This window comes from Sulfitobacter sp. SH24 (assembly GCF_965641895.1).
GTDB lineage: Bacteria > Pseudomonadota > Alphaproteobacteria > Rhodobacterales > Rhodobacteraceae > Sulfitobacter > Sulfitobacter dubius.
The window spans coordinates 3235391-3292075 of sequence record NZ_OZ282575.1; the positions used below are offsets into that span (position 1 = coordinate 3235391).

The 56685-nt window shown below is 59.8% G+C and carries 52 protein-coding genes and 1 pseudogene (2 of these 53 only partly in view); 23 read left to right on the forward strand and 30 right to left on the reverse strand.

Features of this window, described 5'->3' with window-relative positions; all coding sequences use genetic code 11:
* The 9 genes from paaZ to ACSQ16_RS18575 form a co-directional block, all read left to right on the forward strand.
* On the forward strand, window positions 1–1587 hold the 3' portion of the coding sequence (gene paaZ / locus ACSQ16_RS18535) for a phenylacetic acid degradation bifunctional protein PaaZ (protein ID WP_317405567.1). 438 nt of this gene lie to the left of the window's left edge; 1587 of the gene's 2025 nt are visible here — the last part of the coding sequence; the start codon falls outside the window, past its left edge; its stop codon occupies window positions 1585–1587.
* Entirely contained in the window at window positions 1577–2365 is a 789-nt protein-coding gene (locus ACSQ16_RS18540; protein WP_243261946.1) for a PaaX family transcriptional regulator C-terminal domain-containing protein, read from the forward strand. Before paaZ ends, ACSQ16_RS18540 begins: the two co-directional genes overlap by 11 nt.
* A 54-nt stretch (window positions 2366–2419) precedes the next feature.
* Window positions 2420–3034, forward strand: a complete 615-nt coding sequence (locus ACSQ16_RS18545; RefSeq protein ID WP_243261945.1) for a ribonuclease D — start codon at window positions 2420–2422, stop codon at window positions 3032–3034.
* Window positions 3031–3999: a KpsF/GutQ family sugar-phosphate isomerase gene (locus ACSQ16_RS18550; RefSeq protein WP_243261944.1), complete on the forward strand. Its 969-nt coding sequence runs from the start codon at window positions 3031–3033 to the stop codon at window positions 3997–3999. Before ACSQ16_RS18545 ends, ACSQ16_RS18550 begins: the two co-directional genes overlap by 4 nt.
* Before the next feature lie 6 nt (window positions 4000–4005).
* Window positions 4006–4614, forward strand: a complete 609-nt coding sequence (gene lptC / locus ACSQ16_RS18555) for an LPS export ABC transporter periplasmic protein LptC (protein ID WP_243261943.1) — start codon at window positions 4006–4008, stop codon at window positions 4612–4614.
* Window positions 4615–4640: 26 nt separating this feature from the next.
* Entirely contained in the window at window positions 4641–5114 is a 474-nt protein-coding gene (lptA, locus tag ACSQ16_RS18560) for a lipopolysaccharide transport periplasmic protein LptA (RefSeq protein ID WP_243263241.1), read from the forward strand.
* Window positions 5111–5869: an LPS export ABC transporter ATP-binding protein gene (gene lptB / locus ACSQ16_RS18565; protein ID WP_243267747.1), complete on the forward strand. Its 759-nt coding sequence runs from the start codon at window positions 5111–5113 to the stop codon at window positions 5867–5869. Before lptA ends, lptB begins: the two co-directional genes overlap by 4 nt.
* Before the next feature lie 309 nt (window positions 5870–6178).
* Window positions 6179–6745 carry a ribosome hibernation-promoting factor, HPF/YfiA family gene (gene hpf / locus ACSQ16_RS18570; RefSeq protein WP_093927686.1) on the forward strand — a complete coding sequence of 189 codons (567 nt, stop codon included), beginning with the start codon at window positions 6179–6181 and terminating at the stop codon, window positions 6743–6745.
* A 40-nt stretch (window positions 6746–6785) separates the two neighbouring features.
* The gene (locus ACSQ16_RS18575; RefSeq protein WP_093927685.1) at window positions 6786–7250 is read left to right on the forward strand and encodes a PTS sugar transporter subunit IIA; all 465 of its coding nucleotides are present in this window, start codon (window positions 6786–6788) and stop codon (window positions 7248–7250) included.
* Window positions 7251–7256: 6 nt separating this feature from the next.
* Here ACSQ16_RS18575 and ACSQ16_RS18580 read toward each other — a convergent pair whose 3' ends face one another.
* The 7 genes from ACSQ16_RS18580 to ACSQ16_RS18610 form a co-directional block, all read right to left on the reverse strand.
* Window positions 7257–10388: an efflux RND transporter permease subunit gene (locus tag ACSQ16_RS18580; RefSeq protein WP_243261942.1), complete on the reverse strand. Its 3132-nt coding sequence runs from the start codon at window positions 10386–10388 to the stop codon at window positions 7257–7259.
* Window positions 10385–11626: an efflux RND transporter periplasmic adaptor subunit gene (locus ACSQ16_RS18585; RefSeq protein WP_243261941.1), complete on the reverse strand. Its 1242-nt coding sequence runs from the start codon at window positions 11624–11626 to the stop codon at window positions 10385–10387. Before ACSQ16_RS18585 ends, ACSQ16_RS18580 begins: the two co-directional genes overlap by 4 nt.
* A 44-nt stretch (window positions 11627–11670) precedes the next feature.
* Window positions 11671–12141, reverse strand: coding sequence for a GbsR/MarR family transcriptional regulator (locus ACSQ16_RS18590; RefSeq protein ID WP_243261940.1), 471 nt, complete (start codon window positions 12139–12141; stop codon window positions 11671–11673).
* Window positions 12142–12268: 127 nt separating this feature from the next.
* Window positions 12269–12835, reverse strand: a complete 567-nt coding sequence (locus ACSQ16_RS18595) for a PqiC family protein (RefSeq protein ID WP_243261939.1) — start codon at window positions 12833–12835, stop codon at window positions 12269–12271.
* Between the two features lie 3 nt (window positions 12836–12838).
* A complete protein-coding gene (locus tag ACSQ16_RS18600; RefSeq protein ID WP_243261938.1) occupies window positions 12839–14923 on the reverse strand; it encodes an intermembrane transport protein PqiB in 2085 nt (694 codons plus the stop codon).
* Window positions 14916–15581: a paraquat-inducible protein A gene (locus ACSQ16_RS18605; RefSeq protein WP_338116687.1), complete on the reverse strand. Its 666-nt coding sequence runs from the start codon at window positions 15579–15581 to the stop codon at window positions 14916–14918. The genes ACSQ16_RS18600 and ACSQ16_RS18605 overlap by 8 nt, the downstream gene beginning before the upstream one ends.
* Entirely contained in the window at window positions 15533–16180 is a 648-nt protein-coding gene (locus ACSQ16_RS18610) for a paraquat-inducible protein A (RefSeq protein WP_093927679.1), read from the reverse strand. The genes ACSQ16_RS18605 and ACSQ16_RS18610 overlap by 49 nt, the downstream gene beginning before the upstream one ends.
* Before the next feature lie 157 nt (window positions 16181–16337).
* Here ACSQ16_RS18610 and ACSQ16_RS18615 point away from each other — a divergent pair, with 157 nt between their 5' ends.
* Entirely contained in the window at window positions 16338–16898 is a 561-nt protein-coding gene (locus ACSQ16_RS18615) for a type 1 glutamine amidotransferase domain-containing protein (RefSeq protein WP_243261937.1), read from the forward strand.
* A gap of 51 nt (window positions 16899–16949) precedes the next feature.
* Here ACSQ16_RS18615 and ACSQ16_RS18620 read toward each other — a convergent pair whose 3' ends face one another.
* The 11 genes from ACSQ16_RS18620 to ACSQ16_RS18670 form a co-directional block, all read right to left on the reverse strand.
* A complete protein-coding gene (locus ACSQ16_RS18620; RefSeq protein WP_243261936.1) occupies window positions 16950–18053 on the reverse strand; it encodes a CaiB/BaiF CoA transferase family protein in 1104 nt (367 codons plus the stop codon).
* Complete coding sequence (locus ACSQ16_RS18625; protein WP_243261934.1) at window positions 18050–19021, reverse strand: C45 family autoproteolytic acyltransferase/hydolase; 972 nt, start codon at window positions 19019–19021, stop codon at window positions 18050–18052. The genes ACSQ16_RS18620 and ACSQ16_RS18625 overlap by 4 nt, the downstream gene beginning before the upstream one ends.
* A gap of 17 nt (window positions 19022–19038) precedes the next feature.
* Window positions 19039–20496, reverse strand: a complete 1458-nt coding sequence (locus ACSQ16_RS18630; protein ID WP_243261933.1) for a biotin carboxylase — start codon at window positions 20494–20496, stop codon at window positions 19039–19041.
* Between the two features lie 17 nt (window positions 20497–20513).
* On the reverse strand, window positions 20514–23249 hold the full coding sequence (locus ACSQ16_RS18635; protein WP_243261932.1) for an aminotransferase class I/II-fold pyridoxal phosphate-dependent enzyme: 2736 nt from the start codon (window positions 23247–23249) through the stop codon (window positions 20514–20516).
* Between the two features lie 66 nt (window positions 23250–23315).
* On the reverse strand, window positions 23316–24398 hold the full coding sequence (locus tag ACSQ16_RS18640) for a carbon-nitrogen hydrolase family protein (RefSeq protein WP_243261930.1): 1083 nt from the start codon (window positions 24396–24398) through the stop codon (window positions 23316–23318).
* A 67-nt stretch (window positions 24399–24465) separates the two neighbouring features.
* Window positions 24466–24897, reverse strand: a complete 432-nt coding sequence (locus ACSQ16_RS18645) for a universal stress protein (RefSeq protein ID WP_243261928.1) — start codon at window positions 24895–24897, stop codon at window positions 24466–24468.
* 12 nt (window positions 24898–24909) lie between these two features.
* Complete coding sequence (locus tag ACSQ16_RS18650) at window positions 24910–27663, reverse strand: TRAP transporter permease (protein WP_243261927.1); 2754 nt, start codon at window positions 27661–27663, stop codon at window positions 24910–24912.
* A gap of 102 nt (window positions 27664–27765) precedes the next feature.
* Window positions 27766–28725 carry a TAXI family TRAP transporter solute-binding subunit gene (locus ACSQ16_RS18655; RefSeq protein WP_243261926.1) on the reverse strand — a complete coding sequence of 320 codons (960 nt, stop codon included), beginning with the start codon at window positions 28723–28725 and terminating at the stop codon, window positions 27766–27768.
* A gap of 233 nt (window positions 28726–28958) precedes the next feature.
* Complete coding sequence (locus tag ACSQ16_RS18660) at window positions 28959–30560, reverse strand: ABC transporter ATP-binding protein (RefSeq protein WP_243261925.1); 1602 nt, start codon at window positions 30558–30560, stop codon at window positions 28959–28961.
* A complete protein-coding gene (locus ACSQ16_RS18665) occupies window positions 30557–31372 on the reverse strand; it encodes an ABC transporter permease (protein ID WP_243261924.1) in 816 nt (271 codons plus the stop codon). The genes ACSQ16_RS18660 and ACSQ16_RS18665 overlap by 4 nt, the downstream gene beginning before the upstream one ends.
* The gene (locus tag ACSQ16_RS18670; protein WP_093927667.1) at window positions 31369–32316 is read right to left on the reverse strand and encodes an ABC transporter permease; all 948 of its coding nucleotides are present in this window, start codon (window positions 32314–32316) and stop codon (window positions 31369–31371) included. Before ACSQ16_RS18670 ends, ACSQ16_RS18665 begins: the two co-directional genes overlap by 4 nt.
* 252 nt (window positions 32317–32568) lie before the next feature.
* Between ACSQ16_RS18670 and ACSQ16_RS18675 the strand changes: the two genes are divergently transcribed.
* Window positions 32569–33006 (forward strand): HdeA/HdeB family chaperone, encoded by a 438-nt coding sequence (locus ACSQ16_RS18675; RefSeq protein WP_093927666.1) that lies wholly within the window; start codon window positions 32569–32571, stop codon window positions 33004–33006.
* A gap of 74 nt (window positions 33007–33080) precedes the next feature.
* Here ACSQ16_RS18675 and ACSQ16_RS18680 read toward each other — a convergent pair whose 3' ends face one another.
* Window positions 33081–34565, reverse strand: a complete 1485-nt coding sequence (locus ACSQ16_RS18680; RefSeq protein WP_243261923.1) for an ABC transporter substrate-binding protein — start codon at window positions 34563–34565, stop codon at window positions 33081–33083.
* 158 nt (window positions 34566–34723) lie between these two features.
* Here ACSQ16_RS18680 and ACSQ16_RS18685 point away from each other — a divergent pair, with 158 nt between their 5' ends.
* The 3 genes from ACSQ16_RS18685 (at window position 34724) to ACSQ16_RS18695 (ending at window position 37994) form a co-directional block, all read left to right on the forward strand.
* Entirely contained in the window at window positions 34724–35986 is a 1263-nt protein-coding gene (locus tag ACSQ16_RS18685; protein ID WP_243261922.1) for an Hsp70 family protein, read from the forward strand.
* A 190-nt stretch (window positions 35987–36176) separates the two neighbouring features.
* Complete coding sequence (locus ACSQ16_RS18690; protein ID WP_243261921.1) at window positions 36177–37016, forward strand: formate/nitrite transporter family protein; 840 nt, start codon at window positions 36177–36179, stop codon at window positions 37014–37016.
* Between the two features lie 42 nt (window positions 37017–37058).
* The gene (locus ACSQ16_RS18695) at window positions 37059–37994 is read left to right on the forward strand and encodes a YihY/virulence factor BrkB family protein (protein ID WP_167360235.1); all 936 of its coding nucleotides are present in this window, start codon (window positions 37059–37061) and stop codon (window positions 37992–37994) included.
* A 6-nt stretch (window positions 37995–38000) separates the two neighbouring features.
* On the opposite strand, the pseudogene ACSQ16_RS18700 reads toward ACSQ16_RS18695, so the two are convergent.
* A pseudogene (locus ACSQ16_RS18700) lies at window positions 38001–38729 on the reverse strand (Crp/Fnr family transcriptional regulator).
* A gap of 88 nt (window positions 38730–38817) precedes the next feature.
* Here ACSQ16_RS18700 and ACSQ16_RS18705 point away from each other — a divergent pair.
* On the forward strand, window positions 38818–39189 hold the full coding sequence (locus ACSQ16_RS18705) for a hypothetical protein (protein ID WP_243261918.1): 372 nt from the start codon (window positions 38818–38820) through the stop codon (window positions 39187–39189).
* Here ACSQ16_RS18705 and ACSQ16_RS18710 read toward each other — a convergent pair.
* From ACSQ16_RS18710 to ACSQ16_RS18720, 3 genes are all read right to left on the reverse strand, one after another.
* Window positions 39140–39430 (reverse strand): hypothetical protein, encoded by a 291-nt coding sequence (locus tag ACSQ16_RS18710; RefSeq protein WP_243261917.1) that lies wholly within the window; start codon window positions 39428–39430, stop codon window positions 39140–39142. The two genes, ACSQ16_RS18705 and ACSQ16_RS18710, sit on opposite strands and share 50 nt — an antisense overlap.
* 60 nt (window positions 39431–39490) lie before the next feature.
* Window positions 39491–39796 (reverse strand): DUF883 family protein, encoded by a 306-nt coding sequence (locus tag ACSQ16_RS18715; protein ID WP_243261916.1) that lies wholly within the window; start codon window positions 39794–39796, stop codon window positions 39491–39493.
* Between the two features lie 121 nt (window positions 39797–39917).
* Window positions 39918–40727, reverse strand: coding sequence for a response regulator (locus ACSQ16_RS18720; protein WP_093927659.1), 810 nt, complete (start codon window positions 40725–40727; stop codon window positions 39918–39920).
* A gap of 94 nt (window positions 40728–40821) precedes the next feature.
* On the opposite strand from ACSQ16_RS18720, the gene ACSQ16_RS18725 reads away from it, so the two are divergent.
* Genes ACSQ16_RS18725 through ACSQ16_RS18735 form a run of 3 tightly spaced genes read left to right on the forward strand, consistent with a single transcriptional unit; the run spans window position 40822 to window position 43276 of the window.
* The gene (locus ACSQ16_RS18725; protein WP_201722086.1) at window positions 40822–40992 is read left to right on the forward strand and encodes a NepR family anti-sigma factor; all 171 of its coding nucleotides are present in this window, start codon (window positions 40822–40824) and stop codon (window positions 40990–40992) included.
* The gene (locus ACSQ16_RS18730; RefSeq protein WP_243261914.1) at window positions 40992–41549 is read left to right on the forward strand and encodes an RNA polymerase sigma factor; all 558 of its coding nucleotides are present in this window, start codon (window positions 40992–40994) and stop codon (window positions 41547–41549) included. The genes ACSQ16_RS18725 and ACSQ16_RS18730 overlap by 1 nt, the downstream gene beginning before the upstream one ends.
* 2 nt (window positions 41550–41551) lie before the next feature.
* Window positions 41552–43276 (forward strand): sensor histidine kinase, encoded by a 1725-nt coding sequence (locus ACSQ16_RS18735; RefSeq protein ID WP_243261913.1) that lies wholly within the window; start codon window positions 41552–41554, stop codon window positions 43274–43276.
* A 372-nt stretch (window positions 43277–43648) separates the two neighbouring features.
* On the opposite strand, the gene ACSQ16_RS18740 is transcribed toward ACSQ16_RS18735, so the two are convergent.
* A complete protein-coding gene (locus tag ACSQ16_RS18740) occupies window positions 43649–44215 on the reverse strand; it encodes a cupin domain-containing protein (RefSeq protein ID WP_243261912.1) in 567 nt (188 codons plus the stop codon).
* Window positions 44216–44382: 167 nt separating this feature from the next.
* On the opposite strand from ACSQ16_RS18740, the gene gabT reads away from it, so the two are divergent.
* The 4 genes from gabT to ACSQ16_RS18760 all read left to right on the forward strand — a co-directional run bounded on the left by gabT (window position 44383) and on the right by ACSQ16_RS18760 (window position 49185).
* Window positions 44383–45783, forward strand: a complete 1401-nt coding sequence (gene gabT, locus ACSQ16_RS18745) for a 4-aminobutyrate--2-oxoglutarate transaminase (RefSeq protein ID WP_243261911.1) — start codon at window positions 44383–44385, stop codon at window positions 45781–45783.
* A 246-nt stretch (window positions 45784–46029) separates the two neighbouring features.
* Window positions 46030–47019, forward strand: coding sequence for a P1 family peptidase (locus tag ACSQ16_RS18750; protein WP_243263238.1), 990 nt, complete (start codon window positions 46030–46032; stop codon window positions 47017–47019).
* Window positions 47012–47821, forward strand: coding sequence for an alpha/beta fold hydrolase (locus tag ACSQ16_RS18755; RefSeq protein ID WP_243261910.1), 810 nt, complete (start codon window positions 47012–47014; stop codon window positions 47819–47821). Before ACSQ16_RS18750 ends, ACSQ16_RS18755 begins: the two co-directional genes overlap by 8 nt.
* Window positions 47818–49185 (forward strand): tetratricopeptide repeat protein, encoded by a 1368-nt coding sequence (locus ACSQ16_RS18760; RefSeq protein WP_317405549.1) that lies wholly within the window; start codon window positions 47818–47820, stop codon window positions 49183–49185. Before ACSQ16_RS18755 ends, ACSQ16_RS18760 begins: the two co-directional genes overlap by 4 nt.
* A 3-nt stretch (window positions 49186–49188) precedes the next feature.
* Here the strand turns inward: ACSQ16_RS18760 and maiA are convergent, their stop codons facing one another.
* From maiA to hemC, 6 genes are all read right to left on the reverse strand, one after another.
* Window positions 49189–49836 carry a maleylacetoacetate isomerase gene (gene maiA, locus ACSQ16_RS18765; protein WP_243261908.1) on the reverse strand — a complete coding sequence of 216 codons (648 nt, stop codon included), beginning with the start codon at window positions 49834–49836 and terminating at the stop codon, window positions 49189–49191.
* A complete protein-coding gene (locus ACSQ16_RS18770) occupies window positions 49833–50522 on the reverse strand; it encodes a fumarylacetoacetate hydrolase family protein (RefSeq protein ID WP_243261907.1) in 690 nt (229 codons plus the stop codon). The genes maiA and ACSQ16_RS18770 overlap by 4 nt, the downstream gene beginning before the upstream one ends.
* Before the next feature lie 98 nt (window positions 50523–50620).
* Window positions 50621–52330, reverse strand: coding sequence for a hydantoinase B/oxoprolinase family protein (locus tag ACSQ16_RS18775; protein WP_243261905.1), 1710 nt, complete (start codon window positions 52328–52330; stop codon window positions 50621–50623).
* 4 nt (window positions 52331–52334) lie between these two features.
* On the reverse strand, window positions 52335–54410 hold the full coding sequence (locus ACSQ16_RS18780; RefSeq protein WP_243261904.1) for a hydantoinase/oxoprolinase family protein: 2076 nt from the start codon (window positions 54408–54410) through the stop codon (window positions 52335–52337).
* Between the two features lie 62 nt (window positions 54411–54472).
* Window positions 54473–55405 (reverse strand): LysR family transcriptional regulator, encoded by a 933-nt coding sequence (locus ACSQ16_RS18785; protein WP_243261903.1) that lies wholly within the window; start codon window positions 55403–55405, stop codon window positions 54473–54475.
* The gene (gene hemC, locus ACSQ16_RS18790) at window positions 55402–56349 is read right to left on the reverse strand and encodes a hydroxymethylbilane synthase (protein ID WP_243261902.1); all 948 of its coding nucleotides are present in this window, start codon (window positions 56347–56349) and stop codon (window positions 55402–55404) included. The genes ACSQ16_RS18785 and hemC overlap by 4 nt, the downstream gene beginning before the upstream one ends.
* Window positions 56350–56433: 84 nt before the next feature.
* On the opposite strand from hemC, the gene hemE reads away from it, so the two are divergent.
* Window positions 56434–56685: the 5' end (the start) of a uroporphyrinogen decarboxylase gene (gene hemE, locus ACSQ16_RS18795; protein WP_243261901.1), read on the forward strand. 789 nt of this gene lie beyond the right edge of the window; only the first 252 of its 1041 coding nucleotides appear in the window; it begins with the start codon at window positions 56434–56436; the stop codon falls past the right edge of the window.

Sequence of the window (56685 nt, forward strand, 5' to 3'; positions counted from 1 at the left end):
CTGCAGGGCGTGGCGGTGCATATCAACGCCTTCAACTTCCCGGTCTGGGGCATGTTGGAAAAGCTCGCCCCGACCCTGCTCGCAGGTGTCCCGGCGATCGTGAAACCGGCTACTGCGACTTGCTATGTTACCGAACATTGTGTGCGCTTGATGCTGGACAGCGGGCTGCTGCCCAAAGGCGCACTGCAACTGGTCAGCGGCGGTCTGGGCGATATGCTGGACCACCTTGATTGTCAGGATTCCGTGGCCTTCACTGGCTCTGCTGACACCGCGCTGAAACTGCGGAGCAATCCGAAGCTGCTGCAAAACTCGGTGCGCTTTACCTCTGAGCAGGACAGCCTTAACGCCTCTGTCCTCGGCCCCGATGCCACGCCCGGCACGCCGGAGTTTGACCTCTTCGTCAAAGAAGTGCAGCGTGAGATGACTGCCAAAGCAGGTCAGAAATGTACCGCGATCCGCCGCGTCATGGTGCCAGAGGCACAGGTCGACGCGGTGATCTCAGCGCTCTCAGAACGGTTGGCGAAAACCATCATCGGCGACCCGCGAGATGAAAATACCCGCATGGGGGCGCTGGTCTCCAACAGTCAGAAACGTGACGTATTGGAGAAAGTCGCGCTGCTGAGTGCCGAGGCGGAGCGGATTTTCGGCGACCCTGAAGACTTTACCGTGAAAGGCGCGGACCGCGACAAGGGCGCCTTCTTGCCGCCGATGCTGTTCCATTGCGCCGATCCGGATAAGGCCGAGCGCGTGCATGACACCGAAGCTTTCGGCCCTGTCTCCACTCTCATGCCCTACCGCGATCTGGCCCATGCCACACAGCTGCTGAACCGCGGCCAAGGCTCTCTAGTGGCCTCCATCATCACCAACGATGGTGAAGTCGCGCGCGAACTGACCAAGGGCTCGGCAGCCTTCCACGGGCGGCTTTATTTCAACAACCGCAAATCCATGGGTGAGGCGACGGGCCACGGCTCCCCGCTGCCGCATATGGTGCATGGCGGGCCGGGCCGCGCAGGCGGCGGCGAAGAGCTGGGCGGCATTCGCGGCGTGATGCATTACATGCAGCGCACCGCTATTCAGGGCAGCCCCGACATCCTGACGGCCATCGGCAAACAGTGGGTTCCGGGTGCGGAAGAGATCACCGACCGCGACCACCCTTTCACCCGCCGCTTCACTGAGTTGGACTTGGGCGAGACCTTTTATTCCAAGTCCCGCGAAATCTCGCTCGAAGATATTGAGACCTTCGCCAATTTCACCGGCGACACGTTCTATGCCCATATGGACGACGAGGCCGCCGCCGCGAACCCGTTCTTCCCCGGCCGCGTGGCACATGGCTACCTGTTGCTCAGCTTTGCTGCGGGTCTGTTCGTGCAGCCTGATCCGGGTCCGGTGCTGGCCAATACGGGTCTCGACAATCTTCGCTTCCTTGAACCTGTCTCTGCCGGGGACAGCATGAAGGTGCGGCTAAGTGTCAAACACAAAACCCCCCGCAACGAGGAATATGGCGAGGTGCGCTGGCATGTGACCCTGACAAACCAGCGCGAGGAGGCGGTCGCGGAATATGACCTGCTGACGATGAATGCCCTCTGATTCTACCCTTCCCGCCGTCGCGGCCTTCTCTAGCCTAGGTGGCCAGCGGGTCTGGTCGCTGATGGTCAGCCTTTTCGGCGATCTGGCGCAGGGAGAGGGTGATGCGATCGACGGACCGGTCCTATCGACGATCATGGGGGCACTCGACGTGCGGCCAGAGGCAAGTCGCGTGGCGCTGCACAGGCTGCGGAATGACGGCTGGTTGCAGTCCCATAAAGTGGGCCGGATCAGCCAGCATAGTCTGACCGCGCAGGGTCGCGCGGAAAGTGCCGCCGCCAGCCCCCGCATCTATGCCGCGCCACCTGATTTGTTAGAGCCTTGGCAGATGGTGATGACCGAAGAGAACGGGCGCGAGACGGATGCCGCCCTGCGCGCCGCCGGGTTCATCCCTGCCCTGCCACGCGCCTATGTAGGGCCCGTCGGCAAAGCACCTGAAGGCTGCCTTGCCCTGCGCGGAGAAACCCCGCCCGATTGGCTGCGCCGCGCTGTAGAGCCTGCGGAACTTGAATCAGAATATGACGCATTGCTTGTCGCGCTGACGACGACCGAAAATGAACTGGCCCGCGTCCGCCATATGGACGCAGTTGATGTTGCCGTGCTGCGCTGCCTTATCGTGCACAACTGGCGGCGCTTGGCTCTGAAACACCCTGCCCTGCCCGGTGGGGTGATCCGACCCAATTGGTCCGGCTACCAGTGCCACCTGCTGGTCGATCAAATGCTGCGCCGCTATCCCCAGCCCGCCTTGCAAGATTTAGCCGCCACCTCAGCAGCGGGATGAGCCTGTGCAAAGCGCTGCTTTCCCATGGCGGGCAAGCGCGGTATAGACGACGGCATGACAAATTTCCTCTATCAGAATGACCTGCCGGATGACCTCGACCTTGGGCCGATGGTCGCCATTGATTGCGAGACGATGGGCCTCCACCCGCACCGCGACCGACTTTGCGTTGTGCAGCTGTCGGGCGGCGATGGTCACGCACATCTGGTGCAGGTCGCCAAGGGCCAGACCGAGGCGCCGAACCTCTGCGCACTGCTGGAAAATCCCCATGTGCTGAAGCTGTTTCACTACGGTCGCTTCGACATCGCCGCGATGCTCAACACCTTTGGTGCCACCGCCGCACCAGTCTATTGCACCAAGATCGCCAGCCGTTTGGTGCGCACTTACACAGACCGGCACGGACTTGCCAAACTTTGCCAAGAACTGCTGAGTGTCGACATCTCGAAACAGCAGCAATCCAGCGATTGGGGGGCCGAAAAACTGACCCAAGCGCAGATCGACTATGCCGCGTCGGATGTGCTGTATCTGCACCGTCTGCGCGATGAACTTAACAAACGCCTGATACGCGAAGGTCGGATGGACATGGCGCAGGCCTGTTTCGATTTCCTGCCGGTGCGCGCCAAGCTGGATCTGGAGGGATGGCCGGACACGGACATCTTCGCACACACATGAACACACCTTTCCTCGACACCGCCCGCCGCGTGATCCGCTGCGAATCCGATGCGCTGATCCAGCTTGCCGAGAGCCTTGATGATCGTTTTCGAGCCGCCGTTGATCTGATGCGCGCCTGCAAGGGCCGCATCATCGTTACTGGCATCGGTAAATCGGGCCATATCGGCAACAAAATCGCAGCGACCTTGGCCTCTACCGGCACGCCCGCACAATTCGTGCACCCGGCAGAGGCAAGCCACGGCGATCTGGGCATGATCACCGCCGCCGACGTGGTGCTGGCGATTTCAAACTCGGGCGAGGCACCGGAACTGGCGAACCTTATCGCCTATTCGCGCCGCTATGCGATCCCGCTCATCGGCATCACCAGCCGCCCCGACAGCAGCCTTGGACGTCACAGTGACGTGGTGCTGGAACTGCCCCGCGCGGCAGAGGCCTGCGGCACCGGCGTGGTGCCCACCACTTCGACGACGCTGACGCTGGCGATGGGCGATGCGGTGGCCGTGGCCCTGATGGAGAACCGCGCCTTCACCGCCGAACATTTCCGCGACTTCCACCCCGGCGGCAAGTTGGGCGCGCGGCTGAGCCGCGTGGCCGATCTGATGCATGTAGGCGATGCGCTGCCCGTGGTCTCTGCCGATGCCCCAATGGCCGACGCATTGAGCGAGATCAGCCGCAAGGGCTTTGGTGTGGTCTGCGTAACAGATAAGGCAGGTGCCCTGTCGGGGATCATCACCATGGGCGACCTTGCGCGCCACCTTGACGGTTTGATGACCATGACCGCGGAAGAAGTCATGACCTCCGCGCCAATCACCATCGGCCCGGAAGAATTGGCAGAAAAAGCCGTTGGCGTAATGAACAACCGCAAGATCACCTGCCTGATCGTTACGGACCCCTCGCAAAACGATGGCAAGACGCCGCTAGGCCTGCTGCATATCCATGACTGCCTGCGCGTCGGGCTGGGCTAAAGCGCGATGAAGGCCGATCGCCACTCACGCGTTGTTTCTTGGCTGAAAGTGCTCTTTCCGCTGATCGCGTTGGCGCTGTTGTCGACCCTGTTCCTGCTGTCGCGCGCGATTGAACCGCAGGCGGTGATCCCATTTGCGGATAAAGAAGTGCAAGAACGTCTGCGCGATCAGCAAATTACCGGCCCTTTCTATTCCGGCACCACGGCGGATGGCGATCTGATTTCATTTTCTGCCGAAAAGCTGACAACCCCCGGCGGCGTAAGCGGCACGAATGAAGCCGTAGACCTTGAGGCCACACTAGACTTGCAGGGGGGCGCCAAGATCACCCTTCAATCCAGCCGCGGCAGATTTGATACCGGCGCAGAGGAGGCGGAACTGGCAGGCGATGTGAAGATCAACACTTCGACCGGCTACCAGATCCTCTCTGAGCGGATGACATCGAACCTCACTACACTAGATCTTCTATCGCCTGGCCCGGTCGAAGCGACCAGCCCGGCGGGCGAGATCACCGCCGGAAGCATGGCAATCACCAATCGGCAGAACAGCGCCGGCTCGCAATTGCTTTTCACTAAGGGTGTGAAACTGATATACACGCCGCAAGCAACGAAAGAGTAAATGCCTTGAGACAATCGTTTATTTTGATGCTGCCGCTGCTTTTCGCGCTGCAGGCCGCCCCTGTCTCTGCTCAATCGGCAAGCGTGGCCTTTGGCGCGTTAGAGCAAGATACCAGCCTGCCTGTCGAAGTGACCGCAGACAATCTATCGGTTGATAACGCATCAGGCACCGCAGTTTTCACTGGTAACGTCCTGATTTCCCAAGGTGAAATGACCCTTTCTGCCGGTAAGGTGCAGGTGATTTATCGTGCGGCGGACCAAGGTATTGCCAAGCTTGAGGCGACCGGCGGCGTGGTCTTGGTTGCGGGCGAAGACGCCGCTGAATCGCAGCGCGCCGACTATGACATCGACGCGGGCACCTTGGTAATGAGCGGCGACGTATTGATGACCCAAGGCGCAAGTGCGCTGAGTGCGCAGGAAATGACGGTGAATCTCACCAGCGGTACGGCGCAGATGTCGGGACGTGTGAAAACCATTCTGCAGCCCGGCAGCGCCAACTGATGCCCCCCGAGCTCAAGGTTGCCGAGGGCGAATCCGGCCTGCGGATCAGCCATCTGCGTAAATCATACCGCAAAAAAGCGGTGATCCGCGATTTCTCGATGGAGCTTGACCGCGGTGAGGTCGTGGCGCTTTTGGGTCCAAACGGCTCGGGCAAGACAACCACTTTCTATGCCGTGGCCGGGCTGGTCACGCCCGAAGGTGGCCGCGTGACAGTGGACGGCAAGGATGTGACCACCCTGCCCATGTATCGCCGCGCGCAGCTTGGGATCGGTTATCTACCGCAGGAAATGAGCATCTTTCGCGGGCTGTCGGTGCAGGACAACATTAGCGCAATCCTTGATATTCGGGTGAAGCACCGTCACCAACGCCGTGAACGGCTCGAAGAATTGCTGACCGAGTTTTCTATCGAACACCTGCGCCGCGCACCCGCGTTGGCGCTGTCGGGGGGGGAGCGTCGCCGCGTCGAAATCGCCCGCTGTCTGGCCGCCAATCCCAGTTACTTGTTGCTTGATGAACCTTTCGCCGGGGTCGATCCGATTTCAGTCGGAGACATCCGGCAATTGGTCGCCGATCTTAAAAAACGCGGCATTGGCGTGCTGATTACTGACCACAATGTCCGCGAAACCCTAGAGATCGTAGACCGTGCCTATATCCTGCACGAAGGCAAGGTATTAATGTCGGGAACGCCCGAAGAAGTTGTGCAAAACGAGAATGTGCGCCGCGTCTACTTGGGCGATAACTTCCGCATTTCCTAAGACTTAGCGCTTTCTTGCCAATTGGCGAGCGCCCGGCGAAGCATTGCCTGCGCTTTGCAAGAAACCGCTCTGATTGTAATCATTAAACGCCATCGGCGTCATCGGCGCCATTGACTTTCAAACGGAAAAGCGGCCTCATTGATCTATGGTGAAATCGCGTTCCTGTTTGATCCTGCATCGCCCTTCCCGCGAAGGAACGGTCAAAATCATCCTGGTCGCAGCACCATTCCTCCATATCTGATAATTGCCCCCGTTCCACACTCGTGGACCGTTTGGCAATGTTCGGAACAAGAAAGACAAGGAGACGATATGCGGTATCAGATCAGTGGCAAACAGATCGACATTGGCGATGCGCTCCGGACACATGTCCGGACGGAACTGGACGAGGCGGTTGGCAAGTATGCCGAACGCCCGACCGATGCCATGGTGGTGTTTTCCAAAACGGGCCACGAATTTGCCTGTGAGGCAACTGTGCATCTTTCCACCGGTCTCAACGCGTCGGCCAAGGCCAAGGCGACAGAGATCTATGCCGCCTTCGATAGCTGCTGCGAAAAGATGGAGAAACAGCTGCGCCGCTATAAGCGCCGCCTGAAGGACCATCACAAAGATCGCGCCGAACCGGTTGAACTTCTGGGGGCATCCTCCTATATCCTCGCGTCAGACAGCGATTCAGATGCGCAGGAACCTGATACCCTCCAACCCATGATCATTGCAGAGATGCAGACGAAGGTACCAACTTTGTCTGTCGGCGAAGCAGTGATGCAGATGGAATTGTCGGGCGATCCAGTGCTATTGTTTCGCAAGGAAGGCCAGGAAGGGATGAATGTCGTGTACCGCCGCGAAGACGGCAACATCGGCTGGATCGACCCTTCGTAACCCACGGCGGTAAACTCCGCCAAAGAGCAGGGCGAGCGGAATGGATTTCGGCAAACTCCTCAAGCCAGAGGCCGTGAAGGTTTTGACTTCGGCTTCGAGCAAGAAGCGTCTGATGCAGGATATCGGCGAACTCGTCCAGCAGGCCTATGGGCTGCCGGCCGGTCAGGTGGTGGATGCGCTGATGACGCGCGAGACCCTCGGGCCGACCGGCGTTGGTCATGGTGTCGCCCTGCCTCATGCGCGAATGAATGGCATCGACAAGGTCGTCGGTGCCTTCGTCTTGCTGGACAAGCCGATTGATTTCTCTTCGGTCGACCGTCAGCCGGTCGATGTGGCCTTTGCCCTCTTCGCCCCCGAAGATGCGGGGGTGGAGCACCTCAAGGCGCTGGCACTGGTTGCCCGCACATTGCGTGACAGCAGCATCTGTACCAAGCTGCGGTCGAACCCAGACCCGGCAACGCTTTATACGATCCTGACCGAAGACAAGGCCGACAAGGCCGCCTAAGACCTATCAGACCGCTGCGGGCTCTGCCTCTTTCGGGGTGGGCGCGCCGCGGCTCGCTTTCTTCTCTCCCAACATCAACATCGCCGGTGTCACCACGAGCGTCAGCACCGTGGCAACCACCAGACCGCCCGCAATGGCCGAACTTAGTTCGGTCCACCACTGCGTTGATGGCGCGCCATAGACGATCTCGCGGGTGAAGAAGTTGATGTTGAGGCCGATCACCATGGGCATCAGGCCAAGCGCCGTGGTGACCGAGGTCAGCACCACGGGCCGCAAACGCTGCGCCCCGGTGCGCAAGGCGGCCTCTAGCGGCGACAGCCCCAGTTTCTTGAGATCGTTATAGGTGTCGATCAGAACGATATTGTTGTTCACCACGATCCCCGCCAGCGCGATCACCCCGATGCCGCCCATGACCACCCCGAAGGGCCGTCCGGTAATCAGCAGGCCAAAGAGCACCCCGGCGATCGAAAAGACGATGGCCGACATGACGACGAAGGCTTGGTAAAAGCTGTTGAATTGGATCACGAGGATCACGAACATCAGGAAAATCGCGGTAATAAACGCCCCCGCGAGGAAAATCATCGATTCCTGCTGGTCCTCCGCCTCCCCGGCGAAGGAGGCCTCGACACCCGGCGGCAGGTCCATCGCGTCAATCGCGCTGCGCAGGGCGACGGTTTGGTCGTTCACCAGAACGCCCGGCGCAACATTGGCCTCGATCGTGACCACCCGCTCTTGATCCACCCGCGTGATCGTGCCGGTCCGCGGACTCGGCTCAAAAGTCACGAAGTTCGAGATCGGCACCAGCCCTGCGGAGGTCGGCACGCGCAGCGATTGCAACTCTTCCAGCGTGCGCTCATCGGAGGGGAAGCGCACGTTGATGTCGATGGAGCCTTCGGCATCGTCGGGCCGGTAATCCGCGACCGTGATGCCCCGTGTCAGTAGTTGCACCGCCTGCCCGAGGGTCGAGATATCGGCCCCGAACCGCGCGGCCTCGGACCTGTTCACGGCGATGCGCCATTCCACCCCCGGCAGGGGGCGCGAGTCGGTCACATCGGTGAAACCGCCGATATCGGCCATCTTCTCGCGAATCTGATCCACCACCTGCTGCTGCACCTGCGGGTCATGGGCCTTGATCCGCAGATTGACGGGTTTGCCCGCCGAGGGGCCGTTCGATGCGGTCTGCACCTGCACGTCGATCCCCGGAATGGCCGCCATCTCGGTCCGGATTTCCTCGCCTATGATAGCGGCGGGGCGGCGTTCGTCCCACTCGGTGAACTCAACCTGAATGGTGCCGATCAGATCAGCACTGTCGCGGTTGCTGCTGCCGGTGCGGGCATAGACGCTGGCGATCTCGTCATAGGCAAAGAGGCGCTGTTCGACCTGCCGCACCAGCGCGTCTTGTTCGTAGATCGAGAAATTGTCCCGCGCACGCACCTGCACCTGCGCAAAATCAGGCTCTACATCGGGGAAAAAGGTGATGCCGTTGCCGAATTGCGCATAGGCCGTAAAGCCGCCCATCAGCATGGAGATGGCAAGGATCAGGGTCATCCACGGGCGCAGGATGGCGAATTGCAGCAGTTTGACATAGCCGCCGGTAAAGCCCTTCAGGTCACGCGGGTCGCCCTGTTCGGCGGCATGGAGCGTCGCCTTATCCTTGGCCGATTGCGGGGGGCGCTTGCCGATAATCCCGCCGACGACGGGGATAAAGACCAGCGCCATGAAAAGCGATGCGGTCAGGGTCAGGATCACCGTGATGGGCAGGAATTTCATGAACTCCCCCACCGTGCCGGTCCAGAACAGCAGCGGGAAAAACACGCTGAGTGTTGTCGCCGTCGAGGCGATGATAGGCCATGCCATGCGCTTGGCGGCATGGGCATAGGCGGCGCGGGGCGAATGCCCCTCTTGCAGGCGGCGGTCGGCCAGTTCGGTGGTCACGATAGCCCCGTCCACCAGCATCCCCACCACAAGGATCAGTGAAAACAGCACCACGAGGTTCATCGTGTAGCCCATAACCCAAAGCGCCGTGACCCCGGCCAAGAAGGCCCCCGGAATGGCCAAGCCCACCAGCAGGGCCGAGCGGACGCCCAAGGCCCAGACGATCACGATCATCACAAGGATCACCGCCGCGATAACATTGGCCTCAAGATCGCTGAGCATGTCTTGGACCTGCTCGGATTCGTCTTGGGTGTATTTGACGGTGATGCTGTCGGGCCATTCCGCGCGCATCTCGTCAATCAATTCGCGCACCGCCGCGACTGTCTCGATAATATTCGCGCCCGAGCGTTTCTTGATCTCAAGCGCCAGCGCGGGCTGGCCATCAATGCGGGCAAAGCCAGTCGGGTCTTTGAAGGTTCGGCGGATCGTGGCGACATCGGCAAAGGTCACCACCGTATCGCCGCGCACCTTGATCGGCAGCGACATGACGTCTTCGACATTCTCGATCAGCCCCGGCACCTTGAGCACCAGCCGCCCCGCGCCGCTTTCAATCGCCCCCGCCGCGATCAGGCGGTTGTTGCGGTTGATCTGGCTGATCAACTCTTCAAAGGAGATGTTGTAGGTCTCGAACACCGTGGGGTCGATCAGCACCTCCAGCAGTTCCGTACGCTCACCGCCGACATCGACCTCAAGCACACCTGACAGCCCCTCAATCGCGTCCTTCAACTCCTCCGAAATGGTGTTGAGCGTCCGTTCCGGCACCGGGCCGGACAGGATCGCGGTCAGGATCGGAAAAAGCGCGGTGTTGATCTCGGTCACGACCGGATCGGTGGCGTCTTCGGGCAGGTCCGACTTGGCCCGGTCCACGCCTTCGCGCACCTTGTCGAGCGCCTCGTCGGAATCAAAACCGGGCTCGAACTCCAACTGCACCGAGGCATGACCTTCAGCCCCGTTGGAAGTGATCTGTTTCAACCCGGTAATGGCACTGAGTTCGGTCTCAAGCGGTTCGACCAACAGCCGTTCGCTATCTTCCGGAGAGATGCCTTCGAGCGAGGTCGAGACATAGAGTGTTGGGATCGGAATCTCGGGCGAGCTTTCCTTGGGGATGCCGATATAGGCATAGGCACCGACGGCCAAGATCATCACCAAGCTCAGGATCACCACGCGTGCGCGGCTGAAAGCGGCGTCGATCAGTGTGTTCATTCCACCTGCTCCGGCTGGGCAGCTTCGGCGCTGCCCGTGATCTGGCTGTTGCCCGCCGGGGTTTCCTCAAGTTCATCCAGTTCCGGCACGCCCGCTGAGGGCAGTTCTTCGGCGGGGTCTTCGTTACTTGTCTCTGGCTGCGGGTCGACCACCTCGCCATCATTCACGAAGCCCTGCCCGATGGTGATGATCTGGCTCTCATCCGGCAGGCCCGCGATCCAGATACCGTCGGTCTGAGCCCGAACGATCGCGATTTTGTTAAAGACAACCTTATTGTCGCCATTCACCGTTTTAACACCCAAAGTGCCATTTGTATCCAGCGACAGGATTGCAGGAGAGACGAAATGCGCGCGGGTCTCGCCCGTGGGAATGCGCACACGGGCAGAGATACCCGCTGGGATCGCGCCATCAGCGTTTTCGACCCTAATCTCGGCGGTAAAAGTGCGGGTCTCGGCGCTGGCGCTGCTTGAGACGAACTGCACCTTGCCCTGCGCTTCTGCGCCGGTGATGAACATCACCTCGGCATTTTGCCCTTCTTTGATGTCTTTCAGCGCCTGTTGTGGCACCTGCACCTGAATCGTCAGCGGGGTGTTATCCACCAACCGCGCGATTTCCTCGCCGGTTGAGACGAACTCGCCCGCAGAGATATCCAACATCTCAAGCCGCCCGGGAAAGGGCGCGCGAATTTCGGTGTTGTTCAGTGCTTCTTCGGCCGTGGTGACAGCCGCTTGCGCTGCGGCCAAGGTTGCCCGCGCTTGGCTGACCCGATCAACGGTAGAGACGCCTCGGTTCAACAAGGCTTCGGCATTGTCATACTCGCGCTGCGCGCGGTTCAATTCCTCTCGGGCGCGTGCCAGATCGGAATCGCGCGCAGCAGTGCTAAGCCGGGCGATCAGATCACCCGCTGCGACCTCGGCACCTTTGGCAACCAGAACCTCGGCGATTTCGCCCCCTGATTCCGCGCGTACCATAGTATCACGATCCGGCAGCGCTTGGCCTTCGGCCACGAAGACCTGTGTCACACTGTCAGCCTGAGAGCCGCGTACGGCAACTGTGACCGCTTTGGCCGCGATTGGCGCGGGCGCGGCTTCCTGCTCCTCTTCAGATGGAAGGATATAGCCGCTGCCCATCCACAGGCCGATCAGCAGCGCGATCCCTCCAGCGATGAATTTCGACCGTTTAGAGCCGGCATCGCTATCAAAAGAGAGCGTCTGACGCTCTTGGGATGTGTCACTCATTAATAGAACTCCATCGCTGCGACCTTGTCTTTGCAGGTCACGCGTCAAATCTTGGGCTTGCTTACCCGAGTTGCGACATCATCAAGCGCGGTGCTGATCGTCTCGTAAAACTCCGCAAAGGAGTCGAGCCGCGCACGCACACCATCCGCTTCGGTGGGGAGCTTGTTGATTGTGTCGTTGATCTCGGCCTTGGCGTGGCGGGTGCCTGCAAGCGCATATTTCGTCATCGCGGCATAGGCATCATCGGCAAGTTGAAAGTAGTCTTGCCGGTCTCCGGTCTTGTTCATGCGCCGGATCAAGCCGCGTTCTTCCAATAAGCGGATCGACGTGCTGATCGTGGCCCGGCTGACCGATAAACGACGCGACAGCGCACCAAATGCGATCGGCTCGCCCTCAAAGACAAGCATGGCAAAGACCTGACCCGACATGCGGGGCAAGCCCTCGCCCATCGCGATTACGCCCATCCGCGTGATGAAATCATCGCGAACTTGGTCGATTTGGTCTGTGGTATCCATCTGTTCCCCGTCTACGGCAAGTTGCGTTGACGGTAGATAGCCAAGGGCCAGCACAAATCAAGTGTATTCGGAAAATTCCGAACAGACTGAACGTTGATTGTCGCAAAGTAACTTCAGACAGACAGCCTTATTTCAAACCGTTCTGTGCAATGTAGCGGGCCAGATCGAGCACAAGTTGACCACGCGCCGTTGCAATGGCGTTCACTCCGCCTTCTCTGTTGAATGGCACACTTAGGTCAAACAGGCCCGAACGCTCCCGCCGGTCGTCTGGAACGGCCACGAAATACTGTCCGGATGCGCGGAATTCACCGGCTTCGGTGGCCACAAACTCGGCAAAGCGTAGCTCGAGACGGGCATCGGGGAAGGCCTCAAAGGGCCAAGGCTCTGACGCGATGCGCCGCCCCGTCATCCGAGCAAGATTCTGGCTAAGCTCAAGCGCAACGGCGCGCTCTGGCGCGTCGGCCCAAAGCACATCGGTGGAACTGACAAGGCTGCCATCCGCCATCTGCAAAGAAATCTCTTCGGCGGCGGCATAAGTCGGCAAAGACACATCGCGCACTTCAACCGAACTAAAGGCAATAGAGGTCTTCTCCGTAACCACCGGGGTACGCACGGTAAACCGCTCAGCAGTGCCGCCGCAGGCCGCCAGAGCCGCCAGCAGTCCGAAAGTGATCAGGGGTCTTGCAATGTTCATGCTTTACCGTCCCAGCAATAGAGAATTGGGGTTACGTTCAATGGTCCGCGCCAAAGATGCAAGGGCATCGGCGGCTTTCTGGATGTCGCGCAGGGTTTGCTCAGCGCTGCGGCTGATCTGCTCACCCTTGTTATAGCCTTCGATGGTGCGGCTGGCCTGTGCGAAAAGCGCGGTCAAACGCTCAACCACCTGCGGCAGATCACGGGCCGATAGGGCGATGTTATCTGCCGCATTGCGGGCCGAGGCCAAGGTTAGGTTTACATTCTCAACCGCGCCGCCTTCACGCAATTCTTCGAGAGTGGCGTTCACCTCATCCAATGCCCGTTTCAGCGCGCCCGGCAAGGCGACCGCATCGTCGGTGCTGATCACCGCATCGGCGGATTCCGTAAGATCCGTCAGGGCGACGATTAACTCTTCCACCTCAAGGGTTTCGGCCTTGGCGGCGACCGCCTGAATGCTCTCCACCAGTTCTGGCACGCCCTCGACCGACGACGAGACCGCATTCGCCGCTTCAGAGGCCACATCCAACGCGCTGGAAAGCTGTTCGACGATGCGCTCTTCCTCAAGCTTGGCAACCAGTTGTTCAACCCGAACGAGCGTTCCGTTCAGGGCGACAGGCACGTTCTTAACCTCATCAGAGGACACCAGCCCGGTCAATTCGTTCAGCAATGTCCGCACGTCTTGCGGCGTTTCGCGCAGGTCTTCGTCAGAGACGAAAGATTCCGCCGAATTGAGGAAGGAAATCGCGCTGTTGAGCAACTCCTCGATCGGCAGGCTGTTGATGCGGGTAAAGACCCCTTCGACCGTGGCCGCAGCATCGGAGACGTCGCTTTCCGTGGTCGGCATCAAGGCGAGGCCATTCTCCGTCTCGTTCAACGAGGCCTCGGGCGCGTCTTCGACGGCCACGAACTCAACCTTCAAACCGCCGGTCAACAGACTGGCCGAAGCAAGCCGCGCGCGCAGACCGTTTTCCACACGTTCTTTCAAAAACGCCAGCGCGGCATCGGCGGTCACGTCATCCTGAAGCCCAAGATGCGCCGGTTGGATCGACAGGATCGCATTCAACCGCACGCGGCTGTCGCCAAAGCGTTCGAAATCCACGAGACCAGAAAGGGTCTCAACCTCGCCAATCTCAAGCCCGCTCATCTCAACCGGGGCGCCGACAATCAGGCCCGAAATATTATCGTCAAAAACGACGCTCATCTTGAGCGGATCGACTTCGGACGCGTTAAAGACAGAGTTCCGCGCGGTTTCCTTGTCGGGGTAGATCTCAAACACTGTCCCGTCAGACACCTGCGCCCCGCCTGAGACGAAAGTGTCAAAGGTGATCCCGCCGCCTACAAGGGTGGCGAGCGAGGAAAAGTCAATCTCGGCCCCCGCGGGGCCAATGTTGACGCTAAAGCCGGAGGCGTCCCAGAAACGGGTGGATTCATTGATAAGTTGCCGGTGCTCTTCAAAGATCAGTGCCTCGACGATGGCAAAGTTGCCGCGCGGGGCGATTTTGGCATAGCCTACGCGGCCCACTTCGATGCCCTTATAGAGGATCGGCGCATTGTCGGTCAGCTGGCCATTGGCTGTAGAGCGAAAAGCAATCTCAAGCCCGCCTTGACCGCCGCGGATCAATGGCTCGGTTGATGATCCCTGAAAGCGCTCGGCAACCGGGCCAACCTGTTGGTCCCACGAACCTTCGATGTAGACACCGCTCAGCACAGTGCTGAGGCCGGTGATCCCCTGCGCGGTGACCTCTGGCTGTACGATCCAAAACACCGCACCATTGTCGATATAGGGCGCCACATCTTTATCGAGGCGGATATGCGCCGTCACCCTTTCAAGGTCCGATGTGAAACCGACTTTTTCGACCACCCCGACCGTCACATCGCGAAAGCGCAATTCGGTCTCTCCAGCAGAAATACCAGCGCCTTCTTCAAACTCGATAACGATCAACGGGCCCCGTTCGGCATAGGAACGGTACGCCACAAAAAGCGCCACGATCAGCGCAAGGATCGGGATGATCCAGATCACCGACGCCCCACTAAGAAACATCTTGCGGGTCGGAGAAATCGGCAGGTCGGGAGGCGTCTTAGTCATTGGTTTTCAGGCCCTCGTCCTTGGTCTGAGTATCCCAGATCATGCGGGTATCAAACGCTTGTGCGGCTAACATGGTAAAAATCACGGAGAGAGCGAAAAAGATGCTCGCGGTACCGGGATTGATGGCTGCCAGTGATTTGAGTTGCACCAGAGACGACAAAATCGCAACCACAAAGATATCGATCATTGACCAACGGCCAATGTACTCAACCACTTCGTACAGGTAATGCCGCTGCCGCTGCGACGTAACAGAGCGCTGTTTGACGCTGATCGCAAGAAAGGCCACGGCCATGAATTTAGCGAGCGGAATGACGACGGACGCAAAGAGGATGATAAAAGCGATCCCCCAGTTGCCGTGATGCGCCAGTTCGACTGCCCCACCGATGATCGTGCTTTCATCCACCTGAAACAGCGTCCGGGTCTTAAGCATCGGATAGGTGTTCGCGGGAATGTAGCACATCAGCCCAACCGTCCAAAACGCCCAGACACGTTGCAGGCTCTGCCGGTCGCGGGACACCAGTCGATGCCCGCAACGGCTGCAGGTCTGCGCGCCCATTGGCGCGGGCTTGCTACAACGGGTGCAGGCGACGATGCCCAGATCCCGTGCGCTCAGGATTTCTTGGGATGTTCCAGAGAGTTCCATACGGACCACTTGCATAAGAATCTGTCCTGCGCGATGACAAGCACCACCAACGCGCCGAACATGTAAAAGGCCGGCCCAAAGCCGACATCCGCCAGATCGGCCACTTTGACCAATGCCACGGCACAGCCAATCGCAAAGACCTCGGCCATAGACCAAGGGCGCAGTTCCTCTGACAAGCTAAAGGCCGCCACAGCATGACGCGCGGGCGGGCGATCCAACACAATTGGAACCAGAACGTAAAGCGTCAGCAACACCCGCAGCAGCGGGATGAAAAAGATCAGCGCTGCCGTGGCCAAGGACAGCAAGATCATTGGACCCCCGGCAAAAGCCAGCGCGGCATCCAGCACCGAAACAGCATTGCGGTTGCCCGCCGCATCGATCGTCAAAAACGGAAAGACCGACGCGCCGATAATCAACACCATGACCGCCACCGCCACAGCGATGATTTGCAGCCCGGCATTATCACGCGGAGTGATCAGGGCCGTATGGCAACGCTCACAGGCCGCACGCTCCCCATCAGCGGGGCGCTGCAGCCGGTAAACGGCATCGCACTGCGGGCAGACGATGATCTCGTCCAGCGGCAATTCGGCAAGAGGTGTGTCAGGGTGATCCATTCTGAGTGGATATATGATGCCGCCCCCCAACGTATCAACAAATATTCCCGACCCTGTGGCGTATCTGCACCGGCGGATGCTCGCGCTCTCGCGAACGTGACCGGAACAGTCGGGCCTGCCCCTCGTTAGTCTAGCAGAAATCACAAAGGAGAAAGCAATGACCGATATCAGCAATGCAAAGATCCTGATCCTCGCCACCAACGGCTTTGAGCAGTCCGAGTTGGAAAAACCCCTGAACGACCTGCGCGGGCGCGGTGCCACCGTACATGTGGCCACCCCCGACGGGAATGAGATCAAGGGCTGGGACGAAGACGATTGGGGCAACACCACCCCCGCCGATTTGGCGCTTAAGGACGTGAATGTAGACGACTATCAGGGCATCGTACTGCCCGGCGGCCAGATCAACCCCGACCTGCTGCGAGCCAATAAGGATGCCGTGGCGTTGATCCGCTCGTTCCACGACAGCGGAAAAACCGTTGCCGCGATTTGTCACGCGCCTTGGCTGCTGATCGAAGCAGGCATTATCAAAGGCCGCAAGGCGACCTGCTTTGGCTCTATCGCGACGGACGTGAAGAACGCCGGTGCGCATTACGAAGACAGCGAAGTGGTCGCCGATCAAGGCATCATTACCAGCCGTTCGCCCGAAGATCTGGACGCATTTGTGGCTAAGATTGTCGAGGAGATCGAAGAAGGCAAACACGAGCGCGAGGCCGCCTAGGCTACGCATTTCGATGTGCGATTTACCCCCGGTCGTTTGGCCGGGGGTTTTTCATGGGCGACTTAATGACACGCCAATTTCTGCCAGAACCGCCTCGGTATCCGCGCCGATTGGGCGGGGTAGGCTCGGCATTACCGGCACTCCGGACCCAAAGCGCGGGGCGTGGCCCGATTGAAGCACGCCGTTCATTTTTAACATATTACCACGCGATGCCATCTGCGGATGATCCGGGGCTTCGGAAAAGCTGAGGACCGGTGCCACACAGGCATCTGAGCCGTCGAAATGCGCCGCCCAATCGTCGCGGCTGCGCGTTGCGAAAGCGGCGGCAAATTCGGCAGTGCGCTCGGCCCAAGTTGCGGTGTCATTTTGGCTTGACCCATAGTCAGCCGGAAGGTCCAATTTCTCTAGCAAGATTGCGTAGAATTGCGGCTCTAACGCCCCCACAGCGACGAACTTGCCATCGGCACAGGTGTAGCAGCGGTAAAACGGAGCGGCACCGTCGAGCCAATTCGCGGCGCGGGCCTCAGACCATGTGCCTTGGGCGAACATACCGTGGATCAGCCCCATCATCGCGGGCACCCCGTCGACCATCGCCGCATCGACAATTTGACCTTTGCCGGTCACGCCACGCTCAATCACTGCAGCAAGGATACCGAACAGCAAAAACATCGTCCCGCCCCCGTAGTCAGCCACCATGTTGAGCGGCGGCACCGGGGGCGCATCGGCGCTGCCCATGGCGTGCAGAGCCCCTGTTAGAGCCAGATAATTGATGTCATGCCCCGCCGTCTGCGCCCATGGGCCGGTCTGGCCCCAGCCAGTCATGCGGCCATAGATCAGCTTTTCGGAGCAATCTGTCGGGCCGAGGCCCAAACGCTCCATCACGCCGGGTCGGAACCCTTCGATCAGCACATCGGCAGACGAGATCATCGCCCGCGCTGCCGCATGGCCTTCGGGAGTTTTGAGGTCAAGCACCACCGACCGCTTGCCACGCCTGTTGATGTCGGCGGGATCCCCCGGTGCAGCTTTGCGGTCTATGGTGATGACATCGGCACCCAAATCAGCCAACAATTGCCCAGCAAGTGGCGCAGGCCCCAGGCCCGAAAATTCCACCACCCTTAGCGAGGCCAGCGGCCCTTTGCGTTCTGCCGTGCTCATGCCGCTCCCGGTACAAGCACCTGACGCGCGCCCTCGGTAAACTCACTTAAGGAAAGTGCCCAGGTTGTTCCGGGCCAGCGCAGTTCCATCTGGCGCTTTCGTGGTCGGTAAACCGCGGTATAAAGTGTGCCAAAACCCGCGTTAAAAGCCGTGGAGTAAAGCGGTGGTTTCAGAAACGCGCCGATAAATTTCTCTTCCGGATCGCGGTGCAGCCGCAACCGCTGTAAGAGATAGCGTTCACGCTCAACTGTTGCGGTGAACCGTGCATGGCTAATCCACTCAACGCTTTCTTGATGGTTCGTTGCCACCGCGGCACGGGTGATGACCGCCGGGCGGTCGGGTGCCATCATTGCGGTCAGGTAGTTACGCTTGCGGTCTAGAACGGTGACATTGTAGCTCATATGCGTCGGCACGCGCGATAGCACCTCGCCCGCCTCCTGCGCGGTTTCGCAGGTTTGTAGCACATAACGCAGGATCAGCGGCACGCCGAACCCTTCGCCCACCACACGCCGCCCGCCGAAGGTCAGCGAGATCGACAGCCCCGCGTCATTCACCCCATCAACCAGCCCCCACAGACCGTCCGAGGTGCCCATAACCTGACGACCCTGCCAATTCGTGCGCAGCACCATCGCGTCAAATGCGTTAGGATTGTAATCATAGTTGCGCACCATGACCGGCTCCTTCCCGGCCCAGATCGCTTGGGAGCAAGCTGAAAGATAGGGCGGCGGACAATAGAAACTAAGGAACCGGGCTGCATGATCGCTGCCACCCGCAAGTGTGCAGAGTTCATCATAAAGCGGTGCCATCTCTGGCATATGTTTGACCAACGCGCGGCGGCATTGGGCATAGGTCGGGCGCGCGGCCTCCCCCTCCTTCAGCCACCACGCGTGGTAGTCAGGCCAATAGGCCGCGAAGAGACCGGCCCACTTGGGGCCGGGCTGGTCTTCGGACATTGCGCGCCAGTACATCGCGGCCTTTCATCTTGCTACAGGATCTTGAACGCCGGATCAGAGAGTTCCGGACCAGCAGACGCGGTGGGCAGGGGTTTGCCCTCTACGCTGCGCTTGATCCCGTGGATCCACTTTTTCGCCCGCTCATTCAACTGGAAAGACTTGGTCATTGAACGACCCCGCGTCACAAGGATGCCAATGTCGGCCCCTTCATAGCGGTAATCACCCGGTTGCAGGATGCGCAGGAAAAAGGCTTCGTTCTCCGATTCCACCGCGCGGCGGTGATAATCGAAGCGGTCAAAGACCACGCTGCCGTCTTCCTTCATCTTATAGATGCCGGTCTCAGGCGCATCGGTACAGATGTCGACGCTGTCATCGGTGTGCTTGATCACCATCTGGCTCCAACCATCGATCATCTCAGGGTCGGCCCAGCGGGCGTTTAGCTCATCCACATCCAGATCGAATTTCTTACGGCTGAACTCGAGCAAGTGGAACAAGAACAAAGGCGCGTCGGCATGGGCGAAAGCCGCGTGGTTGGTCATCGAAGACGCCCCGGTGATGCGCGGGTTCAGCTCGCCCAGCCAAAGATCGCCGGTTTTTTTGTCGATCAGGAAATCGAGTTCGAAATAGCCGCGATACCCTTCTTTGCGCAGTTGCTCACCAAACTTGAAGGTCAGATCGCGGGCTTTTTCGCGCACCTTGGGCGGGAAGGCCGTCGCAAGAATCTCATTGCCGCACCAGCCGCCGCGATAGGGGGTCAGCTCTTTGAAGCCGACTAGCTCGGTCATCAGCGGGCCAACGATCGTGCCTTCCTTTGTGGCGCAGGCCTCAATCGCCGCACCCCGGCAATCGATGCGCTTCATGATTTTGATTTCGCCCTCGCCGACGATCTCGCTCTCATGGCGACGGAAATCAGCCTCGGACTTAATAAAGAACGTAGTGTGCCCGCTGTCGCCATAGGCCGATTGCAGCACCAGATCATGACCGATCCCGGCCATCTCGCAGGTCTTTTTCAGGTCGTCGTAAGACTTCACCTCGGCCAGAACGTTCGGCACGGAAGGCACGCCCGCCTTGTTGCCGATGCGGACGGTTTCGATCTTGTTGTCCATCGACTGGCGCAGCTTGGCCTTGGGGAACCAGACGTCCGCACCAAGCTCCTTGGACAGCCGCTCCGTCTCTTCATCGAACATCAAAAAGACGAACTTGGGCTTGCCGCCACGGCGCTTGATGAAGTCGATGACCTCTTTGTGCTGCAGCAGGTAGTTGTTGATGTCCTCGATGCTCTGGAACTCCGCATGGGGCTGTTCCGAGGGGCAAAAGACGTTCGGGTGCTTGCCGCCGTAGCAATCGATGTAGCAGATGTATTTGAAGTTCTTTACCCATTCATCCAACCCCAACAGGTTAAAGTTGGTGGCCGAAATGAAATAAACAGGGTCTTCGTTTCGGTGAAAGAACCGGCGGATTTCAGAGATATTTTTAAGTACTGTTGCCATGTCGTTGGTCCTTTTGGTCAAACGGGTGAAGAAGAAAGGTCTTTGCGGCGCACGCGCTTCAGCGCCTCCGCGGTAAAGACGCGCAGGCCCAGATCGGGCCGGTATCCGTGGATCTCGCTCACGTCCAAAGCACGCATGAAATCGAGAATTTCCTGACTGACGACCTGTCCGGGGACAAGGATCGGAAAGCCGGGCGGATAGGGAATGATGAAACTGGCCGAGACCACGGTCTCGCCCGCGTCCATCGCCTCTTGGAGCGAGCCGTTCAGGTCGAGGTAGTCACAGTTTTTCTCATCATAGGCGAGGAAGAAGGGCGTCCGAATGTCCCCCTCAGGCGTGTCTGCGGCGCGGAAGGCTTCGTGGAAGCAACTGAAATCCGGCAGCGGGGGGTAGTTTTCCATCAGGTTGGTCACACGCCGGTCAAACGACAGCCGTTCCATCCGGCTGGCATCGTCCAAAAGATCGTCGAGCGATTTGGCGATCTCTACCAGCACTTCGATCAGATAGGCGACCGAAGAGCGCGTGGTGCCGATGTTGGTCATGAACAACACGGTATTGCGCGAGGTCTTGTTGATCTGGATGCCGTATTTATCCATCAGGATCTGCGTCTTGAAGGTATCGCCATCCCAACCGGTGCCGCCAACGGCCAAGGTCACGCGGGTGGCGTCGAGTACAAACTCATCCTGCTCCCAACAATCCCACATATCAGTCCAGCCCTGCTCTACGTCATAATAGCTGGTGACGCCGCTTTCGCGGTGCTGTTCGGGGATCATGTCGCCGGCGGAGAGCACTTTGAAATATTTCCGCAGCAGGGCGTGTTCGCTGATCGCGCGGCGCATGGACATCGCCGCTTCGACCTGCCGCTGGACAAATTCGAACCCTTCCAGTTCCACCTGCCGTCGGCCAACATCCAGTGAAGCGATGATCTGGTAGTTCGGCGAGGTTGAGGTGTGGGTCATATAGGCTTCGTGAAAGCTCTGCTCGACCTCCCCTTTGAAGTCCTGATCGTTGACGTGGATCATTGAGCCTTGGCGCAGCGATGTCAGGGTTTTATGGGTCGATTGCGTGGCATAGGCCCGCACCCGCGCGTGGGGCGGCGGGATCAGCCGGGTGTTGAGTAGGGTCTCGTCATCCGCGTCTTTCAGCGTTTTCTGCTGCGCCTCATAGGCGTCGGCATGGGCGTCAGACTTGAATTTCTCGCGCAGTGTATTGGCCGCGTTCATCGCCGTTCGCTGGCGATATGTGGGACTAAACCGGGCGAATGCGAACCATGCCTCGTCCCAGAGGAAGATGAGGTCAGGCTTGATCGCCAGACATTCCTCCATCACCCGCTCAACGTTATAGACCAGCCCGTCAAAGGTGCAGTTGGTCAGCAGGAGCATCCGCACCCGGTCGAGCTTGCCCGCCGCTTTCAACTCCAGCAAACGGTGCTTGATCTCGCGCAGGGGCACGGCACCGTACATCGAGTATTCATTCAGCGGGTAGCTGTCGAGATAGCTGACCTGCGCGCCGGCCAGCACCATGCCGTAGTGGTGGCTCTTGTGGCAGTCTCGGTCGACCAGCACGATGTCGCCGGGCCGAACCAGCGCCTGCACGACGATCTTGTTGCAGGTCGAGGTGCCGTTGGTGGCGAAAAACGTCTGTTTAGAGCCGAAAGCGCGGCTTGCCAGTTCCTGCGCCTCTTTGATCGGGCCATGCGGCTCAAGCAGACTGTCGAGGCCGCCGGAGGTTGCCGAAGTCTCTGCAAGGAAGATGTTAGGCCCGTAGAACGCCCCCATGTCCTGAATCCAGTGCGAGCGCGAGATCGACTTGCCGCGGCTGATGGGCATGGCGTGAAAGACACCGGTTGGCTGTTTGGAGTATTCCACCAACGCCGTGAAGAAGGGCGATTTGTTCCGCGCCTGTACCCCGCGCAGGATGTTAAGGTGCAGCTCCATAAAGTCTTCTTGGTTGTAGAAAACCCGCCGACAGATGCCCAGATCAAGCCCGGCGATGTCCTCAACCGAGCGTTCGGTCACGAGATAGGCGTCCAATTCGGGGCGGACCTTGGCGATCATGCGGCAGAGTTCGGGGCCATAGCTTTCCGGTTCCAGCGCATCAATCTCATCGCGCCCCCCCGCGCGGGCAAGGTAGCGGGTCAGGATCTGCTGATCGACTTTCGATTTCAGCGTCAGCCCCGGACGCACCACAATCGCCTGGATGTTGTGGTTGAACATCACCGCAATCAGCGCGTCCTCAAGGCTGGGCACCACGACCGCCTCATAGATAAACGGGTCTTCGGTGCGGCGCATGCGGGTGACGTTGCTGCGCAGCCAGCGCTCTTGCTGTTCGCTTACATTGTCGACGATCAGCACTTCGAAATAGGGTTTCGCCAACGCCCGTGCCTCGGGCGGGAGCATCGCCTCGTCGTCGTGCTCGTCCTGATCCAGACTGTCGCGTTCCAGTGGGATCGTGCGGCGGCGATAGGCGCCGGTGGTCAACGCACGGGTCACACGGTTCACTGCAAAGGCCAGATCCTCGAAATTGCCATGCGCGAACTGGCGGCGCATATGGTCAAAGGCGCTCATCCCCGGGAAGGCCCAATAGGGCTCAATCAGGGCCAGCGAGTCGAACAGCGCCTCAATTTCCTTACGCCCTTGTGCCGCGCCCTTGTTCTTGGGGTCACGTGCCATGGCGGTGGTGGCGGCGCGCAGGGCGCTCCACCGATCCGACCGCAGTTGAATGGCCGAGGAATAGTCGTTCATAGAATGCATCAGTCGTCCTCTGCTGGAGGGCCGACCGATGCTTCAGGTCACGCTTTGCGCGAACCTCGCCCCGGCCTAGCCGCTGGTATTTTCGTTCAGCCCGGGTGTGTCGGGCGTTGTCTGTGGATCGGGCATCGCCGCCGCGGGGGCTGCGGGTACCGGTGCTTGGGCCACCTCCGGCGCAGTGCCGGCGGTGGGGCTGGCTAGCGGCTCGGGTGGGAAACCGTTCTTGCCTTTGTAGGTCGGAATATCGGCAGGCACCTGTTGCGCTGGCACATCGACATGCAGACCCGCGCGGCTGCCCTGCTGTGGAATCTCAAGCGGACCGAGGGTGTGCAGGAAGGCATCCGCGCCGCTTTCGCGGTCATAAACAGGGAAGTCTGTCGGGCGGTCCCGGAAGGATTTAAGCAGTTGGCCCAAGCCTTTCATGCCCGTTTCACGCTGGCGGCGCACCATGTTGAGATCGATCTCAATCGGGAACATGTCTTCTTGGCCTGCCGACTGGTGCAAAACCATTGAGGTCGGATCAACCACGCAGGATTTACCCACGCCGCCCGCGCCCAGACCGTTCACGTCGAAGATATAGCACTGGAACTGCGCCGCCGTGGCCCGCGCGATGGCAAGCTCGGCATCGCGATCGGTGGTGCCGGTCAAAACGGGGTGCAATAGCACTTCGACACCCTGAGAGGTCAGCTGGCGCGTCGTCTCGGGGAACCACATGTCATAGCAGATCGACAGGCCAAAGCGGCCCACATCCGGCACGTCGAAGATGCAGAATTCATTGCCTGCCGCGATCCCGGCCTCATAGGGCCGGAACGGGAACATCTTGGCATAGCGGCGCACCACTTCGCCTTCGGGGTTGATGACGACGGAGGTGTTATAGACCCGCCCATCTTCCGGATGCTTGAGGAACATCGAGCCGGGGATCAGCCATACGCGATGCCGCCGGGCAGCCGCCTGGAACTGCTCAATCGTTTCATTCTCGGGTGGCAGGGCAAACCGGTCAAGCGGGCCAAAGGGCGCCAATTCGGAGAACAGGACCATCTGCGTCCAAGGAAAGCGCGCCATCAGGATGTCGAGCCGCTGGATCATGCCCTCAACATTGGGCTGGAGGGCGTTGACGTACATTTGCACGCCGGCAATCGCGAAGGGGGTCATGCGTGAATACTCCGAACAACGCGGCGCAATGGACCATTTCCCTGCTTATCTCCGCGATCCACGTGTCTTACGCCCTCACGACCAGAACGGAAACAGGCGAACGGCGCACAATGCGGTCTGCGTTGGAGCCGACGAGGAATTCGCGCAGGCTGTCAGGGTGCTCAGATCCCATGACCACCAGATCGGCGTTTGATTTCTTTATCGTTTTCAGCGCCTCTCGGTGGATCTTGCCGAATTTTAGGTGCTGCTTCACCTTTACGTCATCAGGCACTTCCCGCTCGACAAGTTTTTCCAGCGCCTTGGCCGCGCGGCCTGTGGCCTGTTTTTCGTAGTCGGCGGGGAAAAACCCTTCGACCAGCGGCGTGCCCATGTCCGGCACGACAGAGAGGATATGCAAGGTGCCTTTGGACAAGCGGATCATATCAATCGCCTGAGGGAGCGCCTTTTCCCAAGATTTAGGGTCGCTCAGGTCAACGGTCAGCAGAATATTATCAAACATGGTGCGCCCTCCTCAGGCTGTCGCGGGCTTGCGCGTTTCGCGCGCAGCACGGCCCCGTTGCAGGAAGACGACCAGCGCCAGCAGCAAGAGCGCGGGGATGAACATCCAATACTTGCTGGGCTGGGGCACGGGTTTAAGTACGCGCAGCACTTCTTGATCCCAGTCCAGACCGGCCGATTGCGCGGGACTGTCGTAGATCACATCGTCGATGATCATCTTATCGCCTTCCTCGCGGAACATCAGACCCGAAGCCTCCAGCTTCTCGGCCCCCGTCTCTCCCGCGCCAATCGGCAGCAGCGCCACGAACTCCAGCGGATCGCCCAGATCGTTCACGCCCGACACCCGTAGTCGGAGCCGTTCGCCCGCCGGTGTTTCCTCTGCCGCCTGCACGATTTCTGTCGGGGCTTCTTCGCTATAGGGCGGATAGACCATGTCCATCCAAAAGCCCGGACGGAACAGGGTAAAGGCAATCAGCAGCAGCGCGATGGTTTCATAAAAACGGTTACGGGCCAAAAACCAGCCTTGGGTCGCGGCGGCAAAGAGCAGCATCGCCACAGTTGCCACGACAAAGATGAACAGCCCCTGCCCCCAGTTGACCCCGATCAGCAGCAGTTCCGTGTTGAAGATAAACAGGAACGGCAGCGCGGCAGTACGCAGGGAGTAGAAGAAGGCGACCAAGCCAGTGCGGATCGGATCACCGCCCGACACGGCGGCGGCGGCGAAACTCGCCAACCCCACCGGCGGGGTCACATCGGCCATGATGCCGAAGTAGAAGACGAAGAGGTGCACCGCGATCAGCGGCACGATCAGACCGTTCTGCTGGCCCAGCGTCACGATCACCGGGGCCAGTAGCGCCGACACGACGATGTAGTTGGCTGTGGTTGGCAAGCCCATGCCAAGGATCAGCGACAGCACCGCCGTCAGGAAGAGGATGGCAAGAATATTGCCGCCCGACAGCACCTCAACCACATCCGCCAATGCCGAGCCGACACCGGTCTGGCTGACTGCGCCAACGATGATACCCGCCGTTGCCGTGGCGATGCCGATACCGATCATGTTACGGGCACCGGTGACCAGACCGTCGATCAGGTCAAGCACACCCGCTTTCACGTCGTTCACGAACTGGCTTTCGCCACGGAACATCGCCATCAACGGGCGCTGTGTCAGCAGGATAAAAATCATATAAGCCGCAGCCCAGAAGGCCGAGAGGCCGGGGGACAGGCGATCAACCATCAGCGCCCAGACCAGCACGACCACGGGCAGGATGAAATGCAGCCCCGACCGCGCGGTCGGCCCGGGCATCGGCAGCGATGTCACCTCAGCATTGGGATCGTCCAACTTGAGCGGTTCTTCTTTACTCGCCACATAAAGCAAGCCGACATAGACCGCCGTGAGGAAGACAAAGATGATATATCCCGCCGTCTCAGGGAAGGCCGGGCGGATCCAGCCCATCAGGTAATAGACGGCAAAGGACAGCGCGCAGATCGCGATGATCGCAAAGGCGATGCCGATCAACTGCTGCACCAGCGGCTTGGGCGTATAGGCGCGCGGCAAACCCTGCATCCCGGCCTTCATCGCTTCAAGATGCACGATGTAGACCAGCGCGATGTAGGAAATCACCGCAGGCAGAAAGGCGTGTTTAACCACGTCGAAATAGGGGATGCCGACATATTCGACCATCAAGAAGGCCGCAGCGCCCATGACGGGTGGCATGATCTGCCCGTTGACCGACGATGCCACCTCGACCGCGCCCGCTTTTTCCGAGCTAAAGCCGACCTTCTTCATCAGCGGAATGGTAAAGGTGCCGGTGGTGACAACGTTGGCGATGGAGGAGCCAGAAATCAGTCCGGTCATCGCCGAGGCGACAACCGCTGCCTTCGCCGGACCGCCACGCATATGGCCCATGAGGCTGAAGGCAACTTGGATAAAATAGTTACCCGCGCCCGCCCGGTCGAGCAGCGAACCGAACAATACGAAAAGGAACACGAAAGAAGTCGAGACGCCAAGCGCGATGCCAAAGACGCCTTCAGTGGTGATCCACTGGTGGTTTACGATCTCGCTCAGGCTGTTGCCTTTATGCGCGATGATGCTGGGCATTTGAGGCCCAAGCACGGTGTAGAACAAAAACAGGCTCGCCACGATCATCAGCGCGGGACCAAGCGCGCGACGGGTGGCTTCAAGCAGAATTAACAGTCCGGTAACCCCGGCGATATAGTCAGGTAGGATCGGCGCGCCGACGCGGTTGGCAATCTCGCGGTAGAAGATAAAAAGATATAGTGCGCAAAAGGTGCCGACGATGGCCAAGGCCCATTCCCAGATCGGAATGCGGTTCTTCGGGGAGCCGAGGAGCACCGTGGCAATGACAAAGGCTGCGGGGATCGGGATCCACCAAACGGCGGTCGAATCCTTGGTGCTGACCATAAAGAGTGCGGCCAGAACGGCAGGAACAATGACGCCAAGCGCCACCTGAAAGCTGGTGCGCGTGGCCGGGAACACCATGATGCCAAGGAATACGGCAAAGCCCAAGTGAATGGAACGGGCCAGCGTATCGTTGAACAGACCAATAGGTGACGCGATATAGAGTTGGAACAGGGACCAAGCCAATGCCACCAACAGCAGCAAGGTGCCCATCAGCCCGCTGACAGCACGGCCGCCCGTATCAGAAGAAGCGACAAGTTCGTCCAGTTCCGCCTGGCTCAATCCGCCCCGGTCACCGGTTGCGGCGGTTTCGACAGCCGCCGCCTGTTGCTGGTCCTTCTCAGACATATCGTCCCCCTGTCGGCTCCACCTTAGGATGGATGCGCATATTGTTTTTTCGGGTCTCTGACGGCAGCGTACCGCCGCCAGAGCTATCATGTCACGCGAAGATTACTCGATCCAACCTTGCTCTTTGTAATACTTCTCTGCACCGGAGTGCAGCGGAGCAGACAGACCGCCCGAGATCATCTCTTCTTGGGTCAGATTCTCAAACGCCGGGTGCAGACGCTTGAAACGGTCGAAGTTGTCAAAGACGGCTTTGACGACCTGATAGACCACATCGTCATCCACATCGGCGGATGTGACGAATGTCGCTTTCACGCCAAAGGTTTTCACGTCTTCGTCGGTGCCCTTGTACATGCCGCCCGGCACGGTGGCCTCGGCGTAGTAAGGGTTGTCGTCGATCAGACCTTGGATCGCGTCACCGTCTACGGGGATCAGCTTGGCGTCGATGGTCGAAACGGCTTCTTGGATCGAACCATTCGGGTGACCAACGGTGTAGATGATCGCATCCACTTTGTTGTCGCCCAGTGCGGCGGCCTGCTCGGCCGGCTTCAGTTCGGACGCCAGTGCGAAATCGTCCAGCGTCCAGCCCTTGGCGTCCATCACGACTTCCATGGTGGCGCGCTGACCGGAACCGGGGTTGCCGATGTTGACGCGCTTGCCTTTGAGGTCGTCAAAGGACTCGATGCCGCTGTCGGCACGGGCGATGACGTTAAACGGCTCACCATGTACGGAGAAGACCGCGCGCAGGTTGTCGAACTTGTCACCTTCGAACTGCGAAGAACCGTTGTAAGCGTGGAACTGCCAGTCAGACTGTGCAACGCCCATATCCATGTCGCCTGCTTTGATCGCATTGATGTTGGCGATGGACCCGCCGGTCGACGGCGCGGTGCATTTCAGGTTGTGGTCCGCTGTGCCGCGGTTCACCAGACGGCAGATCGACTGACCGACGACAAAATAAACGCCCGTCTGGCCACCGGTGCCGATGGTGATGAATTTTTCCTGAGCCATGGCCGCAGTGCCGGCCACCATGGCACCGGTCATCGCGAGCATTTTGAACATTTTCATAAGATGTCTCCCATTGTTATATTTGGCGGACCACCCTTTAGGTGGACCCCATTGCATTCACAAGTAGAGCGCCGCAGCCTTCAGGCAATTGACTGGGCTAGGAAATTTTACACACGCCGTTCAGACCGCATGCAGACATGCCCTTGTGGCGGGAATCCCCGAATTCAGGTTAGGTCGGATTGCCATCGCGATCAATGCAACTGACCGACACGCTGCAATCAAGGTGCAAAAGCCTAGCCTACGGACTGGGACAGGTCCGGCAAAACCGGGGCAGCGGCGATCAGCGATTTGGTATAGGCGTGCTGCGGCGCGTCAAAGACCTGCGCGGTCTCTCCGGCCTCTACGATCCTGCCGGACTGCATCACCAGCACGCGATCTGTCACCGTGCGCACCACCGACAGGTCATGCGAGATGAAAAGGTAAGTCAGGTCATAATGGCTGCAAAGCTCGGCCAGCAGATCAAGGATCTGCGCCCGGACCGAGACATCCAGCGCGCTGACCGCCTCATCAAAAAGGATTAACTCTGGCCGGATAATCAGCGCGCGGGCGATGGCGATCCGCTGGCGCTGCCCGCCCGAGAATTCGTGAATGTATTTGCGCGCATCTGCGGGGCGCAGCCCCACGGCGGTCAGCGCCTCGTCAATCGCGCGGGTCCGCTCCGCCCCCTGCGGCGCGCTGTCGAGCAGGTGGAAAGGCTCGGTCACCAACCGATCAACGCGGTGGCGCGGATTGAAGCTGCCAAAAGGGTCTTGGAACACCACCTGCATCTTGCGGCGCACGGCAAGGTTCGGCTTGGTCCCGGTGAAGACGGGCTGACCATCGACGGTGATGCTGCCCTTTTGCACCTGTTCCAGACCCAAAATCGCCCGCGTCAGGGTCGATTTTCCGCAACCGGATTCCCCCACCAAGCCCAACCGCTCCCCCCGGTTCAGGGTAAAGCTGAGGTTGTCCACCGCGCGGAATGTGCCGGGCGCGCCGAAAAGCGTCTTGCGCGGCAAATGGTAATCGCGGCAGACGCCTTTGACCTCCAACAGCGGTACGGGCGCGGGCGCGGCGGTCAGGTTCACCTCATGGCGGGAGGCGTCGAAAAGCATCTTGGTGTAAGGATGCTGCATGTTGTGCAGCAGGGCTTGCGTCTCCCCCTGTTCGACGATCTGCCCCTTGCGCATGACGATGATCCGGTCGGCCATATCCGCCACGACGGCAAGGTCATGGGTAATCATCAACAGCCCCATACCGTCTTCCCGCGCCAACCGGGTCAGCAGGGTAAGGATTTGTGCCTGTGTGGTCACATCCAACGCCGTGGTCGGCTCATCCGCGATCAGCAGGCGGGGGCGCAAGGCGATGGCGATGGCGATCACCACCCGCTGGCGCTGCCCGCCGCTCAACTCATGCGGATAGCGCGACAGGGGGAAGCGGTCTTGGGGCAGGCCGACGCGGGTGAGCGTATCGGCGGCGCGTGCCTCGGCCTCGGCCCGCGACACGCTTGGCTCATGCACGCGGATGGTTTCGGCCACTTGGCGACCGATGGTCTGCACCGGGTTCAGCGCGGTCATCGGCTCTTGGAACACCATGCCGATGTCATTGCCGCGCATACCACAGAGCGCCGCCTCGTCCATCTGGGTCAGATCGTCGTCACCCAGCATGATATGCCCGGTGGTTGTCGCCCCCTTGGGCAGCAGCTGCATCGCCGCCAGCGCGGTCATCGACTTGCCCGAGCCACTTTCCCCGGTCACGGCCACGATCTCCCCCGGCGCGACAGAAAAGGTCACCCCGTCGAGGATGCGCAGCCCGTGGATCGACAGCGAAAGATTGGAAACGGTCAGAAGCGTCATGTGCGTGCCACCCTCAGGCGGGGATCAAGCAGGTCACGCAGCCCGTCGCCCATCAAGTTCAGCCCCAGCACCGTCAGGATGATCGCGAAACCCGGCATCAAGGCCATATGCGGCGCGATACTGACCATGGTTTGCGCATCGGCCAGCATCCGGCCCCATGACGGCACCGGCGGCTGCGCACCGAGACCGACATAGCTCAGCCCCGCCTCGGCGAGGATGCCGAGAGAGAACTGAATGGTCCCCTGCACGATCAGCAGATTGGCAACGTTGGGCAAGATATGCTCGAACGAGATCCGCGCGGCGGATTTGCCCGCCACGCGGGCCGCCATGATGAACTCGCGCTGCCACAGCGACAGCGCCGCCCCGCGTGTGATCCGGGCGAAGACCGGGATGTTGAAGATGCCGATGGCGATGATCGCGTTGATCGCCCCGGCGCCAAAGACCGCCGTGATCAGAATGGCGATAACGATGGCCGGAAATGCAAAGACCAGATCATTGCCGCGCATGATGACCTCATCCACAAGGCTCCCGCGCCGCGCTGCGGCCCAAAGCCCCAGCGGCACGCCCGCGCCCATGCCAATGCCCACCGCCACCAACGCCACGGCGATTGAGGTGCGCGCGCCGACCATAATCATGCTGAGGATATCGCGGCCAAAGTGATCTGTGCCCATGGGATGGGCCAGCGAAGGGCTGTGCAGTTTATTGGCGATGTCGATCCCGGCATAGTCATAGGGCGTCCAGACAAAGGAGATCAGCGCGGCCAGCAGAAAGACCGAGGTGAGCGCAGCGCCAAGGATCAAGTTGCGGTTCATGTGCGGGCCCTCAGCCGGGGATCAACGGCGGCATAGGCCAGATCGACAAGGAAATTCACCAAGATCACCGAAAAGACCAAGAGCATCACCACCGACTCGACCACGATCAGATCCCGCGCCGAGATCGACTGAAACACCAGCCGCCCAAGGCCCGGCAGGTAAAAGACCTGCTCGATAATGATCGACCCGGCCAACAGGAAAGAGAACTGCAGGCCGATGATCGTCAGCACCGGGATCAGTGCATTGCGCAGCCCGTGCCGCCAAAGCGCCTGCCGCGCGGTCAGCCCCTTGGCCCGCGCGGTGCGCATGAAATCTTCGCCCAGAACATCCAACAGGGCCGAGCGCATGACCCGCGCGAGGATCGCCGCCTGTGGCAAGGCAAGCGCAATGGCAGGCAGGGTCAGCGCGTGCAACCCGGCAAAAAGCCCCTTGTCCCAGCCGACGAAGCCACCCGCCGAAAACCAGCGCAGATTGATCGAAAAGATCAGCACGAGGATCATGGCGAACCAAAAGTTCGGCACCGCCACGCCCAACTGCGTCGCGCCCATTACACCGATGTCACCCGCCCGGCCCCGGCGGGATGCGGCATAGATACCCGCAGGAAAGGCAACGACGACGGAAAGGAAAAGCGCATAAAGCGCCAAAGGCACAGAGACCCAAAGCCTATCACCAATCATCTCTGTCACCGGAGTTCGATAGGTGTAAGAAGTGCCGAAATCGCCCTGCAGCATCCCACCGACCCATTCGATGTAACGCTCGGGTCGGGATTGATCGAGACCGAGCTCACTGCGCAAGGCGGCCAATGTTTCGGGCTGGGCATTAAGACCCAGCATGAACGAAGCCGGATCGCCTGGGGCGACCTCAATAACCACAAAAATCACCAGCGACGCGACCGCGAGACTGATGAGCAGGGAAAGAAATCTTTTTAACGCGTAGCGCAACATAGCGCCTAGGTTAGGCGGCGCGGTCGGGAGGGTCCAGAGCCCATGGCCGGTTTGCGTGGGCAAAAGTGAATATTGTATGAACTTTAGCAAGGTGAGGGACTGAAGCCGATGTTAAAGATTTATTTTTTAATTTTTTTCAAATACTTAGATCATAAAATGCCACGTTATCTGTCACTCAGTCCGATATGCACCGGAACCATATCCGCTATGCAGGGTTGTCTTCGGGAGAACAGAGGAAACTGGAGATTAAAAATGAAAACGACTTTGAAAACACTTGCGATCGCTGGCCTTCTGGGCACCGTTTCTGCACCCGCATTCGCCGCTGCGCACATGGACATGGCAACCATGACATGCGCTCAGTACCAAGAGCTTAGCGCCGACGAGAAAATGGAAGTTGCTTCCATGGCAATCGCCGAGCTGGAAGATGGCGGCCACGAAGGTTCGATGATTACGGAAACCAAAAACGACGGTTCCGAGCCTAGCGACATCACGGCCGAAGAGGCGACTGACTCTGAAGAAACCGAAGATTCCCTGATCGACAACACTAAAGCTGTCGAAGATTCGGAAGAAGCCGATGAGATGGCTGACACCGACATGGAACAGGAAATGGAAGACTTCGTAGTCGTCTGTAACCAGAACCCCGACGCATTGGTTAGCGAAGCAGCAGCTGGCCTGCGCGGCAAAGACTAATAGTCACCGCTTTTAGTATAAAGGGCGCGCTTTACAGCGCGCCCTTTTGCGTTTCCTAAAGGTCGTCTTGGAGGTTATTCCGCCCAGCTTACACCGCTTAGGTCCGTCGCCTGTGTCGGCGCGTTTACCCAAAGGCCCTGAACGCCCGCCTTGGCGATCGTCGGGAACGCCAGCTGAAACAGGAAGCCATTCACATAATCCTCTGCGATGATCTGCTGTGCTTTTGCCAGCATCTCGCTCCGTGCGGCGGGATCTGCGGTCTGGTTAAACTCCGCAATCAAAGATTGAACCTCGGCATTGTCATACTGAAAGTAATAGTCTGGGTTGGCATAGATGTTGATATCCATCGGCTCTGTATGGCTGACGATCGACAGGCCGAAATCCTTGCCCTTGAAAACTGTCTCTAACCACTGTGCCCATTCGACATTGGTGATCTGCGCCTTAATGCCAACTTGGGCCAATTGCGCAGCGATGATCTCCCCTCCTCGGCGGGCATAGGATGGGGGTGGCAGGTGCAGTGTCGTCTCAAACCCATCAGGGAACCCAGCTTCGGCAAGCAACGCCTTGGACTTCTCCGGATCATATTCGCTCATCTCGGTCAGGTCGATGTAATCGGGGTTATGGGGGGCAAAATGTGTGCCGATCGGCGTGCCATAACCAAACATCGCCCCGTCGATGATCGCTTGACGGTCAATCGCATGAGCCACGGCCGCGCGGACTTTGACATTGTCAAAGGGTTCACGCTGGTTGTTGATCGACAGGATCGTTTCGCCTTCGGTCGAGCCGATGAGCACCTGAAAGCGCGGGTCAGCTTCGAACTGGGGAATGTTCTCGGGCGCAGGAAAACCGGCAAAAACGTCGACATCTTCGGCCATGACAGACGCAAAGGCCGCTGTCGGGTCTGAAATGAACTTGAAGGTCGCACTGGCCAATGCGGGCGCGTCCCCCCAATAGGCATCATAGCGTGACAAGGTAATTTTGTCGCCCTGACGCCATTCGTCGAACTTGAATGCGCCGGTGCCGATCGGGGTTTGTTTGATCGTCTCAACGGATTCTGGCGCCACGATCACCGCATCGCCCCACGCAAGGTTGAACAGCAGGTTGCCATTGGGTTCGCTCAGCTTAACCTCAACGGTCTGCGGCTCGACAACAGTGACCTCAGAGATCGCGGAATAGAGTGCCTTTTGCGCGTTGGCGCTGTCTTCGGCGTTGATCCGGTCGAGGGTGAACTTAACATCTTCGGCATCCATCGTGGTGCCATCATGAAAGGTTACGCCCTCACGCAGCTTGAACGTATAGGTCAACCCGTCTTCGGAAATCTCCCAAGAGGCCGCCAAACCCGGTACGACAGACCCGTCGCCCATGAATCGTGTTAGCCCCTCAAAGACATTGGTATAAAGCACCGAGTCGATCGCCCCGGCGGCGGCAGAGGTCGGATCAAGGTGCGGTGGCTCTAGCTGCAAGGCAACGGTGATATCGTCCTTAGCCAGCGCCCCTGTGGCGGCAACGACCAGCGCAGCGGTGGCCACCCCGGTCATCAAGCGGTTCAAACGGTTCATAAAGTTCTCCCATATTGGTGTATTTTTCTCGGAGGCTAGCCAAAAGCCGCGCGGCACGCCAGCACTCGTTGCCAAGCACGCGTGGTAAGGGTATCGCGGGTGCTTTGCACAGGCGCCGCGCACCGGATCGGCTGTGATAAGGGCAGTAGGAGAATGCCATGGCCACGCTGGGGATCGATTTTGGGACGTCCAACACCGCTGCGGGTATTGCCGTTGATGGAACACCGCAACTGATTGCACTGGAGGCCGAGGCTCAGACCCTGCCGACAGCGGTCTTTTTCGATTTCGAGGCGAAAGAAATGCGCATTGGCGCCGCCGCGTCAGACGCGCTGCTTGCCGGGTCCGAGGGGCGCTATATGCGCGGATTGAAAAGCCTGCTGGGCACAAGGCTCATGCGCGAACGCCGGGTGCTGTTGGGCGAGCGGCTTGATTTCATTGACATTGTCGCGCGCTTTCTAGCGCGGGTGAAGTCACAGGCCGAAGCGGCAACGGGCGTGCAGTTTGATGCCGCACTTTCGGGCCGTCCGGTGCGCTTTCACTCTGCTGACGACGCGCGCGATGCCCAAGCGCTGACAGATTTGCGTGAAGCCTATGGTCGAGCGGGTTTTGACCGTGTGGATTTCATGAACGAACCAGAAGCCGCAGCGCTTGCCAACCGCGCGGCCTTGCAACCGGGCGATCTGGGGCTGGTGGTCGATATTGGCGGCGGCACATCGGATTTCACCCTGTTTCGGCAGCGTGGCAATGAGGGGATCGACATTCTGGGCAGTCACGGCATCCGCCTTGGCGGGACGGACTTTGATCGGTCCCTGTCTATTGGTCGGGTGATGCCGCAATTGGGCATGGGCAGCGAAATCCGTCATGCCTTTGGCGGCGACACTCATCTTGCACCGAATGCGATCTTTAATGACTTGGCGACTTGGGCGAAAATTCCGTTTCTTTACGGCCCCGATACCCGCAAGGCAGCCGCAGAGTTACATAAGTTCGCCGAACACCCCAAACGCTTGGCCCGGCTGATTAAAGTGCTTGAAGAAGAGCTTGGTCATGATCTTGCTTTCGCCGTTGAAGCAGGCAAGATCCGGGCCAATGGCGCAGGTGCCGAAGGGGACGCGGACCCGGTGATTGACGTGTCGATGCTAAAACCCCGCGCCACGCTTCCGTTGCCCCGTGACTGGATGCGGAAGCGGCTTTCCAAGCTGGCCGAACAAATCGGAACCGCGGCTGTAGCCACATTGAACCACGCGGGGATTGAGCCCGCAGCGGTGGATCGGCTGATCTTTGTCGGTGGTTCAAGCTTGATGGAGGTTGTCGAGGCCGCCCTGCGCGCGCGCTTCCCGCGTGCGGAGTTGCACCGGGGGGCGGCATTGACAGCGATTGTGGAAGGGTTGGCGTTGAGCAGTGCGCAGGCTGGGCGGAGATGAACGCATGCGGTTTTGCCAAATAGATAGGGCAGACGGTATTTAGGAAAGGATGAAGATGAGGGCGCGGCGCAGCTGACAGTTATGACAGGGCGCGAAACAACTGTGCGAACTGGGTAGAATTGGCTTTTTACTGTGCGTGAAGCGGCGGCGGGCTATGTTCATGATGTCCATGATTTTCAGGAAACCACTGATGGCCCCATTGATCCAAAAAAAGCCCCCCACTTCCGCCGTGCAGGAAGAAGCCGAAGAACGCTCTGTCAGTGAAGCGGCGGCGCTTTCGCCTAAACTGATCTATGAGGTGATCCGGCGCGAAGGTCGGGATGAGTTGAACCGCACCAACCGGTCGCTGATCTGGTCGGGGATCTCGGCAGGGATGCTGATCAGTCTTTCGGTCTTGGGTGAAGCGATCTTTCGGACCTATCTGCCGGACGCTAGCTGGCGTTTCCTTTTGGAGAACCTTGGTTATTCGCTGGGTTTCATCGCGGTCATCATGGGCCGGATGCAGTTGTTTACCGAAAACACGATCACCACCGTTTTGCCTCTGATGCAGGAACGCAGTTGGCAGGTTTTTGGCAGCCTCCTGCGGCTGTGGGGCGTGGTTTTGGGGGCCAATGTGATCGGTGCTTTTGCAGCCGCGGCGCTGTTCATTTATACGCCCGCCATTCCCGCCGAGATCCTACCTGCCATTATAAGCCTATCGGAACATGCGACCGGCATGCCCCCGTCAGAGGGATTTTGGCGCGCTATTCCTGCAGGGGTGATTGTCGCGCTGATCGTTTGGATGTTGCCCGAAGCCGATGAGGCGGCGTTTTTCCTGATCCTTACCTTTACTTGGCTCATCGCGGCGGGGGATTTCACCCATATCGTTGCGGGCTCGGTCGAGATGGCAGCGCTGATGCTGCATGGCGGTTTGGGATTCAGTCAGGCGCTCTTTGGCTTCTTCCTGCCGGTGCTTGTTGGCAACATCATCGGCGGCACGTTGGTCTTTACCCTTGTTGCTTGGGGTCAGGTCCGCGACGATGTTGAGTAAAGTTACACGGTACCGGTTTGTGCCGGGATCGGATCGAAAGGAATGGCCTTGGTGCTGCGCAGTCCCCCAACCCGACCGGCGATCTATTGGGATGCCTTTAAGGCAAGCCTCAAGCAGGCGGCGGACGAAAACCTTGCTTTGATCTCGGCTGGGGTGGCTTTTTTCGCCATGCTGTCGCTGTTTCCAGCGCTGGCCGCTTTGATTGCCCTGCTCGGGTTGATATCTGATCCGGTGGTCGTTGTGGCGCAGTTGGAAGACGTGCGCGGGCTGCTGCCCGATGATGTTTACGACATCATTAATACGCAGGTGACCGGGCTGGTTACCGCGCGGGCCGATACGCTGGGTTGGGCGGGTATCGCATCCTTGCTGGTTGCGCTGTGGTCGGCGCGGGCGGGGGTCGGCGCGATGGTGATCGGGCTGAACTCCGTCTATAATGAACGCAATCGTAATACGGCTAAACATTACCTGCATGCGCTGCTGCTGACAGTTAGCCTTGTTGCAGTTGGGATTGTGGCGCTGTTGGCCGTTGTGATTGCGCCGATCATACTTGCCTTTATACCCCTAGGCCCCTTTGGCAATGTCGTGGCTGATCTACTCCGTTGGACTGTGGCGACCGTGGTGCTTTTTGCCGGGGTTGGCGTGCTGTACCGCTTTGGCCCGAACCGACGCGCAGCCCGGTTGCCATGGCTCAGCAGCGGGGCGATCCTTGCGGTGCTGTCATGGGCTATCGTCTCTATCGGCTTTTCTTACTATGTGGCCAATTTTGGCAACTACAATCAGGTCTATGGCTCTATCGGTGCCGTTATTGCGATGCTTATTTGGCTTTGGATCAGCAGTTTTCTGATCCTATTTGGGGCCGCGCTGAACGCGCAGGTTGAGCGGCGTACGCGATCTGACAGCACTATCGGCGCAGCCAAGCCACGCGGGCGGCGCGGGGCCGAAGCGGCGGATACCTATATCGACGTGACCAACGACTAAATGGGCTTACAACAGCGGGCGTTTTTGCCGCCCCTCAAGGGTTGTCATTCCCTTTTCAGCCAGCGCTTCAAGGTTGTTGATTTGCAGCACACGGTCAGACCATGAAAGCAACTGACGTTCTTTGAGCGCGGCGAGCGTCTTATTCGTATGCACCACCGATAGGCCAAGCGCATCGGCAAGGTCGCGCTGTGAATAGGGCAGCGGCATCTGATTTTGGGTGACCATGCCCAGCGACTTGCCCCGCTCAAAAATCTTAACCATGGCCCATGCGATGGCCTGTATCGCGGTGCGCTGGCCGATGGTGGCCAAGACTTCGCCCATAAAATGCTCTTCGATCGCGGCGAGCCATGTGATGTCAAATGCGCGTTCAGGGTGAGATTTGAAGAAATTCCAAAATTCACTGCGCTTAAAGACACATAACCGCATATGCGTTCGGGCCTCTACCGAATGACCCATTTCGCCCATTATGCCCGCTTGCAACCCAATGAAATCTCAGGGGAAAACAAAACTAATCACCTGACGGCTGCCGTTTTCCAACGTCTTGTCACGGATGCCCATACCGGTAAGCGCGGTATAAAGTTGGGGTGAGTTTGACCCCTCTAACAAGATCGGCGTGCCCGGCTCGACGGTCAACTCACCAGACTTGAACTTCTCCATGAAGCTCAGCTCTTCTTTTGACATCGGCAGGAAGGCATCTTTGCGTTGAAGAGGGCAATAGCGGCATTGGGTCGTCATTTTATAAAATTGCTCTCTTATGTCCTAGTTTAATGCGCCCCTCCGACGCTTTCCTTAAATCGTGTCTTTTGCCCACCGGGGGAAGACCATGTCGATCTTGATCTACGAACCGGACCCATTGGTCTGTTCAGACATAAATGAAACGCTTTCTACGGCCTTTCCGCAATCGGAAATCGGCGTATTAGAAACTTTCGACATCGGCCGACTGGTTGAGAACATCAGCGAGACGCAGTTTGCCGTACTCTCGTTGAGACAGGAGCAACTGCATCAATACCTCCCGGAATTGCGCAACCTACAGGAGTGGTTCCCGATCATCTGTATCTTGAATGATCTGCCGCGCCTGCCTGAGGCGACGGATCACCCACGGTTTATCCTGCGACCGTTCTCCAGCGGAACCTTAGTAAACGCGGTTAACGCCGCGCTTTCTGACCAGCGGTTATGCCAGCCAGAAATGCCATAACCAGATTTTTCAGCCCGTCATGTTCAGACGCGGCTGGCTCCCCTTGATCAGGGGCGTGGCGGGGTGCGCTGCCGTCTGATCCGGCCAGTGCAAGCAGTAGAAAGCCAACGCCAAAGTATGCCGCGCCGAGGATCAGCGCAGCCGTCATCGCTGTGGTGACGGTGACAAGGTACAACCACGCGGCAAGCGTCAAGAACAACAGCCCGATCAGTAGCAGGATCGCGGCACCTGCGCTCAACATGGCAGTTCGTGCTGCGCGCCGTGCAGACCCGCGCAGGTGTTGCATCACCGCGGAAAGCATCTAGCGGCGCGCCGTCACAAGACCAACTAGGAAACCGATGCCTGCGGCGATCCCCAATGCGGTGCCAGGCTGGGCTTGCAGAAACTCTTCGGCCTGTTTTTGGGCTTCCATGGCCTTTAGGCGGCCCGTGTCGGCAAAATCGTTGGCCGCAGTGCGGGCGTTGTCGCGCATCTCTTTGGATTTGGCTTTGCCGTATTCGCCCAAGGTCTCGGTCAATGATGCAATATCGTTCTTGAGGAGCGCGATCTGGCTGGACAGATCGTCGATGGTAACCTCTTTGGCGGCTGTCGTCGGGGTCTTGGCCATGGGGGCCTCCTGAGTGGTTGAGTGATGGTAGGCGGCTTGAGGGCCGGATGCAAAGGTTCCCCGCGCAGCGTAATATGCGCAGGAAACCAAATATATGATGCGGGCCAGGATCGAGCCAATCTTAGGCGTTAAGCGTTTCCGTGGAGGAGAAGAACATCGCTTGCGATACCGCCGAAACGACTTGATCTACCGAGTAGGGCTTGGAGATCAGGAAGGCTGGTTCGGGTTTGTCACCGGTCAACAGGCGCTCAGGGAACGCGGTAATAAAGATTACGGGACGCATACCAAGTTCATTCAGCAGGTCGTTTACTGCATCAATACCTGAAGAGTTATCGGCGAGCTGAATGTCTGCAAGGATCAGGTCTGGCACATCGGCTTTGCCCAGCTTAACAGCCTCGTCGCGCGTGCGCGCGATGCCCGTAACGCGATGACCCATCTCTGCGACGATGGATTCAATATCCATTGCGATGATGGCTTCGTCTTCAATAATCATTACCGAACCAGAGGTGCTGTCGGCCATCTCACGGTGCGCGATCTGGATCAACTCGTCTGCTTCGGCCTCATCCACACCGATGATCTTGGCGATTTCCCCGTGGGAAAACCCTTCGATCGTGTGCAGCAAAAGCGCTTCGCGGCTGTTGTTGGTCAGGCTGGCAAGATGGCGCTGCGCCTTGGCCCGGGGGCCGCTCTCACCTTCTTCAACGGGGGCGCCTGCGCTGGCCCAAATTCCGTACAAAACCTTGAAAAGACCCGTCTTTGTGTCCACCCCATCGAGCACCGAGCGATCAACCAAGATGGCTTCCAGCGCCGCCGCAGCAAAGGTGTCGCCGCTGGTCTGGCTGCCTGTCATCGCCCGCGCGAACCGGCGAAGGTAGGGGATGTTGGCTCCCAGTTCATCGCTGATGCTGGTCTTTTGTGTCGCATCGTTCATCTAGTCGAATCCTTTTTAACTTTTCTTGGAACCAAACACCCCGACATTGTGTTTGGTTCCAGTATGCGTACATAATTATTTAAACGAGACGACGATGCCAGAGGTGATGTTAGTGAATTCAGGAAACAAGGACGAGCGCGAGCGCGTCATCGACGACAACCTCAAGCGTGTCTTCGATGAGACACTCGATGAAGGCATCCCTGACCGTTTCAAGGATCTGCTTCAGAAGTTGAAGGAACAGGATTCAGAAAAAGGAACGTCATAATGACCCGTCCCGATCCGCGCGACGAGCTGGTAGAACATCTGCCGGCCATGCGGGCCTTTGCCATCAGCCTGACCCGCAATGGCGCCACGGCAGACGACATGGTGCAGGACACTTTGGTCAAGGCGTGGACCAACATTGAAAAGTTCCAAGAGGGCACAAATATGCGCGCTTGGCTCTTCACGATCTTACGGAACACTTATTATTCCTCGCGCCGCAAAGCGAAACGCGAAGTCTCGGATGTGGATGGCGTACTAACCGAAGGTCTGGCCGAAAAACCTGCCCATGATGGTCACATGCAAATGACTGACTTTCGAAAGGCCCTTGCCTTGCTGAAGGATGAGCAACGCGAGGCACTGCTGCTGGTAGGGGCTTCTGGTTTCTCCTATGAAGAAGCAGCTGATATGTGTGGCGTCGCTGTCGGCACGATCAAAAGCCGCACCAACCGGGCGCGTGCACGCCTTGCCGAACTGCTTGGCCATCGTGACGATGAAGCTCTTGAGATGACCGATGACGCCACTATGTCTGTCCTATCCGCCTCAAAAGTTTCTTCTTTCTAAGTATGACATCTGGCTTCTTCAGCGGTGATCTGATGCGTGGGCTGACGATCCGTGTTCTGCTGTTTCTGTCTCTCGCGCTTTTGCCCATTGGGTTGATCGCGGTTGTGCAAACACGGCAGATTGCGGATCAAAGTCGCCAAAGCGCAGAATTGTCGCTGATCGCCGTCACGGAACAATCCTCTGCTGCGGAACGCAGGGTGATCCAAGAAGCCTTTGGCGCGGCAGAGGCGCTGACTTCTATCGTGCGCCTGCGCCGGGATGATCCCGAAGAATGCACTGCGTTCCTCAAGGAATATAAGCAAGCCTCTGACATCTATTCACTGGTTGGGTTCATTGCGCTTGATGGGCGTATGACCTGTTCCTCCACCGGGCAAGAACACGATTTTTCCGACGAGCAGAGCTTTCAGTCATTGCTGGACGCACCGGTCCGCCGCGCGATGCCGGTACTGCAAGGCGCGGTCAGCAATCAGGTGGTCACGTTAATCAATGCACCCGTCTATGAGGACCGCGAATTGATTGGCTTCATGGCGCTCAGCATTCCTGAAGACGCCATCAACGCCATCCGCGAGCCGAAGGGGAAGCACAGCAGTGTCGCGATGATGACCATCAACAAGATGGGCCACATCCTCACGACAGAAAACGGGCTGGACGTGGCCAAAGAGGAATATCCCAACGATGTTGCCTTGTCCTTGCTGACCACCAAAGATCCGAACGTCTTTCTCTCGCAAAATTCTGTCGGCAAAGAACGTGCCTATGCGATCGTTCCGATTGTGCCCGAAACGGTATTCGCGCTGAGCGTTTGGCCCAGCAACACGCCCTTCCTTGATACCGGTGTTTCTACGCGGCTGAGTGCGCTTTTGCCCATCGCCATGTGGTTGGCGAGCCTAATCGTGGCCTTTTGGGCATTGAACCGACTGGCGATTAACCACATTCGCAAACTCGGGCGGCAAATGCGCCGTTTTGCTCTGAACCGCACCCTCCCCCGTGGCACGCTTGGCCCGTCAGTGCCCACCGAACTGGTCGAGATGGAATCGGCTTTTGTTGGCATGGCAGAGTCTATCCTGCGAGACGAGGCAACATTGGAAGACAGCCTTCGGCAAAAGAACATATTGCTGAAAGAGGTTCATCACCGGGTTAAGAACAACCTGCAGCTTATCTCATCGATCATGAACATGCAGATCCGGCAGGCCAAAAGCGAAGACGCACGTTTTGTCCTACGCCGCCTCCAAGATCGTATTCTAAGCCTCGCCACCGTACACAAGAACCTTTACCAGAACGACGACCTTGTCCGCGTCAACGCGAGCGAATTGCTGCGCGAGATCGTGGGCCAATTGTTGTCCGTTGGGCTTGCTTCCAGTTCTGGTGTGAAGGTTGAGCAGTCTTTTGAAACCATTCAGATCGACGCCGACGATGCTGCCCCGTTGACACTGCTGGTGTCCGAGGCGCTGACCAATGCCCTTAAATATGTCTCTACAGTCGAGCATGGCAAAGGTTTCATTTCGCTCAAGCTCATCTCCACCGGGCCGGAAAAGGCCATGCTTGAAGTGCGCAACACCATCGGCAACCCCGAAGAGGTGAAGTCAGGCACCGGGCTGGGATCGCGGCTAATCCTCGCGTTCACCCGGCAACTGAACGGACAGGTCGAGGTTGAGACCACGGATGATGTCTATCAGATCCGGGTAAACTTCCCCGTGCCGACAGATAGCAAAATGGTCTACGACTACTGATCGCCAGCGCTCTGCGAAATCTTGCCGAAATCGTGCTCTGCACGCCACAGACTCGTCATGCGCGAAAAATTAGTGGGAACACTTTGGGCTGGGCGCGGTTGAGAACCTGAAACGCAGTGCGAAAAGGAATACGGAGATGACCACGGAGCTATTTCTCGGCGGTCTGACCATCCTGACCTTAGCTGCGGTCATCATACTTGCTCTTACAACGGGCAGAAGGGAACTTCATTCGGATGAGGACCGTACCGGGCGCGATAAGCAGCAACCGGAGGCCCAGAGGTCAAACTACCGGTCAGACTACTAAGACCTGACACCTATCGACCGCCCCGAGCAGACCGCTCGGGGCGGTCGATTTTTATCAGGGTCGTGTTTTTAGAAACTCGGCGGAGTGCAGGCGCTGACGATCTCGCAAGGCACATCTCCGATATTGCGGAACCGATGGGGCAGACGACTGTCGAACAAATATCCATCACCGCTTTGCAACACGCTCACCGCGCCGTCGACCGTCACCTCAATACTGCCCCGCACCACGACACCCGCCTCTTCGCCGTCATGGCGCAGGAACTCCGGCCCAGTATCGGCGCCGGGTTCATAGGTTTCATGCAGCACCTGAAGTGCGTGGTGTTCCGCATTGCCTAATTGGCGAAGCGAAACGCCCCCCTGATGGCTGGGCGAAATCTCGGTCAGTTCCTGCGCGCGGTAAAACACTTTGGCGCTATCGTCTTCCTCTAGGATCGAGAAAAACTCGGCCATGCTGATGGGAATCGCGTCCAACAGGCTTTTGAGAGACGCGACAGAGGGGCTGGTCCGGTTTTTTTCGATCAGCGATATCGTGCCATTGGTCAATCCAGCCTTGGCCGCAAGTTCACGCTGAGACAACCCGTGCTTTTTGCGGATCAATCTTAGTTTTTCACCAACGTTCAATGACTTGTCCTTCATGGGATCCGCCGTACTCTGCACGGCACTTACGCCGGGTCAGGTGGTGGCCGTGAGAATTGTTAAATAGAGGCTGCGATGGCGATTGACAATTATATTAAACAGAATATGGATTTTTTAAACGACCCATCTCTATGCCCCTCTTACTTTCGCAATAAGGTATCTGAACCATGTCCAGCACCGTCAAGAAATCGACCCGGAAGTCCACCGCCAAAGCCAAGGCAGCACCGCAAATGACAGTTGTCGAAGCCAACCCAGCCACCCAGCCTGACGGTCAGACCAATGCCGAGCTTGTCGCACGTCGCGATGCAGCCATCCCACGCGGTGTCGCGTCCGCTGCGCCGATCTATGCAAAATACGCCGAGAATGCCGAACTGTGGGATGTTGAAGGCAACCGCTACATCGACTTCGTCGGCGGTATCGGCGTGCTGAACACCGGCCACCGTCACCCGAAAGTGATCGAAGCCGCCAAAGCCCAAGAAGACAACTACACCCACACCAGCTTTCAGGTTGTGCCGTACGGCCCCTATGTCGAGCTGGCCGAAAAGCTGAACACCCTTGCCCCCGGCGACGCACCAAAAAAGACGCTGCTTGTCACGACCGGCGCCGAAGCGGTTGAAAATGCCGTAAAAATCGCCCGCGCCGCAACTGGCCGTTCGGGCATCATCGCCTTTACTGGCGGTTACCATGGCCGTACCCTGCTGACGCTGGGCATGACTGGCAAAATCTCCCCCTACAAAAAAGACGTTGGTCCCTTCCCGGCAGATGTCTTCCGCGCGCCCTTCCCTTCGGTTCGCGATGGCATCTCCGTACAGGACGCGCTGACCGGGCTGAAAAACCTCTTCCTCACCGATGCGCAGCCCGAACGTGTGGCCGCAATCATCATCGAGCCGGTGCTCGGCGAAGGCGGCTATACCCCGGTGCCCTTCGAAATGCTGCAAGAACTGCGCGCCATTTGTGACCAGCACGGCATCCTGCTGATCGCGGACGAAGTGCAGGCAGGCTTTGGCCGCACCGGCACGTGGTTCTCTATCGAACATTCCGGCGTGGTGCCTGACCTAATCACCGTGGCAAAATCCATGGCTGGTGGCTATCCGCTGGCTGGCGTGATTGGCCGCGCCGATCTGATGGACGCGATGATCCCCGGCGGACTGGGCGGCACCTATGGCGGCAACCCGGTGGCCTGTGCCGCAGCGCTCGCCGCTATCGAAGCGATCGAGGAGGAAGGCCTTTTTGCCCGCTCCACCGCCATGGGCGACACGCTCAAGGCCCGCTTTGCCGAGATTGGCGAGCGTTCCGCGCCCTTCCGTTTTTGGGATATCCGTGGCCTTGGTGCGATGGTCGCCGTTGAATTTGTGACCGATTTCGACAGCGCCAAGCCTGACGCGGATTTCACCAAACGCGTCATTGCCCACGCCCTAAAGCGCGGCCTGCTGTTGCTCAGCTGCGGCATGCACGGCAACGCCGTTCGCGTGATGGTGCCCTTGACCGCATCAGACGCCATTGTCGAAGAAGGTCTGGCGATTTTTGAAGAAGCGGTTGCAGCAGCCGTGGCCGAAGAACAGCACTAAATTTAACCGGCTTCGGTCAGAGATATTGGGCGCGCGGGGCAACCTGCGCGCCCTTTTTTACGGCGCGGGCTGAGTGGGCTGGAACCTAAGTCTGCCTCAGGTCTTGGCATCAGGCAGTGAAGCGCGCAAACTCCGCGAAATAGGACCTGATTTCCGGAGTTACGATGCGACACACAACGCCAGAATCCCGTGGATGTTTCACGTGAACAGCGCCGCTGCAAAAGCAAGCCGCCCATGATGCGCGCGATGTACCCCGGCCCACGCAACCTCATAACCGATGTCGCCGGAATCAAGGTCGGCAATGCCCAAGACGCGCGGCTGAAATCCGGCAGCACCGTGTTGATCGGCGATGCGCCCTTCACGGCCTCTGTTCATGTCATGGGTGGTGCGCCGGGCACGCGCGAGACTGATTTGCTGGCCCCCGATAAAACCGTCGCGGCGGTGGATGCGCTGGTGCTCTCGGGCGGCTCTGCCTACGGGCTCGACGCCTGCTCGGGCGTGGTGGATGCTCTACGCGCCCGCGGGCGCGGCTTTCGCGTGGGGGATGCCCTGATCCCGTTGGTGCCCGGTGCGATCCTGTTTGATCTGCTTAATGGTGGTGACAAGGAATGGGCGCAGAACCCCTATGCCGATCTGGGTCGCAAAGCCCTTGAGGCAGCGGGCAAGGAGTTCGAGATAGGCTCTGTCGGCGCGGGCACGGGCGCGCTCAGCGCGATGGTAAAAGGTGGTCTCGGCTCTGCCAGCCTACAACTGCCTGACGGCAGCATGGTCGGCGCGTTGGTCGGGGCCAATCCGGTCGGTGCCGTTACTACCCCCGGAGACCGCCATTTCCACGCCGCCCCATTTGAGATCGACGGAGAGTTTGGCGGGCTGGGGCCAGACCCGTCAGCCGGTCTGGGTCTTACATTCGAAAGCCGCAAAATGGCCGCTATGTCGGCCCGTGCCAACACCACCATCGCCATTGTCGCCACCGATGCAGCGCTGACCAAAGCCGAATGCCAGCGCGTCGCCGTGGCCGCCCATGACGGCATCGCCCGCGCGGTGGTGCCCGCGCATATGCCCAATGACGGCGATCTGGTCTTTTCCCTCTCGACCGCGGCGCGGCCTGCAGGCGATGTGGCGATGGTCGGCCATGCCGCCGCTCTGTGCCTCTCGCGTGCCATCGCCCGCGCGATCTACACCGCCACCCCGGCCGAGGGTGACCTCTTGCCTTGTTGGAGCAGCCTGAATGCCTGAACTCGCCCTTTCCGATATCACCCTGCATTTTGAGGTCGACGGCAGCGGACCACCCATTCTGATGTTGGCGGGGATGCTAAGCGACAGCGCAAGCTGGGGCGCTTTGGCGCCGCTGCTGACCGACCAATTCACCCTCATCCGCCCCGATAACCGCAGCACCGGGCGCACAACCCCGTGGGACGCCGAAACCTCTGTCGCGCAGATGGCACGGGATGCGCTGGCGTTGATGGATGAGCTGGGGCACGCAAAGTTTCACGTTGTTGGCCATTCCATGGGCGGCCTGATGGCAATGGAGCTTTTTGGCCTAGCGCCCGAGCGCATCCAAGCGATGAGCATCCTCGCCTCTGCCCCGGTCCGTGCGCCGCGCACGATGGCAGTGTTTGACGCGCTGCTCGCCGTCCGCCGCGCGCCGGAGGGGGAGCAGCTTTGGCTTCGCGCGCTTTACCCTTGGATCTTCGCGCCGGGATTTTTCACCGATCCAGCCAATACAGACACCGCCCTCGCCGCCGCGCTGGCCTATCCCCATGCACAAAGCGCCGATGCCATGGCCCATCAAATGGAAGCCCTGCGTGGTTTCCGCCCTACGGTGCGCCCTGCTGATCTGACCTGCGCAACCCAAGTGCTCCACGGTACCGAAGACCTGCTGATCCCCCGCGCCGCCGCTGAAAAAGCTTTCGCGCAGATACCGAACGTGGTGCAGGCCACCCTGCCCGATGCGGGCCATTCGATCCATTGGGATGCCGCCCCTGCTGTTGCCCAGCACCTGCGCCAATTTCACGACACCGCCGGAGACCCGAGATGACACAAGACCTTTACGGATTGGAAACGACAGCCAGCCGCCCGGAAACCCTGCAGGCGATCAATGATTTCATCCACGGTTTTCTGTCCTACCAGCCCAAAGCCGCAAGCATCATCGCCGCCGCCGATACCGCCCCAGACTGCCCGCTGGTCAACGCCTACGCGGCCCTTTTGTGGATGTTTCTTGAGCATCCCATAGCGCCGTCAAAGGCGCGTCCCTATCTGGAACGCGCCAAAGCCGCGTCCGGCGCGAACGACCGTGAACAAGAAGTCATTCGCGCCATAGGCCATTGGGTCGACGGCGATGTGCCCGCGCTCGTCGCCGCTTGTGACGCCATCACCGATAAATGGCCGCGCGATCTGGCGATGCTGAAACTGGCGCAATACCATCTTTTCAACACCGGCGATGCCGCTGGCATGTTGCGCCTGGCGCTGAAATCCTTGCCGGAGGCCGAGGACATTGCCTATACCCACGGCATGATCGCCTTTGGCTACGAGCAGTGCCACCTGCTCGACCGGGCCGAGGCCGCCGCCCGCCGTGCGATGGAGCTGCGCCATGATGAACCTTGGGCGCATCACGCGATGGCCCATGTGATGCTTACCCAAGGCCGCGTGGCCGAAGGCGCGCGCTTCATGGAAAGCGTGGCAGAGACTTGGAGCGATCTGAACTCCTTCATGCGCAGTCATAACTGGTGGCATCTGGCGCTTTTCTACCTGTCGCAAGGTCGCCATGACGACGTGCGCGCCGCCTATGACCAACACATCTGGGGGCTGGAGAAGGACTATTCCCAAGATCAGGTCGGCGCGGTGTCTCTATTGGCGCGAATGGAGTTTGCAGGCATTGATGTCGGAGACCGTTGGGGCGATGTGGCAGATCATGTAGCGGCCCGGGGGCAAGACACGGTCAGCCCCTTCCTGACACTGCAATACCTCTATGCCCTTTGCCGCACCGAACGACCCGAGGCGGCAGAGATGCTCACCGCAATAGAAGCCCGCGCCGCCGAAACTAACGCCTATGACCATGCCGCATGGGCCGAAGTCGCCCTGCCTGCCGCCCGTGGCATCGCCGCCCATGCCGAAGGGGATTGGAGCACCGCAATCCGCGAATTGGGCATGGCTCTGCCTCGGATGGCGGAATGCGGCGGCAGCCATGCCCAGCGCGATCTGTTTGAGCAGATCCATCTTGATGCACTGGTGCGTGATGGTCGGGCCTCTGCCGCGCAGCAGGTTTTGGAAATGCGCCGCACCTATGATCCCGACGGCGTGCCGCTGAACCTGATGCTGAGCGAAGTCTATGAAAAGACCGGCCTGCCTGACCTTGCCGCGCAGGCGCGTGCAAGGGCCGAGCGGACATTGGTCAGTACCTAAACGCTAGACCGCGTCGGGCTGGTTGGCCGGCACGGCAAGCTTTAACGCGGGTACGTCCATGCAATTTGCATGGATGCGGCGAATGGTGGCGTAGGGGGTCATATCGACCCCAAAGCGGGCATTGTTCAAGACCTGCGCATAGAGGCAGAGATCGGCCAAACCAACATCATCACCATGGCAAAAATCGCCCGTCTCGGGTTCCTGAGCCAACCGTGTCTCAAGTGCCGCCATGCCCGCACTGGCCCAATGGGCAAACCACGCAGCCTTGCCCGAGGGGTCGACGCCAAACTCCCCCTCCAGGTGCTGCAAAACCCGCAAATTGTTCACCGGGTGCACGTCTTGTACCACGATATAGGCCAGCGAACGCACCCGCGCCCGGCCCCACGCATCAGCAGGTAAAAGCGGCGGTTCGGGATATTCCTCATCAAGCCATTCAAGGATCGCCATTGATTGCGACAGCGGCCCCTGCCCCGTCATCAATGTCGGCACCGCCCCCGAAGGGTTCAGCGCCAGATGTTTGGCGCCATGCTGTTCTCCGGCAAGCAGGGACAGCGGCACATAGTCATAGTGCAGCCCCTTGAGATTCAGCGCCGCCCGCACCCGGACCGAAGTCGAGGAGCGGAAGTAGTTATGCAGCGCCAGATCACTCACGCGCGCGGGCCGACGGTAACCTCAAACTCAGCAATGCCATCGACGCCGCCAGTCAGCACATCACCCGGCACCACGGCGCCAACCCCGGCTGGCGTGCCCGTCATGATGATGTCGCCCGGCGCCAGTGTGACTGCCCGTGAAAGGGTTGCGGTATGCTCGCGTACCGACCAGATCATCTGCGCCAGATCGGCCTCTTGTTTCATCTCACCGTTTACGGCCAACCAGATACGCCCTGTCTCAACCGAAGCGACATCTGCAATCGGCAAGATCGGTGCGATGGGCGCGGAATTGTCAAACGCCTTAGACCAGTCCCACGGGCGGCCCATCTTCTTGGCTTGGGCCTGAAGATCACGGCGGGTAAAATCAATGCCCACGGAGGCCCCCCAGATGTGATCCATCACATCAGCTTCCGCGATATTCGCGCCACCCTTGCCGATGGCGATGACAAGCTCTGCCTCAAAGTGGAAATCCTCCGTCAACGGCGGGTAGGGCACGGTGCAGGGGGTATCGAGCGTGGCATCGGCGGGTTTGGTGAAAAAGAACGGCGGGTCGCGCATGTCATTGCCCATCTCAAGCACATGCGCCTCATAGTTGCGGCCCACGCAAAAGACACGGCGCACCGGGAAACGGTCGCTGGTGCCTTGAACGGCAAGGCTGCTTTGCTTTGGGGGGTCAATCACATACATCACTGGGTTCCTCTTGGCATGATGCGGCCAAGGAACACCCGCGCTTTGTAACAGTCAATGACCCCCGTGCGCTTATAAACCCTTGAGCGGCAACTCTTTCACAGGTTCGCGCCTTTGCGGATCGCCTCTTGCACCTCGCGGATGTCTTCGGCGCTCAGCCCATAGTCCGCCGCAGCCACCTCTGCGCTGATGTAGCCGCGCAGAAGGTCGCGTTTCACCAAGTCCTTGGGGCGCTCAGACGCATCGCCGTATCCCGCGCCACCGGGGAAGGCCATCATCACCCGGCGGCCATGCGGCACGAACTGTTTGCCCTTGCCGCGCATCGGCGTGCCATCGTCGCGGGCGATGGTGGTGGGGGCGCCGGAGGCGCCGCCCTGCCGCCCACGGGCGGGATGATCGACGCGGTCGAACATCGCCTGCATGTCGAACTCATGGCCCTCGCGGGCGCTGACCTCCATATATTGTCCCAGCCCGCCGCGCTGACGTCCTGCCCCGCCGCTGTCGGGCCGCAGTTCCTTACGCCAGATCACCACCGGGCCTGCATGTTCCGTGGCCTCAACCGGCATGGTCATCACGCCTGAAGGGAAAGCCGTGGCATTCAGCCCGTCAAGTTCTGGCCGCGCACCCGAGCCGCCGGAGTTGAAGGTCAGCACCTCGGCGCGCCTCGCACCCTTGGGCGGTTGGGTATCCGTGCGGGGGCGCAGACTGACTTGGAAGTTGCACAGGCAGCCCGCACCTTCGGCGGGCACCAAGTTTGGCAAGATTTGATCGAGCGCGGCATAGACCGTATCCGGCACGAAATGCCCGACAATATGGCGCAGCGCGACTGGCGCGGGGTGTAGCGCATGAACGATCGTGTTCTCCGGCGCGGCGATCTCAAACGGGGCGAGCGAGGCCGCGTTATTGGGAATCTCCGGGGCGATAGCGCATTTCAGCGCGTAGCAGGCATAGGCCTTGGTATAGACCAATGGACAGTTGATGCCCTTTTTATCAATCCCCGAGGTGCCGGCGAAATCTGATAGGATGCGATCCTCCTCGATGCTTACCGTGACCTTAAGCGTGATCGGCGTGTCGAAACCGTCAATCGTCATCTCCCCAGTGGCCCGCTGGCGCGGCAGCGCATTGATGCGCTCCAGCGTGGCGCGGCGGGAATTGTCGAGGATGAAGGCGGCGATACCTTCAAGATCTGCGAGGTCAAACTCCCCCATCATATCGACCAAACGGCGGTGGCCGATCTCGTTGCAGGTGGTCAACGCGTAGATGTCGCCAATCAGTTGATCCGGCTCGCGCACGTTGCCGCGGATGATCCGCACCAGTGTTGCGTCGACCTCGCCCGCATCGGCGAACTTCATGATCGGCAGATAGAGGCCTTCTTCATAGACACTCGCTGCATCCGCGCCAAAACCGCGCCCACCAATGTCTACGATATGCGCGGTGCAGGCGAAAAACCCGACCAGCTTGCCGCGATGAAAGGACGGCGTGACCATGGTGATGTCATGCAGATGGCCTGTCCCCTCCCAAGGATCGTTGGTGATATAGACGTCGCCCTCAAGGATGTTCTGCCGCCCAATGCGGCGGATGAAATGCGCCACCGCGTCGGCCATGGCGTTGACGTGTCCGGGCGTGCCGGTGACCGCCTGCGCCAACATCTGACCGTCGGTGTCATAGACCCCGGCCGAGAGATCGCCCGCCTCGCGCACCGAGGTTGAAAAGGCGGTGCGCACCAGCGCCTGCGCCTGTTCCTCGACGACCGAGATCAGCCGGTTCCACATGACCTGATAGGCAACGTTGGAGTGTGTCTGTGCCATGGGCTTACCCTTTCACGGTGATGTCGATGCAGCCGTCCGGCTGGCAGATGGCGCGGCGTGACGCGGGCAGGATGATTGTCGTCTCATCCTCGGTGATTGCGGCGGGGCCTTGGGCGGTCTGGCCGGGGGCCATCTGGGCGCGCAGGACCACGTCGGCCTCGCAGTATTCAGCGAGCGCCGGGTCGAACATACGCCGTGTTAGAGCCACATCTGCCGCCGCACCCGGGGACTGCTCTGCGGTGCGGGCGACCGCCTCGGGCGGGGTGGTGGCATTGACCGACCAGACCGTGATCTCGATATCCAACCCCTCGACGGTGCGGCCGAAAAGCTTGGCGTAATCCGCCTCGAAAAGCGCCTCGAACCTGGCGGCATCGGGGTTTAAGGCGTCTGTCTCGTCCAGCACGATGGGGATCTCCCAGCCCTGCCCGCTGTAGCGCATGTAGACTTTGTATTCCGACAGAATTTCCGCCCCGGCATCGCAGTTGCGGACAAAGCCGGTGGCCTCGTCGCGCAATTCGGCCAGCAGCGTCTTGATGCGGCCCGCGTTGAAGTCCGACAGCTTCATATAGACCGAGCGGTTGGCCTCAAAGCTGAAGGGCGCGCGCAGGAAGCCGATGGCAGAGCCGACCCCGGCGCCGGGCGGCACCAGCAGGCGTTCTACACCCAGCTTCTCACACAGCCGCCCGGCGTGCAGCGGGGCCGCGCCGCCGAAGGCGATCATCGTGTAATCGCTGAGGTCTTCGCCGTTCTCCACCGCATGCACGCGCGCGGCGTTGGCCATGTTCTCGTCCACCACCTCGGCCAGACCGAAGGCGGCAGTGGCGGCGTCCATGTCGAGTTCCTGACCGATCGCTTGGCTCAGCGCCGTCTCGGAATTGCCGGTCTCGAGCCGGATCGAACCGCCCGCGAAATTGTCGGCGTCGAGCTTGCCCAGTACGAGGTCGGCATCGGTCACCGCAGGCTTCGCGCCGCCCCGGCCATAACAGGCCGGCCCCGGCTCCGACCCCGCGCTTTCCGGCCCCACCCGGATCTGCCGCATCGCATCCACATGGGCCAGCGAGCCACCGCCCGCCCCAATCTCGACCATGTCGATCACCGGGATCGAGATCGGCATGCCGGAGCCTTTCTTGAAGCGATAGGTCCGCGCCACCTCGAAGACCCGGCTGGTCTTTGGAGTCTGGTTCTTGATCAGGCAGATCTTGGCCGTGGTGCCGCCCATGTCGAAGCTCAGCACCTTGTCGAGCCCATAGCGCGCGGCGATGTTAGCAGCAAAGACCGCCCCGCCCGCCGGGCCCGACTCCACCAGCCGCACCGGGAATTCGGCGGCGCTTTCGATCGAGATGATGCCGCCGCCCGAATGCATGAGGAAGATGTTGCAGGAGACACCCTCCCCCTGCAGGCGCCCTTCGAGCCGCCCGAGGTAGCTCTTCATCAGCGGCTTGATATAGGCATTGGCGACGACGGTGTTGAACCGCTCATATTCGCGCATCTGCGGCGAAACCTCGGAGGAGATCGACACCATGACGCCGGGCAGCTTCTCTTCCAACACCTCGCGGACCATGCGTTCATGCGCGTCGTTCAGATAGGAATGGATCAGCCCGACCGCGACGCTTTCATAGCCCGCCTCGGCGATGCGGTCCGCCAGCGCCTCGACCTCGGCGCGGTCGAGCGGGTGCAGAACCGCCCCCGTGGCATCGACACGCTCTTCCACCGTGTAGCGCATCTGGCGCGGCAGCAGTGGCTCGGGGAGGTTGAGGTTCAGATCATACTGCTCGAACCGGCTTTCGGTGCGCATTTCGATCACGTCGCGGAAGCCCTGGGTGGTGATCAGCGCGGTCTTGGCGCCGCGCCGCTCGATCAGCGCGTTGGTCGCCAGCGTGGTGCCGTGGATGATCTGGGTCAGGTCGGCAGGGGTGATCCCGGCCTTGGTGCAGACCTGATGCATCCCGTCGATGATCGCGTTCTCGGGCGCGGCATAGGTGGTCAGCACCTTGGTTGAGAAACTCTCGCCGCCCTTTTCCAGCACCACGTCGGTGAAAGTGCCGCCGATGTCTACGCCCAGTCGGATGGTTGATGCCATGTCTCACTCCTGTTTGGGTGCAGGATAGGGCTGGGCACAGCATCGGTGCAAATTATTATATTCTATGGGTGTGAAAGGTTTTTTCGATCCTCGACATCGAAGCTTCGGGCGCAGTCGCGGGCCAGTTCAGCGGCGCGGGCGACATAGGCGGGGGTGCGATCCGCGTGATAACGCGCGGCGACCTGCAAGGGGCGCGGGTGCCACGCGGCGGGCAGGGTTTGCAACGCCCCATCGGCCAGCGCGCCTGCCACCATGACACGCGGCATTACTGCCACGCCCATCCCGTCGAGCACCATGTTCATCGCCGCCGATAGGCTGCTAGACGGCACCAAACGGGCCTTGGGCGCGGTGGTGCCATCGAAATGGCGGATCAGATCAGAATGGGCCTGCGTGTGCCGCGCATGGCCCAGCACCGGATGGCGCAGCATCGCAGCAAAGTCGGGGGCGGGGCCGATCTGTGCGGCGAGTTCAGGGGCGGCGACCCAGATGTAGTCATAGGTCGCCAAGTCCAACTGCCCGCCCGCCGGGGTGGAAAAGGGCGCGGTTTGCAGGGTCAGGTCGAGCGCATGGGCGGCAAGCTCCTGATCCAGATCACGGGATAGATCGACGGTAAGTTCGACGGTGAGATTGGGATAGACCTCGGCTAGCGCACGCAGAAAGGGCCGCAGCCATGTGCTGGCAACCACTTCGGTCACCCCTAGGCGCAGGCTGTCGTCGATCAAGTCAGGCCGCGCGGCGGTCTCGACCAGCGCTTCGGCCTCGCGCAGCACGCGGCGGGCTTGGGCCAGCAGGGCGGTGCCCTTTTCGGTCAGCCGGATCGATCCAGCGTCGCGTTGCATAAGGGTAACACCCAGCGTCGCCTCCAGCCCGGAAATCCGGGCAGAGATATTGGGCTGTGTCGTATTCAGATGCGCAGCGGCGCGGCGAAAACTGCCAAGGTCAGCGACCCAGATCAGCGCTTCAAGCTGTTTCAGCGTGAAGAGATTGCCGATCATTCGCGCCAGTCAAAGAAACCCGGTCCGGCCTCGGCCAGAAGCTTGCGGGCCATCGCCTCGCCCGCCTCGGCTCCGTCGGAAATGGCGCAGGTCACGTCGTCGCCGATGGCGTCTGACCCGTCCGGGCGCAGCACCTGACCGCGCAGACGCATCTCGGTGCCGTTGAGTTCGGCCAGACCGGCGATTGGCGTCTCGCAAGACCCGTCGAGGGTGGCGAGGAACGCGCGTTCGGCAGCAAGCTGTTCGCCAGTCTTGCGGTCATGAATCGCCGAGAGCATCTCGGCGGCGCGACTGTCGTCCTCGCGGCGCTCCACCCCGATGGCCCCCTGCGCGATGGCGGGGAGCATGTCGTCAGGGTGAACGGCAGCCTGCGGCACGTCGTCCATTTTCAGCCGGTTCAGCCCCGCCATGGCAAGGAATGTCGCTTCGGCCACGCCGTCGTCGAGCTTTTTCAAGCGGGTTTGCAGGTTGCCACGAAACTCGACGACTTCCAGATCAGGCCGTCGCAGTTTCACCTGCGCCCGGCGGCGCAGACTGGAGGTGCCGACAACCGCACCCTGCGGCAGGTCGGCGATGGATTTCAGGTGCGGCGAGATGAACGCATCGCGGCAATCTTCGCGCGGGAGATAGGTGTCGATCACCAGCCCACCGGGTTGCAGCGTCGGCATGTCCTTCATCGAATGGACCGCGATGTCGATGGAGCCGTCAAGTAGCGCCGCCTCAATCTCGCGGGTGAACAGCCCCTTGCCGCCAATCTCTTTCAGCGGGCGGTCGATGATCTTGTCGCCGGTGGTTTTGATCACGACGATGGTGAACGCCTCAAACGGCAGGTCAAAGGCGGCGGCGAGCCGGTCGCGCACCTCATTTGCTTGCGCAAGCGCCAGAAGCGATCCGCGTGTGCCGATGTTGAGGGGCCGGGCCGGGGTGGGGAGCTGATACGTCATGACGCATCCCTACCCCCGTCGACATGAACTGACAACTGCTGTACCTGCGCTACCTACGGGTTTGCCACAATTAGGAACGCCATAATGACTGCGAATAAGACCATCCTGCGCGCCCTTGCGGGCGAAACCCTGCCGACCCCACCGATCTGGATGATGCGCCAAGCCGGGCGCTACCTGCCGGAGTACCGTGCGACGCGGGCCAAGGCGGGGGATTTCCTGTCGCTGTGCTACAATCCTGAACTGGCCGCCGAGGTAACGTTGCAGCCGATCCGCCGCTATGGGTTTGATGGGTCGATCCTTTTTGCCGACATCCTGCTGGTGCCGCAGGCACTTGGC

What these genes read in the sequence shown, in the direction of transcription:
- ACSQ16_RS18690 (WP_243261921.1), top strand. Translation starts at nt 36,177, where the DNA reads ATGGCCCCATTGATCCAAAAAAAGCCCCCCACTTCCGCCGTGCAGGAA.
- ACSQ16_RS18755 (WP_243261910.1), top strand. Translation starts at nt 47,012, where the DNA reads ATGCCTGAACTCGCCCTTTCCGATATCACCCTGCATTTTGAGGTCGAC.
- ACSQ16_RS18575 (WP_093927685.1), top strand. Translation starts at nt 6,786, where the DNA reads ATGGATTTCGGCAAACTCCTCAAGCCAGAGGCCGTGAAGGTTTTGACT.
- hemC (WP_243261902.1), bottom strand. Translation starts at nt 56,349, where the DNA reads ATGACGTATCAGCTCCCCACCCCGGCCCGGCCCCTCAACATCGGCACA.
- hpf (WP_093927686.1), top strand. Translation starts at nt 6,179, where the DNA reads ATGCGGTATCAGATCAGTGGCAAACAGATCGACATTGGCGATGCGCTC.
- ACSQ16_RS18640 (WP_243261930.1), bottom strand. Translation starts at nt 24,398, where the DNA reads ATGACCCCCTTCGCGATTGCCGGCGTGCAAATGTACGTCAACGCCCTC.
- ACSQ16_RS18740 (WP_243261912.1), bottom strand. Translation starts at nt 44,215, where the DNA reads ATGAAGGACAAGTCATTGAACGTTGGTGAAAAACTAAGATTGATCCGC.
- ACSQ16_RS18595 (WP_243261939.1), bottom strand. Translation starts at nt 12,835, where the DNA reads ATGAACATTGCAAGACCCCTGATCACTTTCGGACTGCTGGCGGCTCTG.
- ACSQ16_RS18655 (WP_243261926.1), bottom strand. Translation starts at nt 28,725, where the DNA reads ATGAAAATGTTCAAAATGCTCGCGATGACCGGTGCCATGGTGGCCGGC.
- ACSQ16_RS18540 (WP_243261946.1), top strand. Translation starts at nt 1,577, where the DNA reads ATGCCCTCTGATTCTACCCTTCCCGCCGTCGCGGCCTTCTCTAGCCTA.
- ACSQ16_RS18635 (WP_243261932.1), bottom strand. Translation starts at nt 23,249, where the DNA reads ATGCATTCTATGAACGACTATTCCTCGGCCATTCAACTGCGGTCGGAT.
- ACSQ16_RS18625 (WP_243261934.1), bottom strand. Translation starts at nt 19,021, where the DNA reads ATGTACTGGCGCGCAATGTCCGAAGACCAGCCCGGCCCCAAGTGGGCC.
- ACSQ16_RS18550 (WP_243261944.1), top strand. Translation starts at nt 3,031, where the DNA reads ATGAACACACCTTTCCTCGACACCGCCCGCCGCGTGATCCGCTGCGAA.
- ACSQ16_RS18785 (WP_243261903.1), bottom strand. Translation starts at nt 55,405, where the DNA reads ATGATCGGCAATCTCTTCACGCTGAAACAGCTTGAAGCGCTGATCTGG.
- ACSQ16_RS18715 (WP_243261916.1), bottom strand. Translation starts at nt 39,796, where the DNA reads ATGGCCAAGACCCCGACGACAGCCGCCAAAGAGGTTACCATCGACGAT.
- gabT (WP_243261911.1), top strand. Translation starts at nt 44,383, where the DNA reads ATGTCCAGCACCGTCAAGAAATCGACCCGGAAGTCCACCGCCAAAGCC.
- ACSQ16_RS18735 (WP_243261913.1), top strand. Translation starts at nt 41,552, where the DNA reads ATGACATCTGGCTTCTTCAGCGGTGATCTGATGCGTGGGCTGACGATC.
- ACSQ16_RS18620 (WP_243261936.1), bottom strand. Translation starts at nt 18,053, where the DNA reads ATGAGCACGGCAGAACGCAAAGGGCCGCTGGCCTCGCTAAGGGTGGTG.
- ACSQ16_RS18660 (WP_243261925.1), bottom strand. Translation starts at nt 30,560, where the DNA reads ATGACGCTTCTGACCGTTTCCAATCTTTCGCTGTCGATCCACGGGCTG.
- ACSQ16_RS18585 (WP_243261941.1), bottom strand. Translation starts at nt 11,626, where the DNA reads ATGAGTGACACATCCCAAGAGCGTCAGACGCTCTCTTTTGATAGCGAT.
- ACSQ16_RS18650 (WP_243261927.1), bottom strand. Translation starts at nt 27,663, where the DNA reads ATGTCTGAGAAGGACCAGCAACAGGCGGCGGCTGTCGAAACCGCCGCA.
- ACSQ16_RS18645 (WP_243261928.1), bottom strand. Translation starts at nt 24,897, where the DNA reads ATGTTTGATAATATTCTGCTGACCGTTGACCTGAGCGACCCTAAATCT.
- ACSQ16_RS18770 (WP_243261907.1), bottom strand. Translation starts at nt 50,522, where the DNA reads ATGTATGTGATTGACCCCCCAAAGCAAAGCAGCCTTGCCGTTCAAGGC.
- ACSQ16_RS18675 (WP_093927666.1), top strand. Translation starts at nt 32,569, where the DNA reads ATGAAAACGACTTTGAAAACACTTGCGATCGCTGGCCTTCTGGGCACC.
- ACSQ16_RS18680 (WP_243261923.1), bottom strand. Translation starts at nt 34,565, where the DNA reads ATGAACCGTTTGAACCGCTTGATGACCGGGGTGGCCACCGCTGCGCTG.
- ACSQ16_RS18775 (WP_243261905.1), bottom strand. Translation starts at nt 52,330, where the DNA reads ATGGCACAGACACACTCCAACGTTGCCTATCAGGTCATGTGGAACCGG.
- ACSQ16_RS18610 (WP_093927679.1), bottom strand. Translation starts at nt 16,180, where the DNA reads ATGGATCACCCTGACACACCTCTTGCCGAATTGCCGCTGGACGAGATC.
- ACSQ16_RS18630 (WP_243261933.1), bottom strand. Translation starts at nt 20,496, where the DNA reads ATGGCAACAGTACTTAAAAATATCTCTGAAATCCGCCGGTTCTTTCAC.
- ACSQ16_RS18720 (WP_093927659.1), bottom strand. Translation starts at nt 40,727, where the DNA reads ATGAACGATGCGACACAAAAGACCAGCATCAGCGATGAACTGGGAGCC.
- ACSQ16_RS18780 (WP_243261904.1), bottom strand. Translation starts at nt 54,410, where the DNA reads ATGGCATCAACCATCCGACTGGGCGTAGACATCGGCGGCACTTTCACC.
- ACSQ16_RS18760 (WP_317405549.1), top strand. Translation starts at nt 47,818, where the DNA reads ATGACACAAGACCTTTACGGATTGGAAACGACAGCCAGCCGCCCGGAA.
- ACSQ16_RS18685 (WP_243261922.1), top strand. Translation starts at nt 34,724, where the DNA reads ATGGCCACGCTGGGGATCGATTTTGGGACGTCCAACACCGCTGCGGGT.
- ACSQ16_RS18725 (WP_201722086.1), top strand. Translation starts at nt 40,822, where the DNA reads ATGCCAGAGGTGATGTTAGTGAATTCAGGAAACAAGGACGAGCGCGAG.
- ACSQ16_RS18600 (WP_243261938.1), bottom strand. Translation starts at nt 14,923, where the DNA reads ATGACTAAGACGCCTCCCGACCTGCCGATTTCTCCGACCCGCAAGATG.
- ACSQ16_RS18605 (WP_338116687.1), bottom strand. Translation starts at nt 15,581, where the DNA reads ATGCAAGTGGTCCGTATGGAACTCTCTGGAACATCCCAAGAAATCCTG.
- ACSQ16_RS18705 (WP_243261918.1), top strand. Translation starts at nt 38,818, where the DNA reads ATGTCGATCTTGATCTACGAACCGGACCCATTGGTCTGTTCAGACATA.
- ACSQ16_RS18670 (WP_093927667.1), bottom strand. Translation starts at nt 32,316, where the DNA reads ATGTTGCGCTACGCGTTAAAAAGATTTCTTTCCCTGCTCATCAGTCTC.
- ACSQ16_RS18750 (WP_243263238.1), top strand. Translation starts at nt 46,030, where the DNA reads ATGTACCCCGGCCCACGCAACCTCATAACCGATGTCGCCGGAATCAAG.
- ACSQ16_RS18590 (WP_243261940.1), bottom strand. Translation starts at nt 12,141, where the DNA reads ATGGATACCACAGACCAAATCGACCAAGTTCGCGATGATTTCATCACG.
- ACSQ16_RS18695 (WP_167360235.1), top strand. Translation starts at nt 37,059, where the DNA reads ATGGCCTTGGTGCTGCGCAGTCCCCCAACCCGACCGGCGATCTATTGG.
- ACSQ16_RS18580 (WP_243261942.1), bottom strand. Translation starts at nt 10,388, where the DNA reads ATGAACACACTGATCGACGCCGCTTTCAGCCGCGCACGCGTGGTGATC.
- ACSQ16_RS18615 (WP_243261937.1), top strand. Translation starts at nt 16,338, where the DNA reads ATGACCGATATCAGCAATGCAAAGATCCTGATCCTCGCCACCAACGGC.
- lptC (WP_243261943.1), top strand. Translation starts at nt 4,006, where the DNA reads ATGAAGGCCGATCGCCACTCACGCGTTGTTTCTTGGCTGAAAGTGCTC.
- lptA (WP_243263241.1), top strand. Translation starts at nt 4,641, where the DNA reads ATGCTGCCGCTGCTTTTCGCGCTGCAGGCCGCCCCTGTCTCTGCTCAA.
- ACSQ16_RS18545 (WP_243261945.1), top strand. Translation starts at nt 2,420, where the DNA reads ATGACAAATTTCCTCTATCAGAATGACCTGCCGGATGACCTCGACCTT.
- ACSQ16_RS18730 (WP_243261914.1), top strand. Translation starts at nt 40,992, where the DNA reads ATGACCCGTCCCGATCCGCGCGACGAGCTGGTAGAACATCTGCCGGCC.
- ACSQ16_RS18665 (WP_243261924.1), bottom strand. Translation starts at nt 31,372, where the DNA reads ATGAACCGCAACTTGATCCTTGGCGCTGCGCTCACCTCGGTCTTTCTG.
- ACSQ16_RS18710 (WP_243261917.1), bottom strand. Translation starts at nt 39,430, where the DNA reads ATGTTGAGCGCAGGTGCCGCGATCCTGCTACTGATCGGGCTGTTGTTC.